This is a genomic window from Actinoplanes sp. DH11 (assembly GCF_020873875.1).
GTDB lineage: Bacteria > Actinomycetota > Actinomycetes > Mycobacteriales > Micromonosporaceae > Actinoplanes.
In genome coordinates, this window is sequence record NZ_JAHWGU010000011.1 from 1 (window position 1) to 57,671 (window position 57,671).

The 57,671-nt window shown below is 71.1% G+C and carries 39 protein-coding genes, 1 tRNA gene, 1 rRNA gene and 2 pseudogenes; 22 read left to right on the forward strand and 21 right to left on the reverse strand.

Annotated features, from left to right (window positions below):
* The first annotated feature begins 3 nt into the window (after positions 1-3).
* Positions 4-120 (forward strand): 5S ribosomal RNA (gene rrf, locus LPA41_RS17570).
* Between the two features lie 1,428 nt (positions 121-1,548).
* On the opposite strand, the gene LPA41_RS17575 is transcribed toward rrf, so the two are convergent.
* Positions 1,549-2,760 (reverse strand): phytase, encoded by a 1,212-nt coding sequence (locus tag LPA41_RS17575; protein ID WP_229071588.1) that lies wholly within the window; start codon positions 2,758-2,760, stop codon positions 1,549-1,551.
* Positions 2,761-2,880: 120 nt separating this feature from the next.
* Between LPA41_RS17575 and LPA41_RS17580 the strand changes: the two genes are divergently transcribed.
* From LPA41_RS17580 to LPA41_RS17610, 6 genes are all read left to right on the forward strand, one after another.
* Positions 2,881-2,952 (forward strand) — tRNA-Lys (locus tag LPA41_RS17580).
* Between the two features lie 88 nt (positions 2,953-3,040).
* Positions 3,041-3,355 carry a hypothetical protein gene (locus LPA41_RS17585; protein WP_229071590.1) on the forward strand — a complete coding sequence of 105 codons (315 nt, stop codon included), beginning with the start codon at positions 3,041-3,043 and terminating at the stop codon, positions 3,353-3,355.
* The gene (locus tag LPA41_RS17590; RefSeq protein ID WP_229071592.1) at positions 3,352-4,491 is read left to right on the forward strand and encodes a hypothetical protein; all 1,140 of its coding nucleotides are present in this window, start codon (positions 3,352-3,354) and stop codon (positions 4,489-4,491) included. Before LPA41_RS17585 ends, LPA41_RS17590 begins: the two co-directional genes overlap by 4 nt.
* Before the next feature lie 62 nt (positions 4,492-4,553).
* Entirely contained in the window at positions 4,554-6,896 is a 2,343-nt protein-coding gene (locus LPA41_RS17595; RefSeq protein ID WP_229071594.1) for a DEAD/DEAH box helicase, read from the forward strand.
* A 38-nt stretch (positions 6,897-6,934) separates the two neighbouring features.
* The gene (locus LPA41_RS17600) at positions 6,935-7,405 is read left to right on the forward strand and encodes a helix-turn-helix domain-containing protein (protein WP_229071596.1); all 471 of its coding nucleotides are present in this window, start codon (positions 6,935-6,937) and stop codon (positions 7,403-7,405) included.
* 254 nt (positions 7,406-7,659) lie between these two features.
* Complete coding sequence (locus LPA41_RS17610; protein ID WP_229071600.1) at positions 7,660-7,980, forward strand: PIN domain-containing protein; 321 nt, start codon at positions 7,660-7,662, stop codon at positions 7,978-7,980.
* 224 nt (positions 7,981-8,204) lie between these two features.
* Here LPA41_RS17610 and LPA41_RS17615 read toward each other — a convergent pair.
* Together LPA41_RS17615 and LPA41_RS17620 are read right to left on the reverse strand one after the other, a co-directional pair.
* Positions 8,205-8,992: pseudogene (locus LPA41_RS17615) on the reverse strand (tyrosine-type recombinase/integrase); the annotation flags it as partial.
* Positions 8,978-9,310, reverse strand: a pseudogene (locus LPA41_RS17620) (hypothetical protein); the annotation flags it as partial. The pseudogenes LPA41_RS17620 and LPA41_RS17615, both read right to left, overlap by 15 nt.
* 196 nt (positions 9,311-9,506) lie before the next feature.
* On the opposite strand from LPA41_RS17620, the gene LPA41_RS17625 reads away from it, so the two are divergent.
* On the forward strand, positions 9,507-10,274 hold the full coding sequence (locus tag LPA41_RS17625) for a GAF and ANTAR domain-containing protein (protein WP_229071604.1): 768 nt from the start codon (positions 9,507-9,509) through the stop codon (positions 10,272-10,274).
* Positions 10,275-10,304: 30 nt separating this feature from the next.
* On the opposite strand, the gene LPA41_RS17630 is transcribed toward LPA41_RS17625, so the two are convergent.
* The 4 genes from LPA41_RS17630 to LPA41_RS17645 form a co-directional block, all read right to left on the reverse strand.
* Positions 10,305-10,874, reverse strand: coding sequence for an STAS domain-containing protein (locus tag LPA41_RS17630; RefSeq protein ID WP_229071606.1), 570 nt, complete (start codon positions 10,872-10,874; stop codon positions 10,305-10,307).
* 274 nt (positions 10,875-11,148) lie between these two features.
* Entirely contained in the window at positions 11,149-11,685 is a 537-nt protein-coding gene (locus tag LPA41_RS17635) for a hypothetical protein (protein WP_229071608.1), read from the reverse strand.
* Positions 11,686-11,708: 23 nt separating this feature from the next.
* On the reverse strand, positions 11,709-13,730 hold the full coding sequence (locus tag LPA41_RS17640; RefSeq protein WP_229071609.1) for a hypothetical protein: 2,022 nt from the start codon (positions 13,728-13,730) through the stop codon (positions 11,709-11,711).
* A gap of 4 nt (positions 13,731-13,734) precedes the next feature.
* Entirely contained in the window at positions 13,735-14,775 is a 1,041-nt protein-coding gene (locus tag LPA41_RS17645; RefSeq protein ID WP_229071611.1) for a hypothetical protein, read from the reverse strand.
* A 245-nt stretch (positions 14,776-15,020) separates the two neighbouring features.
* On the opposite strand from LPA41_RS17645, the gene LPA41_RS17650 reads away from it, so the two are divergent.
* The 11 genes from LPA41_RS17650 to LPA41_RS17700 all read left to right on the forward strand — a co-directional run bounded on the left by LPA41_RS17650 (position 15,021) and on the right by LPA41_RS17700 (position 30,453).
* Positions 15,021-15,362, forward strand: coding sequence for a WXG100 family type VII secretion target (locus tag LPA41_RS17650; RefSeq protein ID WP_229071613.1), 342 nt, complete (start codon positions 15,021-15,023; stop codon positions 15,360-15,362).
* Positions 15,363-15,385: 23 nt separating this feature from the next.
* Complete coding sequence (locus LPA41_RS17655; RefSeq protein ID WP_229071615.1) at positions 15,386-15,670, forward strand: WXG100 family type VII secretion target; 285 nt, start codon at positions 15,386-15,388, stop codon at positions 15,668-15,670.
* Between the two features lie 84 nt (positions 15,671-15,754).
* Complete coding sequence (locus LPA41_RS17660; RefSeq protein WP_229071617.1) at positions 15,755-16,162, forward strand: YbaB/EbfC family nucleoid-associated protein; 408 nt, start codon at positions 15,755-15,757, stop codon at positions 16,160-16,162.
* Positions 16,155-16,520 (forward strand): hypothetical protein, encoded by a 366-nt coding sequence (locus LPA41_RS17665; protein ID WP_229071619.1) that lies wholly within the window; start codon positions 16,155-16,157, stop codon positions 16,518-16,520. The genes LPA41_RS17660 and LPA41_RS17665 overlap by 8 nt, the downstream gene beginning before the upstream one ends.
* A gap of 13 nt (positions 16,521-16,533) precedes the next feature.
* Complete coding sequence (locus LPA41_RS17670) at positions 16,534-25,806, forward strand: hypothetical protein (RefSeq protein WP_229071621.1); 9,273 nt, start codon at positions 16,534-16,536, stop codon at positions 25,804-25,806.
* Positions 25,803-26,366 (forward strand): hypothetical protein, encoded by a 564-nt coding sequence (locus LPA41_RS17675; protein ID WP_229071623.1) that lies wholly within the window; start codon positions 25,803-25,805, stop codon positions 26,364-26,366. The genes LPA41_RS17670 and LPA41_RS17675 overlap by 4 nt, the downstream gene beginning before the upstream one ends.
* Before the next feature lie 8 nt (positions 26,367-26,374).
* Entirely contained in the window at positions 26,375-26,938 is a 564-nt protein-coding gene (locus LPA41_RS17680) for a hypothetical protein (RefSeq protein WP_229071625.1), read from the forward strand.
* Between the two features lies 1 nt (position 26,939).
* Positions 26,940-27,674, forward strand: a complete 735-nt coding sequence (locus LPA41_RS17685) for a hypothetical protein (protein WP_229071627.1) — start codon at positions 26,940-26,942, stop codon at positions 27,672-27,674.
* On the forward strand, positions 27,671-28,546 hold the full coding sequence (locus tag LPA41_RS17690) for a hypothetical protein (protein WP_229071629.1): 876 nt from the start codon (positions 27,671-27,673) through the stop codon (positions 28,544-28,546). Before LPA41_RS17685 ends, LPA41_RS17690 begins: the two co-directional genes overlap by 4 nt.
* A gap of 81 nt (positions 28,547-28,627) precedes the next feature.
* Positions 28,628-29,605, forward strand: a complete 978-nt coding sequence (locus tag LPA41_RS17695; protein ID WP_229071631.1) for an SMI1/KNR4 family protein — start codon at positions 28,628-28,630, stop codon at positions 29,603-29,605.
* Positions 29,602-30,453: an SseB family protein gene (locus LPA41_RS17700; protein WP_229071633.1), complete on the forward strand. Its 852-nt coding sequence runs from the start codon at positions 29,602-29,604 to the stop codon at positions 30,451-30,453. Before LPA41_RS17695 ends, LPA41_RS17700 begins: the two co-directional genes overlap by 4 nt.
* Here LPA41_RS17700 and LPA41_RS17705 read toward each other — a convergent pair.
* Entirely contained in the window at positions 30,419-31,288 is an 870-nt protein-coding gene (locus LPA41_RS17705) for a hypothetical protein (protein ID WP_229071635.1), read from the reverse strand. The genes LPA41_RS17700 and LPA41_RS17705 overlap by 35 nt on opposite strands.
* Before the next feature lie 86 nt (positions 31,289-31,374).
* Here LPA41_RS17705 and LPA41_RS17710 point away from each other — a divergent pair, with 86 nt between their 5' ends.
* On the forward strand, positions 31,375-32,628 hold the full coding sequence (locus LPA41_RS17710; protein WP_229071908.1) for a S8 family serine peptidase: 1,254 nt from the start codon (positions 31,375-31,377) through the stop codon (positions 32,626-32,628).
* Between the two features lie 25 nt (positions 32,629-32,653).
* Here the strand turns inward: LPA41_RS17710 and eccB are convergent, their stop codons facing one another.
* Positions 32,654-34,021 carry a type VII secretion protein EccB gene (gene eccB / locus LPA41_RS17715; RefSeq protein ID WP_229071637.1) on the reverse strand — a complete coding sequence of 456 codons (1,368 nt, stop codon included), beginning with the start codon at positions 34,019-34,021 and terminating at the stop codon, positions 32,654-32,656.
* Positions 34,022-34,028: 7 nt separating this feature from the next.
* Entirely contained in the window at positions 34,029-35,438 is a 1,410-nt protein-coding gene (gene eccD / locus LPA41_RS17720; RefSeq protein ID WP_229071639.1) for a type VII secretion integral membrane protein EccD, read from the reverse strand.
* A gap of 158 nt (positions 35,439-35,596) precedes the next feature.
* Here eccD and eccCa point away from each other — a divergent pair, with 158 nt between their 5' ends.
* On the forward strand, positions 35,597-39,562 hold the full coding sequence (gene eccCa / locus LPA41_RS17725) for a type VII secretion protein EccCa (protein WP_229071641.1): 3,966 nt from the start codon (positions 35,597-35,599) through the stop codon (positions 39,560-39,562).
* 147 nt (positions 39,563-39,709) lie between these two features.
* Here eccCa and LPA41_RS17730 read toward each other — a convergent pair whose 3' ends face one another.
* From LPA41_RS17730 to LPA41_RS17780, 11 genes are all read right to left on the reverse strand, one after another.
* Positions 39,710-40,741: a hypothetical protein gene (locus LPA41_RS17730; RefSeq protein ID WP_229071643.1), complete on the reverse strand. Its 1,032-nt coding sequence runs from the start codon at positions 40,739-40,741 to the stop codon at positions 39,710-39,712.
* A complete protein-coding gene (locus LPA41_RS42725; RefSeq protein WP_229071645.1) occupies positions 40,738-41,997 on the reverse strand; it encodes a type VII secretion protein EccE in 1,260 nt (419 codons plus the stop codon). Before LPA41_RS42725 ends, LPA41_RS17730 begins: the two co-directional genes overlap by 4 nt.
* Before the next feature lie 58 nt (positions 41,998-42,055).
* A complete protein-coding gene (locus LPA41_RS17740) occupies positions 42,056-43,060 on the reverse strand; it encodes a glycoside hydrolase family 26 protein (protein WP_229071647.1) in 1,005 nt (334 codons plus the stop codon).
* Positions 43,057-44,742, reverse strand: coding sequence for a glycosyltransferase family 2 protein (locus tag LPA41_RS17745; RefSeq protein WP_229071650.1), 1,686 nt, complete (start codon positions 44,740-44,742; stop codon positions 43,057-43,059). The genes LPA41_RS17740 and LPA41_RS17745 overlap by 4 nt, the downstream gene beginning before the upstream one ends.
* The gene (locus tag LPA41_RS17750) at positions 44,739-46,307 is read right to left on the reverse strand and encodes a glycosyltransferase family 39 protein (RefSeq protein WP_229071652.1); all 1,569 of its coding nucleotides are present in this window, start codon (positions 46,305-46,307) and stop codon (positions 44,739-44,741) included. Before LPA41_RS17750 ends, LPA41_RS17745 begins: the two co-directional genes overlap by 4 nt.
* A gap of 96 nt (positions 46,308-46,403) precedes the next feature.
* Complete coding sequence (locus LPA41_RS17755) at positions 46,404-48,065, reverse strand: right-handed parallel beta-helix repeat-containing protein (protein WP_229071655.1); 1,662 nt, start codon at positions 48,063-48,065, stop codon at positions 46,404-46,406.
* 9 nt (positions 48,066-48,074) lie between these two features.
* Positions 48,075-49,643, reverse strand: coding sequence for a hypothetical protein (locus LPA41_RS17760; protein ID WP_229071657.1), 1,569 nt, complete (start codon positions 49,641-49,643; stop codon positions 48,075-48,077).
* 221 nt (positions 49,644-49,864) lie between these two features.
* The gene (locus LPA41_RS17765) at positions 49,865-52,714 is read right to left on the reverse strand and encodes a stealth conserved region 3 domain-containing protein (RefSeq protein ID WP_229071659.1); all 2,850 of its coding nucleotides are present in this window, start codon (positions 52,712-52,714) and stop codon (positions 49,865-49,867) included.
* Positions 52,711-53,727, reverse strand: a complete 1,017-nt coding sequence (locus LPA41_RS17770; RefSeq protein WP_229071661.1) for a hypothetical protein — start codon at positions 53,725-53,727, stop codon at positions 52,711-52,713. Before LPA41_RS17770 ends, LPA41_RS17765 begins: the two co-directional genes overlap by 4 nt.
* A gap of 202 nt (positions 53,728-53,929) precedes the next feature.
* Positions 53,930-55,717, reverse strand: a complete 1,788-nt coding sequence (locus LPA41_RS17775) for a stealth family protein (protein WP_229071664.1) — start codon at positions 55,715-55,717, stop codon at positions 53,930-53,932.
* Positions 55,718-55,945: 228 nt separating this feature from the next.
* Positions 55,946-56,350 (reverse strand): hypothetical protein, encoded by a 405-nt coding sequence (locus LPA41_RS17780; RefSeq protein WP_229071666.1) that lies wholly within the window; start codon positions 56,348-56,350, stop codon positions 55,946-55,948.
* 137 nt (positions 56,351-56,487) lie between these two features.
* Between LPA41_RS17780 and LPA41_RS17785 the strand changes: the two genes are divergently transcribed.
* The gene (locus LPA41_RS17785) at positions 56,488-57,105 is read left to right on the forward strand and encodes a CGNR zinc finger domain-containing protein (RefSeq protein WP_229071668.1); all 618 of its coding nucleotides are present in this window, start codon (positions 56,488-56,490) and stop codon (positions 57,103-57,105) included.
* The last annotated feature ends 566 nt before the right edge of the window (positions 57,106-57,671 follow it).

Below are 57,671 nucleotides of genomic sequence, written 5' to 3' on the forward strand. Positions count from 1 at the left end.
TGTTTCGGTGGTCATAGCGGAGGGGAAACGCCCGGTTACATTCCGAACCCGGTAGCTAAGCCCTCCAGCGCCGATGGTACTGCACTCGGGAGGGTGTGGGAGAGTAGGACGCCGCCGGACTCAACGTATGGAAAGGCCCACCCCTTCGGGGGTGGGCCTTTCTGTGTTTCCCGGCGGATTTTTATCGTTGGCGTTCACGGCGCGGGTTGGAGTTGAGGAGTGCGGCGAGGTGTTGCGCGCCCTCGGCCCTGTTGCGGTTTATGGATAGGTGGCCGCTGTTGGCCGCGGGGCGGCTCGGGGCGGTGTTGATCTGCTAGCGATGCGAAATCGCGGTTTCAGGGGCATGATCACAGCGATTTCGTAGCGCTAGCAGATCAACATCCTGTTCGCAGCATGGTGGGTAGCACCGCGGTGTCGGCGTGGGCGGGATTCTTGCTCGGCGCCGTCAGTTGCCGCGGGGCCGGAGGGCTGCGGCCAGCGATTTCGTCGATCTGCCGCGACTCAGGGACCCGCGACACCACACACCGCCCAGAGGGTGGGTGCGGTCTCTGCCGCGGCTGAAGGGAAGATCGGCGGGCCCTGGCGGAGAGGCGGGCAGGGCGTGTCGGCGTCGGCTGCGAAGGTAATCCCGGACCGAGACGGTCGCAGAACAAACTTGCCGCTGCCGCTGCCGCTGCCGCTGCCGCCCAGCCGGCCCACTCGGCCAGCGCATTCGTCCGGGTCAGTCGGCTCAGCGTGACCCAGCGCACCCGCCCGGCTCAGCCGGCCCAGCCAGCCAGCGCACTCAGCCGGGTCAGTCGGCTTAGTCGGGCCAGCCCACTCATCCAACCCATCCGGCCCAGTCCAGTAGGACCCGTTCACGCAGCCGGGCCAGCCCACTCAGCCGGGCCAGCCCACTCAGCCGGGCCAGCCCACTCAGCCGGGCCAGCCCACTCAGCCCAGTCAGCTGGGTCAGCCCACTCAGCCGGGCCAGCCCACTCAGCCCAGTCAGCTGGGTCAGCCCATTCAGCGGACCCAGCGCACTCGGCCGGCTTAGGCCTTCCCCCGGGCCGGCCCACTCAGCGACTTCAGCCGGCCCAGCGCACTCGGCCGGCTCAGGCCTTCTCCCGGGCCGGCTCGCTCGGTCGGGCCAGCCACGCGGCCGGGGCAGCCCGGCCCGGTGGGGCTGGGTTGGTGTTGGGGCGTGTCGTGGGGTGTTGGGTGGCCTTGGCTGTTGCGGTCGTCGGATACGTGGGGGCTGGTGGGTGCGTTGTGTTCGGGGGTGGTGTTGATCTGCTGGCGTAGCGAAATCGCGGTTTTGGGCCCATGATCACAGCGATTTAGTAGCGCTAGCAGATCAACCCTTGTTGGCCGGCGCTATCGCATCGGGGTGGTGGGATTTCTGCGGGACGCCGTTGGTGGCGGGCTACGGCTGTTGGAGTCCTGCTCTTGACCCCAACGTCGGGCTCTGCATTGGGGCCACGAGCCTCAGGAGTCGAAGTATGAAGCCGTACCCCGGGTGGGGCTGGGTGGCTCGGGGTACGGCTTTGTGGTGGTCTTCGACGGGGGTCAGGGGAGATTTAGGCGGCGCCAGTCTACGTATTTGAAGTTGGTGCTTGTTCGGTTGTTGTCGGGCTGGTTCTCGCCGTCGTGGAGGACCAGGAGGCCCTTCGGGTAGCCGGGCAGGGCCTCGGCCGTGGCTGCCGCGCCGTCGGAGTGCTGGACGCCGTCGATGCGGGGGGTGTCGGCGACGGTGAAGATCTTGAGGGGTCGGTTGGTGCGGCGGTCGTAGACGAAGAAGCGGCTGTCGCCCTGGCCGGAGACCACGAGGTAGCCGTCGCGGCGGCCGGTCGGGTAGATGGTGGCGCCTTCCACGTCGGCGTGGATGCGGCCGCCGAAGCCGGGGTCGTTCGCCGTGTCCAGGGTGCATTCCTCGGTGGCCGGGTCGTAGGTGGCCGGCACGCCGAACTCGGCGACCCGTTCCACGATGCGCGGCAGGCTGCTGAAGTGGCCGCCTCGCAGGTCGATGCGCCACAGGGCGACATCCTCCTGGGCGGCGTAGAGCACGCCCGCCTCGGCGTCCACGACCATGCCCTCGACCTGGGGGTCCTCGCCGGGTTCGCCGCAGGGCGTCCAGCTCGTACCGTTCGGCAGGCGGAACTGGCTGGGCAGATCCAGGGTGTCAGTGGTGCGGTAGGTGACCTTGCCGTTGCGCTCCTCGAGGCGGAACATGCCCAGGCGCGTGCTGTGCCGGCGACTCACCACGGCGTAGCGGTCGTAGAGGGCGAGCCCGTACCCCGTTGCCTGCTCCTCCGCCTCGGCCTCGTCCTTCGAGAAGAGCAACGGTACGTTCGCCGCGGTGATGTCGGTGAGACCCGACGACTCGATCCGGTAGATGCGCAGCTTGTCCAGCCCTCGGTCGGTCACCACCGCCACGTCGATGCGCTGCTTGCCCAGTTTGAAACCGGTCAGGACGTCGACGTTGTTGAACCGGCCGCCCGCCGGTGTCGCGATCGACTGCACTTCACGGCCGGCGAGGTCGTACACCCGCAGGCCGCCGTTCTTGGCCGTCCCGATCACCAGGCTGCGGCCCCGGTCCGCCCTGTTGACCCAGATCGCGGGGTCGTCCGCGTCCGCGTCACCGCCGGCCTCGTCGTCGTAGAGGGCCGGCGTCTCGACGCTGGCGCTGATCTCCTTGGGTGGGCGTTGCGCGGCCTGGGCCGGCACCCCGGAGAACGTGGTCAGTGCGACTAGAGCGGCAATGCCCGCAGTCCGATGCATGACACCAAAGCCTTCCTGATCGACCTGACCGCTGAGTGGCCGGTGCTTTAACAGCGTGCGCGCGAGACAGGGTGGGTGCATGATGTCACTGCTGATCGAGGAACGGTAGGCTATAACCGCGGGCCGCTAGCTCAATGGCAGAGCTGTGGACTTTTAATCCATAGGTTCAGGGTTCGAGTCCCTGGCGGCCCACGTTGATCTTGCATGCGAACCACAGCCGGGTGGTTCGCTGTCGTCGGCTGCGGGCGAAGCGCCGGCGGCGGTTCTCTATCCTGCGCGGGTGTCTTCGCTCAGTGATGCCGAGCTCGATGCCTTGGTCGCCGAGGCGGTCGTGGACTGCTACGACGAGCATGAGCAGCTCAGTGGCCTGTTCGCCATGATTGAGGGCGATCTGGCGGTGCCGTTCGAGACCGGGGTTCTCGGCGTGCCGGTGGTGGTCCGAAAGGTGGATCTGCGCTCGTCGGGGATCGTCGCGATCTGCCATCGTGGCCGGCTGCGGCAGGCGATCGGGATTCTGGATCTTCCGTTGCCGGATCCAGCGCCGGACGGTGCGCAGTGGATCGAGGCGTACCGGTGGTGGGCGGGCACACAGTGAGCGAGTACCAGCACTACGAGTTCGTAGCGCTTGACGAAACTTTGACGCCGAAGCAGCAGGGCGAGTTGCGGGCGGTGTCGTCGCGGGGGCGGATCACGTCGTCGAGTTTCGTCAACGACTATCAGTGGGGCGATCTCAAGGCTGATCCGGCCAAGTGGATGGAGCGGTATTTCGACGCGCATCTGTATCTGGCGAACTGGGGCACGCGGCGGATCATGCTGAGACTGCCCCGAGCGGTGCTGGACCCGGAAACGGTGGAGAGGTTCTGTGTCGGCGACTCGGCCGCATCCTGGGCGACCCGTACCCATGTGATCCTCGATCTTCGTAGTGAGGACGAGGGCGGCGACGAAGAATGGTGGGACGAGGAAGGACGGCTCGCGGCGATCGTGCCGGTCCGGGCGGAGTTGGCCGGCGGTGATCGGCGGCTGCTATATCTGGCTTGGCTGCTGTGTGTGCAGAACCGTGAGTTGAATGGTGAAGAGCCGGAGCCTTCGGTCCCGGCCGGGCTGGCGAAGCTGAGCGGGCCGTTGCGGGCCTTGGCCGACTTCCTTCGCCTGGACCCCGATCTGCTGGACGCGGCGGCAACGGCGAGCCGGCCGTTGAATGAGAAGGAGCCTTCCGCCGTCGACCTGCGCCGCTGGGTCAAATCCCTGCCGACGGCAGACAAGGACGAGGTGCTGTTGCGGGTGTTGCGTGGTGATGCCGGGTTGCTGCGGTCGGAGTTGCTGCGGCGGTTCCACGGTGTGACGGAGGAGTCGCCTGCAGGAGAGGGGCGGACCGCCGGGGACCTACTCGCCGCTGCTGAGGGACGGTGGGCTGCCCGGCAGCAGCAGGAGCGGGCGCGAGAGGCGGCTGAGCGTCAGCGTCGTGAGGAAGCGGCCGCCGCGGCTCGCGAGCAGCGCTTGGACGAGCTGGCACGGAACCCAGTCCGCGCTTGGGACCAGGTGGACGAATTGATCGCGACGAAACGTCCGAAGGACTACGACGCGGCGGTGACCCTGCTTTTGGATCTTCAAGCGCTAGCGGTACGGGAGGGTGAGATCTTCGAGTTCGCGGAGCAGATGACCCGGCTGCGGGACCGGCATGCCCGTAAGCCGAGCCTGATCGATCGTTTCGACCGGGCCCGGCTGGACTGAGTTGGCTGCCGGGGTCGCGGCGGCCGGCGTGTGAAGATTGGCCGGTGGTGTCCGTTGACGCGGTGACTGACGACGAGGGCGCTCGGCTTCGTCGTGAGCTGGAGCGGTTACGGGCGGAGAACCATCGGCTGTCGCGTCTGCTGGAACTGCGGGGCCAGGACACCGCTCCGACGCCGGAGCAGCTCGCCGCGATGGCCACGCCGGGGCCGGTCACGATGGCGTCGCCAGTGCCGGAGAAGCTGGCGTTCTACGCCAACCTCTTCCGGGGGCGGCGAGACGCTTATGCGAAGCGATGGGAGAACAGCCGGCTGGGTACGGCGGGGTGGTCTCCGGCGGTGGCGGGTGGCTGGCGCAAGGGTATGGACCGGCGCACGGCGGCCTATCTGCCGCTCACCCAGGAGGTCATGGCCCCCCATCTCGTCGGTGACGTGTTCATGGGCCTGTATCCGCTGCTCACCGACAACAGCTGCCACTTCCTGGCCGCGGACTTCGACGGCAGCACTGCGATGCTCGACGCGCTGGCCTACTGCAAAGCTGCCCGAGCCAGTGGTGTCCCGGCGGCTTTGGAGATCTCCCAGTCGGGACGCGGCGCGCACGCATGGATCTTCTTCACTGGCCCGATTCCCGCGACTACGGCCCGATCGGTCGGAACGGTCCTGCTGCATGAGGCCATGGTTCTGCGCGGCTCCATGGACCTGCGCTCGTACGATCGCCTGTTCCCGAACCAGGACGTCCTACCCGACGGAGGCCTCGGCAACCTGATCGCGGCGCCGCTGCAGGGCCGGCGCCGCAAAGACGGCCTGACGCTTTTCCTCGACCTGGCGACCCTGGAACCGTACGAGGACCAGTGGGCCTTCCTGTCGGTCCTCGACCGGCTCAGCCCGGGCGATGCGGAGAGAGTCGCCCGTCGCGCGAAACAGGCCGTCGTCGGCACCGGTGTGGCGAAGATGAGCAGGTCGGATGCCACCAAGGTCCACCCGCCGCTGCCAACGACGGTGAAGGCAGATCTCGCGGCGGGCCTGAGTATCGACATCTCGCAACTGCCGGCGGCCGCGCTGACCACGTTCAAGCACGCGGCCTCGCTGGCCAATCCGAAGTTCTACGAGTTGCAGCGGCTTCGCAAGTCGACCTGGGACACACCACGATTCCTTCGGGGCTACGACATCACGCTGGACGGCCGCTTGGTCCTTCCGCGCGGGTTGCGGCACGTAGTCGGACGAATTGTTGAGGATGCCGGATCCCGATTGGCAGTCACGGATACGCGGGATGCCGGCAGGGAGATCGAGGTCGCTTTCACCGCTGAACTGACCACCAGGCAAAGCGCCGGGGTGAGTGCGATGCTTGCCCATGACGACGGCATGCTGGTGGCCCCACCGGGCTCCGGCAAGACCGTGATGGCCTGCGCGATGATCGCCGAACGCGCCACCTCGACCCTGATTCTCGTCGATCGCAAAGCGCTGGCCGAACAGTGGCGGTCGCGCATCGAGCGGTTCCTCGGCGTACGGCCGGGGCAGATCGGCGGCGGCCGGCGCAAGCTCACTGGTGTCGTAGATGTCGCGATGTTGCCCTCGCTGGCCCGTCGTGCCGACGTCGCGGACCTCACCGCCGGGTACGGGCACGTGATCGTCGACGAATGTCACCACCTTGCCGCAGCCGCGTACGACCATGCGGTCAAGGGAATCGGCGCGCAATTCTGGCTCGGCCTCACCGCGACACCGGCCCGCCGGGACGGCCTCGGGGAACTCGTGACCTGGCAGCTCGGCCCTGTTCGGCACACCGTGACCGACGAGGACCCGGACACGCTCGCCGCCGTCTGGCAGGACGAGACCGGTCCACGCCGCCTGTTGTTCGTCCACGAGACCCAGTTCCGTGCCGATCAGGAGGACCTGTCGTCGCCGGGCGCACTGGCAGCCGTGTACCGCTCCCTGATCGGAGATGAAGCACGAAATACCCAGATTGTCGACGACGTCGCGGCCGCCCTCGCCAAGGGGCGCAACTGTCTCGTGCTGACCCGCCGGGTCGCCCATGTCGAGACTCTGGCTTCCCTCCTCGCGGATCGCGGATATCAAGCACTCCTGCTGCAAGGCGGCATGTCCGCTGCGGATCGGCGTGCGGCAGTCGACCGGCTCGCCGAGGCGAAGGCTGGCGACGGGATCCTGGTCATCGGCACCACGCCGTTCATCGGTGAAGGTTTCGACGCACCCGTCCTCGACACCCTGTTCCTGGCCGGGCCGATCTCCTTCGACGGCCTCCTGGTCCAGTGCGCCGGCCGGGTTATCCGATCGGCGCCCGGAAAGGACGTCGCCGAGGTACACGACTACCACGACCCGGCGACGCCGATCCTGGCTGTCTCGCTGCAACGCCGAATGCCCGGCTATCGCGCGCTGGGCTTCGCCAAGCCGTAGCGGCTTTCGGATTTTTCGAATAGCGGTATGCTGGCTTCATGTCGAGCACCCTGCGTGAACGGACCGTTCTGCCACCGGAAAACCCCGCCGACCTTGTGCGCTTCGCGCGCGGTATGGCCGCGGCCGAGGCCCCCGCCCGAGCGAAGCTGGTGGGCCCGGACGGTTCGCAGCTCGACATCCCCGCCGAACTCTACGAACTGCTACGTGACGTCGTCGGTGCCCTGTCGCAGGGGATGGCCATTTCGATCGCCCCGCACAACACGATGCTGACCACCCAAGAAGCCGCTGACCTGCTCAACATCTCGCGTCCCACGCTGGTCCGGCTACTCACCGACGGCGAGATCCCGCACAGTTTGCGCGGCCGGCACCGGCGGGTCCTGCTACGTGACATCCTCGACTACTCCGAACGCACCCGCACCGAACGCCGCCGCGCCCTCGACCAGATGGCCGCCGACGCCGAGGACGACGACCTTTACGAGATCACCCTCGACTCCCCGCCGTCGAGGTGACAGCCGGTCATGGTGGCGTTCCCGGCGTTCCTTGACACCTGCGTGCTCTACCCCGCCTACCTCTGCGACACGCTGCTTCGCCTCGCCGAAGCCTCCGCGTACCGGCCGCTCTGGTCAGCCGACATCTTCGCCGAACTGCGTCGCAACCTCATAGCGCGTGGGCTACCAGCAGATCGGGTCGATCGGCGGCTCGCCCAGATGAGCGGTCATTCCCCGACGCCCTGGTCACCGGCTACGAGTCACTCATTGACGGTATGACGAACCATCCGAAGGACCGGCACGTTCTGGCTGCCGCCGTACGCGCCGGTGCCGAAGTCATTGTTACCTTCAACCTCAGCGACTTCCCCGAGCCGGCCCTCAAGCCCTACGACGTCGCGGCCATCCACCCTGACGACTTTCTCCTTGACCAACTAGATCTCTATCCCGGATTGACCATGGGCGTGCTCCGTCATCAAGCCGCGTCTTATCGGCGAGCGCCGAACACCGTGCCGGAGGTCCTCGTACTTCTGCAGCGCACCGGCGTGCCCAGATTCGCGGCTGAAGTACGACGCCATCTTGGTCCCGCGGCCTGGTAGCGCAGCCGTCCGAGGCGGCTGAAGGCGGACTTGAATCAGGCTAACGGCCTGGCCGAATGCCCTTGAACTGGCCAAACGTCCCGGCAGCGGATCGCCGGTGACGATGATCGGGTGGTTCGCACGGCGCAACGTCCGGCCCACTCTTTTCCACAGGTCAGCCCCGGGTCACCGGAGCTGGCCCGTTCCGTCTCCGGGGCCGTACAGCAGCGAAGTACAGCAGCGGCTCAATGATCAAGGGATTCACTGAGCTTCTTGAGGGCCGCCCGGGTCGTCGCCGAGGACACCACCGTGTAGATCTCCATCGTGATCGAGAACTGTGCGTGCCGGAGGATCTGCATCGCCACCCTGGGGTGCACATCAAGATCGGCGAGGAGCGAGGCACAGGTACGGCGAGCGTCGCGGATCGTGATGCGCCGGACGCCGGCCAGGTCGCAGCGGCGGTCCCAGTAGCGGTTGAAGTTTCGCGGCTCGATCGGGGTGCCGAAGCGGGTCGTGAACACCAGATCGGTCGGCTGCCACGCTTCGCCGGCTTCCTCCTTGGCTGCCTTCTGGGCGGTGGCGCGCTGCTGGAGAGCGACCGTGCAGATCTCCGGAAGCGGCAAGGTGCCATCCGAGGTCGGTGTCTTCGTCTCGCGGTGCAGCAGCTCCTTGCCGACCCGCTGGATCTGCATGTCGACGGTCAGCTCGGCCGCGTCCAGGTCGATGCCGGGCCAAGTGACCCCGAGCATTTCGCCCTTGCGGAGGCCGAGCACGAGAACCAGGACGTACGCGGCGTAGTACGGGTCCTTGTCGGCGCGCGCTGATTCGAGGAACTGCCGAGCTTCGTCGCTGCTCCAGGCGCGGCGCTTCTTGGAACGGACCGACGGCAGCTTCACGTTCTTGGCGGGTTCGTCGTGCGGTGGCCCTCGGTAATGGCCTGAGACAGGAGCGTCCGAAGCACTCGCCGGATATGGGCGATCGAAGTTGCCGAAGGCATGTCGCGGCAGCACTTGCCGAGCGCGCAGCACCGTTTCGCGGACAGCGACAGGGTGCCGGCCGCGATGAGCAGGAACAGTGGGTACCCGATCGGCGCACCGGCCCGGCGCCGCCGTTTGATGGTGAGTAGGGCGGCGACGGGGACGAGTTCGGAGATGACGGCGTTGACCCAACCGAAGGCGTCCGGGGTGCCGGCCGGTGTGTGGCGCATGGTCCAGTCGTGGACGTGGGTGAACGATGCCCACCCGGCCGCCACCGCCACGGTGGTGAGGATGGCGGCCAGGATCAGGCCCTCGAAAGCAGTCGACCGGTTCCTGGGCGCAGAAGAGGAAGGTGCGCAGCGCTTCCATCGTATCTGCCGTGTTGTCGCCGTCTGGCGGTGATGAAGCATCGCGGTTCCGTCATGGCAGTGAGGACGGCACGGCCACATAGGGTTAGGTTCCGTGGGTATGCGGTCAATGGGCTGGGACGGTGTTCGCGACGCTGGCCGGGTCAAGGCTCCGGGCGGCAAACTGGGTCCGTCCGGAGCCGCCCTGTGGTAGGAGAACGAGATGGCAGCGTCGGAACGCAACGATGACGACCGAGGGGTTCAGGGGCGGCCGTCGGCCGACTACACCGGTCAGGGGCACGGCGACGGGCTGGCGCAGACGCTCAGCGACATGGCCCGGTCGCTGCAGAACGAGAACAGTCTTGAGGACACGTTGGACGGCATCGTGTGGGCCGCAGTGCACACGGTGCCTGGCGCCGAGCATGCTGGGCTGACGGTGGTGCGCGGTCGCCGTGAGGTGACAACCCGCGCCGCCAGCCACGATGTGGTGCGGCGCGTGGACCGGGCTCAGTACGAGACGGGGCAGGGGCCCTGCCTGGACGCCGTCTATGAGAAGCAAACGGTGCGGCTGAGTGACATGGCCACGGAGGACCGATGGCCAGACTTCACCCGCCAGGCGCTGGAGCGCGGTGTCCGTAGCATGCTGTCTTTTCAGCTGTACGTACGGCAGGACGATCTCGGCGCGCTGAACCTGTACTCGCCGAAGGCCGATGCGTTCGACGACGAGTCGGAGAACGTTGGCTTGTTGCTGGCCGCGCACGCCGCGATCGCCATGGCCGGCGCGCAGAAGGAACACGACCTTTCGTTGGCGATCTCGATGCGTGACGTGATCGGCCAGGCCAAGGGCATCCTGATGGAACGCTACAAGATCACCGGGGACCAGGCGTTTCAGTTGCTGGCCCGGACCAGTCAGCGCGCCAACATCAAGCTCGCTGAGGTCGCCCGCTACCTTGTCGAAACCGGTGACCTCACCAGCATCCGAAAGTCGTAGGCGGCAGACTCTGGCCTCGACTGCCGGCGATCAGGAGGATGGCTGTGCTTGGGGCATACCGAGCCGGATGCGTCTCAGGGAGTCGTCGCGGCGCATCGCTTCGGCACGTTCACGGGTCTGCCGGGCGTCCTGTCGGATCGCTGCTGACTGCACCAGCAATTCCTGCATCGGAACAGCTCTGTGCGGTTGCACGGGATCGCCTGATCGGGTGCCGCGTTGCCAGACAGTCGGTACCGCCGGCAGTGGAAGGCCGAAGATCTCCAGCAGGCCGGTGATCTCCAAGGCCTGCGCCACCAACGGTGCGGGATCAATCAGTACCAGCCGGATGCCGGCAGCGTGGGCGTCGGCGCGGCAAACCAGTAGGCAGCGGATGCCGGAGGAGTCCAGAAAGCCGATGCCGGAGGCGTCGATCTGCAAGGTCGCCGGTGCCGGTCCACGCAGTATGTCGGCGACCGTGTGGCGTAGCTGTTGCGCACCACACCGGTCGAGTTCACCGGTCACGACCAGCCGCGCCAGTTCACCGCCACGGGCGTCAACGATTCGTACCTGCAACCCGTCCCCGCCCGCAGCAGGCACGATGTCCATGGGTTCGACGTTCACAGGTGGCTCCCTGAGCCGACGCGATGGCCGAATACCCTCACTGCTGAAGGCGACCATCCGCGCGGTAATCCTACTCCCGTCCACCGTCCCGATGGCCCCGACACTGGCCACGTTGTTGCGCTGGAAGCTCCGGCCGGGCCTAGAGGGAACGCGCTGGCGCACAACTGCCGCGCCGCTTCGCGGCTTCCTCATCGTGTCTGAAGAGGCACGGCGGGCCGGGCGGGTGCCTCGGCCGTCCGTCACGGACAACCGGTTCAAGTGTGCGGGCTCGCGCTCAGTCGGCGAGGCGGCCGAGGGCTCTGGCGTGCGTTGGGCGCAGCCACGGTGAGGTCAGCACGTGGTCCTCGATGTAACGGATCGCGGGGTGGGTGAGCAGCTCGTCGCGGCGGGCGACGGAGTGCACGCCGCCGGCCAGGTCGCCGAGGTCTTCCAGGTCGGTGCGCAGGGCGGCGAAATCGGCTGTGCCGGTGTAGAAGACGGCACCGTCCCGCTCGTCGGGGTCGCCCCAGGGGCGTTCGAACCGTTCGCTGCGGCCGGCGAGCGTGTCGTTCGGGGTCACCACGTAGTCGCCGTTGAGCAGCATGGCCAGGCGGATCTGAGCGGGGTCGCGCAGGGCGGTGCCCGGCGGGGGGAGGGGGGCGGCCGTCCACGGGGGGCCGAGGCCGGTCAGGTCGTCGACGAAGGCGACACCCACGACCCGGTTCAGGTCGACGGTCCAGGTGCCGTCGTACGGCGTCGCCTCGTCCGGCGGCAACGACCACGTGCGGGAGCTGACCCGGACGTAGTAGTTCGGCGGGAACCCGAGTTTCACCGGCTCACCCTCTCACCCACAGGTCAGCGGTCACCCAGGATCCGGCGGATCTCGGGCTCGTAGACCGGCTCGTCGCGTTTGCTGGTGACCACGCCGCCACCGGGTGTGCGGACCTCGAACGCCTGCTCGTCGGTGACCAGGCCACGGGCCTCGTCGTCGCGCTCCTCGCGGCCGGTGATCCGGTCGTCGGTGGTGTGCCGGCGGTTGAGTTCCGGGGAGACGGTGCCGGGGCGTTCCGGCTGGACCGGCCCGGTGGACCGTTGCGCGGCGCGGCTGCGCAGGCCCTCGGGAACCTCTTCCAGCTTGGACACCCGGCTGCCGGTGGGTGGCGGGGCGGGCGCGTCGATGACGGGACTACCGGCGTCGGTGCGGGCACGGTCGGCGCCGATCCATTCGGCGCCGGTCGCACGCCGGCGGTCCTGGCCGGTGTCCCGGCGACCGGGGCGGGCGGGCGGCGGGCTGTCCGCGGTACGGGCGGGCCGCTGCAGCACCGGCGGCGTGGCGTCGTCGCGCCGGATGCCGTCACCGGGGGTGCCGGCGTGGTGCAGGTCCTGCCGGCTGCCGGGGCGGGCCCGGTCGCGGTCGCCGGTCGGGTTCTTCAGCACCGGCGGCGCGGTGTTCGACGGGGTGGACCCGGAGAACTCCCGGGTGCCGAGCGGGTTTCCCGGTGCCCGCCGGGTGGTGTCCGGGCCTTCGCCGGGGCGGCGCTGACCGGGGGCCGACGGGGCGTTCGGCTGCGCCCGCGCCGGGTCGGCCGGGTTGTTCGGGCCCCGCAAGGTCCGGCCGGGCGGCGGTGCCGACCCGGGCAGTTGCGGTGCGCCGCCGCCGGGCGGGACCCGGCTGAACGCGTTCTTGGTGAGCTGGCCGGGGTTCGGCGGCCGGGTGGCGGGCGGCGACGCCGCGGGCGGGTTCTTGGCGGCCGGTGGTGGCGGGGCGGGCGCGCCGCGTTGCAGGCCGTTCAGGCCGCCGCCCTGCCGGTTCAGGCCGGGCGGGGCGACGGGCAGCGGGGTGACCACCGGCGGGGTGAGCACCGGGGGCTTCGTCACGGGCGGGTTCACGGCCGGCGGAGTCACCGCCGGTGGCGTGGTGACCGGCGGGGTCACCAGCGGCGGGTTGGTCACCGGCGGGTTCACGACCGGGGGGTTGACCGTCGTGTCGGGCGGCGTCACCACGGGCGGTTTGGTGGTGTCCGTGGGGTTCGGCGGCAGATCGGTGCGCAGGTTCGGCGGCGGGTTGACGCCGGGCGGGGTGGTCACCACCGGCGGCGGCGGGGCGCCGCCGGGCGGCAGGTTGAGTGCGCCCGGGTTCGGCGGCGGCGGGCTGCCGGGGGCGTTGAGCACGGCGTTCATCGGACGGTACGGCGGGCCGACGCCGGTGCTCACCATCGAGGTGTACTCGTAGTGCTGGTTACCGACGCGGTAGGCGAGCTCCTGGGCCCGGAGTTGGAAGCGCTTCGTGACCTCGTCGACCTGCTGCTTGATCTGCCACTGCTCGGCATCCCCCCAGGTCGTGTTGCCGTACCGCTCGGTGATGTTGAACCACTCGCTGGCCTGACCGACGAAGTCGACCTTCTGCGCGCCGCGCAGGGCCTGCTGGTACTCCTCCCACAGGGCGTCCATGTCGGCGCGGGCCTCGGTGGCGATCTGCACGAGGTGGCGCAGCGCGGTGACGTTCTTCTGCGCGGCCTCCATCCAGACGTCGAGGTAGGCCAGGGCCTCGCCGGGACCCTTGCCGAAGAACGCGTCACGCGCCTTCGGCGACTGCCAGTGCTCGTCGTGCAGCAGGTTGCTCGACCGCAGCACGTACGAGCGGACGTTGGACATCAGGGTGTGTGCGTTCTGCCACTCGTCGGCCAGCGTCGAGATCCGCTCCGGGTGCATGTTGCGGATGCGGGCTTTGACCTCCTCGATCGGCATGGTGTTGCTGTCGCCGGCCTTGGAGGTGAACGGCTCGCCCGAGGACTCGTGCTGCCCGTAGTGCAGCTGACCGCTGTACGGGCTGTACCCGTAGTTCGGGTCGGCCGTGGTTCCCCAGTACTCGCCCATGGCTTCAGAGTGCGCCGTTGACAGTGGGGTCGTACTGCGCGCTCAGGGGTTTCGGGATGCCCCGCTCGCCCTCGGTCGCGCGCCCCGTGAAGGTCTGCTCGGTGACCTCGTCTTTGCCGTTGCGGGTGGTGTCGGTGCGGGTGCCGGTGTTCTGGTCGAACGTCGTCTCGCGGGAGCCGGTCGGCGTGGTCGTGCCGTCCTCGGCGGTGGTCGCGCTCTCGGTGCGCTCGCCGGCCAGCTCGCCCTCGTCGTTGTAGCGGGTCGTCGTGGTGGTCGTGGAGTTACCGCTGACCACCGTCTTGACCTGGGTGTTCGTGGCGGAGTCGTACGTCGTCGTGGTGCGGGTGCTGTTCTTCGACACCACCTCGCCCTTGGCGTTGAAGATCGTCGTGGTGACCACGGTCCCGCCGCCGGGAATGTTGATCGTGACCGTCTCGCGCTTGTCACCTGTCGTCGGCTGGGTCGCGACGGTCGTGATCGCGTACGGCGAGGAGGAGGTGGTGGTGGCCGGGCCCCAGGCGGCGTTCTCCGTCGCGGCCGGTCCGGCCTGCGCGGCGGCGGCGCGTACCGCCTCGTCGTAGGTCTGCCCGACGTGTGGGGGCAGCCCGGCGGGCCGCGGGACGCTCTTGTCGCCGAAGGCGAACAGCACGTCGTTGAGGTCGGCGGCACCGGCGGCGTCGGACGTGCCGTAGATGTCGGCGATCGTCTGCGCGGCGGAGCCGATGTTGAACAGGGCCTGACCGAGATTGTCCAGATAGGTCATCAGCTCGGCGGCGTTGCCGGCCATCTGCGAACGCAGGAACGCGGCCTCACCCAGGACCAGCCCCTCCCACGCCTGCGAGGGACCGCTCATCAGCTCGGTGAGGTGAGCCTTGCGGCCGTTGAGGTCGCGCTGCTGGTCCAGCATGTCCTTCGCGTAGTCCCGCAGGCCGGCGACGTCGACCTTCAGCGGGTTCGCGTCGATCCACGCGGCGTCGGTGTTCCGCGCCGTCTCGCCGGCGTACGGGTTCGAGTACGGAGTGGCGCCCCCGTTGTCCAAGCCCATGCTGCCCCCGTTTCGATGCTTACCCGTTCGATGGGACAGGGTAATAGGCGCTCGCCTTCTCCGCGAAGGTGAACCGAAAGAGTTCCGAGATGGATACACGTCACTGAGCCGAATCGGCCACAGCGGGTGGCCGGACGAGACAAGGGACGTTACCGTCAGCCGTCCGTGCAGTTTTCGAGTGCCGCTTCCACGAGCGAGCCGACCACGAGAGGCGGGGTGAACCCACTTTGTCCGCGACTCCGGGTATGGGCCAGGTCCATGCCACCCAGGAACAGCTGAACGCGATGGCGCAGCGGTGCGAGAACACCGGCCAGAACATCGCGACCGGCATGGCCCAGCTGGTGAGCCAGATCCAGGGCCTCAGCGGCGGCGGGATGGCCGGCGCGGCGAACAACGCGCTGCAGGACGCCTCATCCCAGCTCAACTCCGGCCTCACCAAAATCATCAACGCGCTGGACGAGCTCGCCGGCAAGATGAGCAGCGCGTCCACGCAGTACGGCGTCAACGACGAGGACGCGGCCACCGAGATCCGGGCCGCCGCGGCGTCGACCGGCGACTCCAGCGTCATCAGCGTCCTGCGCGGCTGAGCGATTCCGAGAGGCGAGACGACATGAGCATCACGTACAACTTCGGACAGATCAGCGAGGTCTCTGGCGCGATCAACTCGTTCCAGGGCCGGATGGACCAGGATCTGAACGACCTCTACACCGCTTTCACCCAGCTCTTCGCCCAGGACTGGACCGGCCAGGCCGGCACCGCCTGCGACGAGGCGCGGCAGAAGTGGAACCAGGGCGCCACCGAGATCAAGACCGCGCTGGCCGCGGTCGGCGTCAAGCTGGGCGCTTCCGGCGAGCGGATGCAGCAGGTCGACCAGCAGATCGCAGCGGGTATGTGACGGCCGCCGCCGGCCGGTGATCCACGGATCCCGGCCGGCGGCGTCGCCCGGTGACCGGGCCTGGCGGTGAGAATGGGGGAGCACGTGGCGGACGTACCGGGCCGGCCCGACTGGGGCCTGCTCCGCGGAATGGTGACGGATCTGCAGAAGGCGACACGATCGTTGCCCGAGCTGCAGCAGCGGATGCTGAGCCTCAGCGGCACCGCCTGGTCGCCGGACGGCATGATCAAAGCCGTGGTCGGGCCGCGCGGCCACCTGCTGGAGCTCGACATCGACCCCCGGGTGCTGCGCCAGCCGAACTCCAAGGCACTCTCCGCCGCCATCGTGCAGACCGTGCGCGCCGCGGTCGAGGAGGTCGGCAAGCAGAGCCAGGAGTTGCTGAGCGGAAGCCTGCCCGGCGATCTGATGTCGCTCGGCGACACCGACATGAAGACCTTCGTCGGCAGCCACGACGCCGACGTCCGGGTACGAGCCGAGGATCGCGATGAGTAGTTTCGTGCGGATCGGGACGAGCCCCGGCGAGATCATCGGTATCGCCTCCCGGATCAGTGCCCGCGGCGACGACCTCACCGCCGCGGTGACCGCGCACAACCAGGCGATCGTGGAGCACGAGAACCACCCGAAGACGTTCCCGTCCGACCAGTTCACCGACGGCTTCACCAAGGAGTACGAGAAGCCGGTGGACGCCAGCGACGGCAACACCCACCCGGCCAACGAGGCGGTCCGTCAGGGCGCTGCCTACTGTGGCCGCAAGCTGACCGAGATCGGCGAATTCGTCAACCGGGCGATGGTGAACTACGAGGTGACCGACCAGCAGAGCGGTGCCGACATCGCGCGGACGGACGTCTGAGCGCGGTACCGGGATGAGCGACGAGAACGAGGTCATGACCTCGATCCTCGACTGGTTCGGCCAGATCGAGGAGTGGGTTCCCGGTGCCCTGCAGAAGGTCACCGATCTGCTGATCGGCCCGATCCCACTGGCCTACGCCAACAACGCGTACAACCTGGCCGACGAGTGGGGCCGGCTGGCCGAGACGCTCGGCGCGGCGTACGAGGACGTCATGCAGGCCGCCAACCCGATCCTGGAGAACTGGTCGGGTGACGGTGCGGCGCAGGCGTTCGCGCGCGACTGGCTGGCGTACCTGGAAGGGTTGCGGCAGACCGCCGAGAGCGCCGCACAGATGCAGCGCGGCGCCCAGAACTTCGGGCTCGAGGTCGAGCTGATGAAGTTCATGGCGGCCCTGAACCTGATCATGCTCGCCGTCTCGATCTTCACTCTGATCGCGGCCGCCGTACCGACCGGCGGCGGATCCCTGATCGCCGCGCCCACGCTCTTCACGACGACCCGGCTGGCGCTCACCCGGGCCGCCTCGGCGACCGTCGGCAAGATCAGCTCGATCGTCCTGAGCATCGTGATGCGCAGCCTCACCCGGGTGTTCGGGCAGGTGCCCGCCGCGGTCGTCCGCAGCCTCGTGCCGGCCGTGGTGCGCGCCGCGGTGCCGCGGCTGACAACCGTCGTCGGGCAGCGGCTCGCCACCGCGATGACCACCACCGCCCTCGGCCGGGGAGCCCGCAACATCGCCGCGCGCGGCATCTCGAAGGCCGTCGCCAACCGGCTCGCCGCCCAGGCCCTGCGCGGTGTCGCCGCGCACGAGATCCGTGGTGCGCTCTCCCGGCAGACCACCCGGGAAGCACAGCGCCAGCTCGCCAAGGAGATCCGCAAACAGCTCACCCTCAAGTGGGCCGGGAAAGAACTCGGCGAGACCGGCCTGTCCAGGGTGGCGGCGGCCCAGGTCGGCGAGACGCTGCTCGGGCGGGAGTTCGCGAAGTACGTGGGCACCCGGGTCGCGTTCGGCGCCGGCTTCATGGGCGGCGGCAACATGCTCGGCCAGTTCGGGCAGATCGCCTCCGGCAACCGGACCGAGGGCGTCGACTGGGACCAGGTCAAGAGCAACGCGTTCATGGGTGGCGTCTACGGCGCCGGCATGTTCGGCGGGGTCCTCGGGCACACCGCCGGTGGTGCGCTCGCCGGCGGCGGCCTGACACTGGGCCAGGAGGCCTACGACTACGCCCGCACCGACGGCCAGAACCAGATCGACTGGGGCAAGGTGCGGCACAGCGCCGGCGAAGGCGCGCTCTCCGGCGTCTTCATGGGCACCCAGACCGTCCTGGAGACCTCGAACTTCAGCAATTCCTTCCGGCACGGTGACTTCCGCATCGGCGCCGAGGTGCACATCCTGCCCGGGGACAACGGCGCCTTCACCATCGCCTCGACCAGGTCCACCGGCCACGAAGGACTGTTGCTGACCAGCGACGGCTACGTCGCCTTCCAGGGCGCGGACGGCGTGCGGCACGTGCCCGACGAACTGGCCGGCCGGTCCGACGTGACGACCGTGATGAACCAGCACTTCAGCGGCCTCACCGTCGACCCCGCGGCGGCCCGCACGGACCCTGCCGCGGGCGGCTCCCGGGCCGGGGACGGAAACGCGGGCGGGGGGTCACGGCAGTCGTCCGGCGATCGCGACGCGGGCGGCCGGGACCCCGAGCCGGGTACGCGGCCCGAGGCGGCGCCGCACACCGAGGAACGCGTACGGGTGGCGGGGGACCAGGGTGCGCCGGTCGACCGTACGCCCGACGCGGAGACACCGGCCGCCGACCGGCCGGTGGCTGACGATGGCCGGGCGGTCGCGCAGCGTGAAGATGTTGTCGCTGAAGGCGATGGTAATCCGCCGGACGGTGGGACGCCGGAGGGCCGGTCGCCGGAGGCTGGGGCGCCGGGCCGGTCGGAGCGGTCCGAGGACGCGCCGTCGGTGGTCCGTTCGCCGGAAGGATCGGAGCGCGCCGAGACGGGTTCCGGGCCGCGTGATGAGGTGGGGACCCGGGGCGACGGCGTTCGGCAGGGTGAACGCGCCGGGACGGACTCCGTTGCGGACGGTTCCGGGCCGATGCGCGATGGCGGGCGGGACGGGTCGGCGAGGTCCGGGGACGGGCCTCCGCCCAGGTCGGAGCCCTCTGAGCCGTCGAGGGGCGTCGGGCCACACGCGACCGGGCTTCCCGAGTCCTCCGGGGCGTCGCAGGGCGGAGATTCGTCCGGGCCGGTACGTGAGGGGGATTCGTCCGGGCCGGGACGTGAGGGTGACCCGGCCGGGCCGGGACGTGACGGTGACCCGTCTGGGGCGGTGCATGAAACCGACCCGTCTGGGCCGGTGCGTGAGGCGGATCCGGGCGGGCCGGAAGCCGGCGTTGCCGGTGACGATCCCGTGATGAGCAGCACCGGTGCGGCGAACGGGCTGCCGCCGACCGAGGAGACGATCCGGCAGGGCACCGTCCGGATGGAGGACCATCCGGACTATCCGCGGGCGGTCGAGGATCTCGCCGCGATGGGCTTCTCGGTCCTTCCCTCCGATCAGGGGCATCCGCACACGGTGATCAGGCACGTCGTGGACCCGCGGACGCACGAGGTGCTCCGGGTGGAACGCGAGGTGCGGGTGGTCGAGGGCATGCGCTTCCTCGACCTCGAACACGAGATCGCTCACGCCCGCAACTCGGTGGAACGCTTCGCTCCGGGTGAGCATCCTCCCTCGGAGGCGGCGCGCGACCGGCCCGGGAACACCCCCAAGATCATCAAGCGGGGCGTGAAGCTGCTCAGTGCGGAGCAGGACCAGATCGGCGAATATCACGTACGCCTGGAGGAGTACATCCGGCTGGCCGAGCGCGGTGTCGACGTGTCCGTGCTGGAAGAGCATGCCGCGGGCGTCGAACACCACCGTGACGGATATCGATCAGTGGTGCGCGACCCCTACGACGGTGCGGCGTCACGGGCCTGGGGGGACCGGCACTACCCGGAGATCCGCGATCTTCAGGAGCGGTACGAGCAGCTGCGCACCGCCGCCCCGGAGAGCACCGTGCCGGATGCCGGGGTGGCGGGCCGTGGACCGGACGCCGGGCCGACGGATTCCGTGCCGGGGCGTTCCGGCTCGGACGCCGGGGGGCCGGGGCGGTCCGGGCCGGACGCCGGGCCGGGGCGGTCTGAATCGGACGCCGGGCCTGGGCGTTCCGGCGACGGGACGGCGCCGATGGCCAAGGCGCCCGGCGGGACTGACCCGTACCGGCTGGTTCCGGTGGACGGCCCGGTTCCGCACGACCCGGTGTCCGTGCCGCGCGAGGTCGCGGCCGTGCTGGACGCCGAGCTCAGCGGGCTGATCGAGGGCCGCGCGGACGACGCGCCCGACCAGCCGCGGAACGCCACGTGGGACCCGGAGACGCAGACCTTGCGCGTGCGGTACGGCGACGGGCTCGAAGTCGACGTCGTGGTGCAGGTCAACGAGTCGGTGCCGCCCGGCCGGTCCGTCGTGGTGCGCCCGGCGCTGGAGATGGCGGACGGCGTCTGGCGGCAGACCGAGGCGGCCGGGGTGGTGCTGTCGTCGCACGCGTCCGCCGATCCGGTGACCCGGACCGCGCACGTGACCGAGGCGCTGCGGTCGGCCTGGCGCACCGTGCACGACGAAGTCGGCCCGCAGCTCCGTGCGGCGGAGGAGACCGGGCCGACGCGGGACGCGGACTCACCCGGAGATGCTGGTCGCGGCCGTGATGCCGGTCCGAGTCGGGACGCTGATATCGGCCGTGATGCCGGCCCGAGTCGGGACGCTGATATCGGCCGTGATGCCGGCCCCGGCCGTGATGCCGGCCCTGGTTGGGACACCGGTTTGCCGGTGCGTGACGGCGGGCCGGGCGACGGGCTTTCCGGTCCGGAGGCGATGCGGGCGCTGGAGGAGCCGGTCGGCGACGTGCCGGTGCGCGACGCGGACGCGGTCGGGATGCACCGGGCCGACCCGGCGGACCCGCCCGCGCCCATGCCGATCACCCCGGACAGCGTTCGCGAGGCGCTCACCGCCCGCCGGGGGCCGGAACAGCTCGGCCGCTGGGCCGCCGAACACCTCGCCGACCGCGACTCGGCGGGGACGCCGCGGCCGAAGCGGGCCGACGAGATCACCGCTACCGTCGAGCGGCTCGCCGACGAGGCCGTCGACATGGTCACCCCGGCGCCGGAAAACGTGGGGCACACCCCGGGCGCGAGGCCGGACACCACCGGAACGACCCCGGATGCCGCCGGCGCGAGGCCGGACGCCGCCGGCACGACCCCGCGCGCTGACGGCATGCCGGGCGGGCGGATCGAGCAGGCCCCCGGCGACGGACCGGCGGCTCGACCTGACCCGATGCCGGACCGGCCCGGGGACGGCGCGGACGGCAGGCCCGGGGATGGCGCGGACGGCGGGCTCGGGGACGGTTGGCCCGGGGATGGTGGGCCGCGGCAGCCCGGCGAGCCGCGTACCTCCCTGCGGGAACTTTTTCCGCGCACCGAGGAGGAGGCCGCGGGCTGGGGTTCGCGCGTGGAGCAGGAGTTCGTGCGCGAGCTGAGCGGCCGCGACTTCGCCGGCTTGGACGTGCGCGTCGACCGGGTCACCGCGGACCCGGGCGACATCAACGCCGATCTGAGCGTCATGCGGCCGGGCACTTCCGAGCCGGTCGGCCGGATCGTGCGGCGGATCGTGATGAGCCACGACGGCGTGATCGAGGTGATGCACACCAAGCTGGTCCTGGACCGGGGGGTGCAGGGCACCGGGTTCGCGCGCGCGTTCAACGATCACATGGAGGGGTGGTACGCCGAGTCCGGCGTGTCCCACATCAGGCTGCGCGCCGCGGTGAGCGTCGGTGGTTACGCCTGGGCCCGCGACGGTTACGGATGGGACGCCCACTACGGCGACGACAATCCGCGGCAGACGTTCGGCCGGCTCAAGAGGGAGCTGGACGCTCTCGACGCCGACATCGGCGCTCTCGACGAGGCGCTGACCCGCAACGACACGGGCGCGGTCGACGCGATCCTCCGGCGGCACGGCCTCACCGACCCGGACACCGCGATCCGGGTGCTGAACGACCAGTGGGAGGCCGGGACGGCCCTGCACCAGCGGTCGGCGCGGCCGTTCGGCTCGCCGGGTTACCCGACACCTTTCGAGGTCAGCCAGGTGGGCCGGGCCGGACAGACCGGAGCGGACGGTACCTGGGTCGGCAAGCGGGCGATGATGGGCTCGGACTGGCGTGGGATCAAGACGCCGACGGCTCAGCCCGAGGCGCCGTTGCGGCCCGCGCCTGAGCCGCCGCAGGCCCGGCCGGAGACTCCGGAACCGACCCCGGCGGACCGGGAGCCCACGCCGCAGGACCGGACCGACGACGCATGGACACCGCCCGATGACACCTGGACACCGCCGGACCAGCCCGGCGGCGACCGGACACCGCCCGACGACGTGGCGGACCCGTGGGCGGCGTACCGCGATGCGCCTGATCCGCGGACCGACGCCGAGCGGCAGGCGGACCTCGATGCGATAGCCCGGGCCCTGGACCCGGCCAACCATCCGGCGCCGACCCACGGCAGTCTCATCGACCGTGCTCTCAACCCGGACCGGTACGCCGATCAGCCACCGCCCGACGACGCGATGGGCCGGGCGCTGAACCCCGGCGCGTACGCCGACCCGCCGCCTGCCCGGGATGTGATCGGCCGGGCCCTGGACCCGGACGGCTACCCCGAGCCGCCCGCCCGCAGCAACGCCGACGTCTTCTACAACGGCGGCGACGTGCCGTTCACGCCGGACGCGGTGACGCGCGCGGCCGAGATGATGGGCCTGGACCTCAGCGGGGTACGGATCCACCTGGTCACCGACCTCGTCGAGTTGCGGCTCATGGACGAGCGTGGGATCAGCGCGGTCACGCCGCCGGAGATGGGTGGTACGGCGATCCGGTTCGGGCCGGCCGCCTTCGCCGACGCCGAGATCCTGGCCGCCACGGTGGCGCACGAGCACACGCACGTCGTGCAGCTCCGCGAGGGGCGCGACATCGGTACGGACAATTTGCGGGCGCTGGAGGACGAGGCGTTCGCGAACGAGGGGCCGGCCCTGGACCGGTTCCGGCAGGCTTTCGAGGGGTGGCAGCGTGACGGAGAAGGCGCAGTTCCTGATCGAGGAGGTCGTGGACCTGCCGAGCCGGGGTGGCCTGCTGGTGACCGGCCGGGTCCTGGCGGGGCGGATCGCCCGTGGGGAGACCCTGCGGGACGCGGTGACGGCGACGTCGGCCGCAGTGCTCGGGATCGAATTCGAGACGCCTTCGAGTCGGCGCAGTGGCCGCACGACGCTGATCGTGGAACGGGTGGAACCGACGCCGGTGGCCGTCGGCCGGATCCTGGTGACCTGAACCGGCCGATCGGCGGGCGGCGGGACGGCCCGCCCTTCGACTACGAGCGGTTCTACCGGGATCCGCAGTGGACGCCGGAGGCGCTGGCGTTCGAGGTGCGCCTGGGTGCGCACTACTTCAACGACCCGGTCACCGTGGGCACCGCCCGGGAGGCGGTTGGCCGGCTGCGGGACGTGCTCACCGCGATGGCCACCGAGGGCGTGACCGATCCGGTACGCCGATCCGAGATCACCCGTGAGGTCGAGACCGCGTTCTTCCGGGGGGACGAGTACGCGTACAGCAGCGCCGGGCAGGTCGGTCACGGTGTGCCGTTGGACTCGCTGCTGCGTGACGGCAACCTGCGTGAGCTGATGACGGCGTTCTACAACGCCGCCTACTTCAACCGGGACAGCCCGCACACCCTGGCCCGGACGCTGCTGGACGTGATCGACAACGGCCGCTGGAGCGAGGCCGGCCGGGCGGGCATCGATGTCGGCGAGTTGCGCGGCATGCGCGACCAGCTCGACCACAGCCTGATCCGGGGGCTGATGGGCCGGATCGAGGACCGGTTCCCGCCGGCCGAGTCGCCGCGGTTCAACCGGCACCCGTTCGCCACCGCGAACGTGATCATGCGGTCGGATCACTGGGTCCGGGACCTCACCGAGGTGATCAACAGCCAGGCCGGGCGGCGTACCCGGGACGCGGCCGAGCAGCTCGAACTCGCCACCACCATGGCGCACTACGAACGGCTCGGTGCGCCGCTCGGCCGGTTCGAGCGGGCCTTCGTCGAGTCGGTCATGGGCGGGCGCCTGGACCCGGACGCCAAGCTTCCCTGGCGGGAGGGGTACGTCTGGCACGAGACCGGCGGCAGCCGATGGGCCCGCGCTGTGGGGCGTGACGGCTACCCGGTGCTGGACGGCGTCTCGGCCACCACCACCCGGATGCTGACCGGCGTGAAGATGCTCGGCTTCCGGGACGCCGGCGCCGAACGTTTCCTGCACGCCCTGGTCGGCTGGATGCTGCCGGCCCGCGACCACTCGCTCTTCGAGCTGCTGCGCGGTGCCAGCATCGCCGGAGTGGAACCGGTCGCTCTGCGACCGCCGTCCGGGCGGCCGACCGCGATCGACCTGTACCGCGCCATCCCCGGCATCGACCAGCACACCCTGCGCACGATCGCCCCGGACGGGCTGCTGCCGCACGAGGCGCGCTACCGGCATCACGCCCTGGACCCGGACGGGTTCACCGAGACGCAGCACAAGGTGCCGGAGATCGCCGACCGGCTCGCCCCGCAGCTGCGCACGGGCCGGGTCACCGACCCCGACCTGGCGCAGTGGCTGGAGCGCAACGGCATCGAGCCGCGGGACGAGGGGGCCGTACGCGCCCTCGGCGAGCGGCTGACCGAGCCGCACATCATGGCGCTGAGCGTGTACACCCGGCACAGCCACTACCTGATCAACAATGTGATCACGGCGCAGATGGCCACGCTGGGCGTTGCCGAGCCGGTGGTCCGCACGGTGCACGACCGCAAGATCAACGAGCTGATCGACAACTACGTCGAGAAGCTGGCCGGCGCGGAGAAGCCGCTTCCGCTCCCGCTGGCCCTGCGCCCGGTGCTGCACCAGGGCACCGGCCACCTGGACTCCACGTCCCAGCTGCGACCCGAAGCCGCCCGGCTGGTGCGGGCGGTCCAGGACGTCCGGTCGGCCGACGCGGACGTCCAGCGGCACGTGGCAGCGGGCGACCGGGCTGCGGCGATCGAGGCGAAGAACGCGTACAAGCAGGCCGTCGCGGAGCGGGAAGCGGCCCGGGCCGAGATCCGCCGGGACGCCGGACAGGTGGCACCCCGCCTTTTCGAGGAGGTCCGCTGGCACGCCGACATGGTGTACGACGCCCTGCGGCAACTGCCTGCGCTCGGCACCCCGGACCAGCCGGTGATCGCCTACCGCGGTGACTGGACCACCCGGATCTGGTCGCCGATCTACGGCAACAAGCTGTTCCCGAACGGGACGGCCCTCAGCGTGCTCAGCGTCAGCCGGCTGCCCGAGGTGGCCGTCCGGTTCATGGCGGAGAACCCGGCCGCCGGTGACAAGGTTCTCGTCGTCTACAAGCTGACCGGGGTGAACGCCCGGGACATCTCGGTGTTCTCGTCGTTCGCGGCCGACCAGGAGGCGGTGCTGCCGCCGGGGTCGCGTACCCGGCAGGTGGTCGACCCGGTGTTGGAGCGGCAGACCCGCGAGCTGCTGCCGGAACAGTGGCGCGACACCACCCGCATCATCGTGATGGAGGAGCCGGCGCCGCCGCGGCCACCCGCGGAGGCGGCCTATCCCGGGGAGTTCCGGCCGGACTTCCCCAGCGGAGCCGACTTCATCCCCGATCCGGACGGCATCTCCGAGCGGGCGATCGACGCGTACCGCCGGATCCGGATCAGTCCGCAGGACACCCCGCTGGTCGCCGAGCACGCCGGTCTGGACCCGGCGGTGGTCGAGGTGATGCGGCAGAACCTCTTCGTCCAGGAACATGAGGTGGCCCTCGGGCCGGGCCAGGTGGAACGCGGCTACTTCACGCCGATCGAGGGGATCGCCGACCTCTGGGACGGTGCGGTCGCCGACACGCTGAGCCGGGACCAGTACGACGAGTTGCGCAACCTGGTCGCTCACGAGTATGTGGAGAACCAGCTGATGGAGGCGGGGTTGCCGTACCGGTCGGCGCACCCCGACGCCTGGGATGACGGCATCAGCATGCTGCATGCGGACCATCCCGGGGCACACGACCTGGCCCCCAACCAATGGAAGCCGCACGACTTCTTCGGGCACTGGCGCAGGTGGGGTCTCGACGGATCGGGCATCCGGCTGGAACCGGACCTGTCGAACATCCATGTAGTGGTGGACACGATCTTGCAGGGACTCGGACGATGACACCCGACGAAGCCGTTCGTGCCGTGGCCGACCGGCTCCGTGCCGTCGACTGGACACACCACGGTTACCGGTCCTGGTCACAGGCGACCCTGCTGGAGGAGTACTTCCGCCGGATGGCGCTGTGGACGGCCGCGTACGGCTGTGCCACCCACACCCCGTTCTATGATCTGGCGCAGTGCATCGACCCGGCGGTCCGGGCCGACCAGGTGGTGGTGGACGAGGTGATGCAGGCGATCGAGGCCGCCGATGCGGGCTGGGACGTCGAGGACGTCACACCGTTCATCCTGCACTGGGCCGCGCTGCGGGCCACCCCCGAGGCGGACCTGCCCGAGGGCCTGGAGGACCCGTTCGAGCCGCTGCTGCTGCTCTTCGAACGCGACGGCGCGTTTCACAGCGCCAAAGGTTTCGTCAACTTCGAGAACCTCAGCGTTGTCATGCTCAAGTGGCGGGCACGTGCGAGCCGGCCGCCGCTCGCCGATCTCATCCCGGGCGCCCTGGACGAGATCGACCGCGCCGGGTCGCTCAGGCAGTTCGGATACGTGATGAGCAGGGAGAGGTAACTCCGACGATGACACCCGACGAAGCCGTCCGTGCCGTGGCCGACCGGCTCCGCGCCGTCGACTGGGAGCGCCACGGCTACCGGTCACGGTCGAGGGGGAGCCTGATGCAGGAGTACTTCCGCCGGATGGCGCTGTGGACGGCCGCGTACGGCTGTGCCACTCATACGCCGTTCTACGATCTGGCGCAGTGCATCGACCCTGCGGTCCGCGCCGACCCGGCAGTGGTGGACGAGGTGGTGCAGGCCATCAAGGCCGCCAGCACGATGAGCCGCGACGTCACGGACGTCACACCGTTCATCCTGCACTGGGCCGCGCTGCGGGCCACCCCCGAGGCGGACCTGCCCGAGGACTTGGACGACCCGTTCGAGCCGCTGCTGCTGCTCTTCGAGCGCGACGGCGGGTTTCACATCGAGAAGGGTTTCGTCGAACTCGAGTACGTCGCCGTGCCCATGTTCAAGTGGCGGGAGAAGGCCGGCAGGCCGCCGGCCGACCTCAGCCCGGCCGCGCTGGACGAGCTGGACCGGGCCTGGTCGCTCAAGCAGTTCGGGCACGTGATGACGAAGGAGGACTGACGTGGCCGAGACCCGGGAGTCGCTCGGCGAACCGGCCTGGCGCCTCTTCACCGGACTGCACCGGCTGTTGCTGCGCCTCGCGGGCCGGGTTCCCGACGACTGGCTGAACCACGTGCGGACCCGGATCGCGACCGGTGAGCTGGCCGAGGTTCCGGACACGATCTCGGGCACGACGGCCGAGCTCCGGGTGCCGCTGACCGCCGGCGAGGTGGCGTTGCTGCGGGAGCTCGTACTGCTGCTGCACGGGGACCGGGAACCGATGCGGATCGAGCAGGTGGTCGTCGCGGAGCGGACCCCGGCGAGCGCGCACCGGTTCTTCCCGGTGCCCGCCGAGGTGCTCGCCACCGACGCGGCGCGGATCCCGGCGCACCTCGACCTCAGCGGCACCGACGACCTGTGGCAGCTGCCGCCCCACCTGGCGCACCTGGACGATCTGGCGATGCGGCTGACCGATCTGACGGACACCGCTCCGGTGGTCGCGCTCGGGCAGCGCGACGACGTGCTGTCGATCGCGCGGGCCTGGCGCTTCCCGCTGGACGGCCCGCCCGTCGACGGGGTGCGGGTGCTGCTGGTCGAGGTGGCGTCCGGAGCGCCGGCCTGGGATGTCGCCCGGACCGCGGAACGGGACATGGACGAGGCGGGGGCGCAGGTGGAGGCGTACTGGGCCGGGGACGAGCTGCCGCCGTACCACCGCCGGGCGCTCGCCGGCGCGGCCGTGCTGTGGAAGCGGTCGTGACCGTGGACGACGTGACGTACTACGCGCGGATGCGCGCCGGTGAACGCGCGACCCGGCCCTCATGGGTGCTGCGCCGGGTCGCCTCGGCGGACCGGAGCGTGGACGAGCTGCTGGGCCGGGACGGCGAGTGGCATCCGACGGACATGCTGGCCCGGGCCGAGCGCGGCGAGCTGCCCGGCACCCTGCGGCAGACCAGCCGGCACATGCCGGAGGCGCACGCCGACAGCGCCCGCGTCCGGTACGGCGTGGCCCGCCGGGCGATCGCCAAGCAGCGCTCCGGCGAGTTCCTGCTGCGGCTCGCCGTGCCCGGCACCGGGACCGGGTTCGGACCGCTGGACGCGGAGGCGCAGGCCGAGGTGGTGGCGTTCCTGACCGGCGCCCCGCTGGTGAGCACCGGACCGGCGGGGACCTTCCGCACGGACGGCATGTGGGTGTGGCCGGAGTCGATCGCCGGCGAGGTGCTCGCGTCCGGGGCGCACCCGGAGGACGAGCTGTACCACCACATCCTCGAGCGGCGGTTCTGCTACCCCGAGACGGTGGAACCCGCGGTGCTGGACCGGGCCCGGCAGTTGCTGGAAAGCGCCGCGGCCGGCGACGGCACGCGGCGGGTCCAGGAGACGAACGTGCCGGGCCGGCCGGCACCGCCCACCATGGAGGAACGGCAGCAGGCTCTGGGCGCCTGGCACGGCGAATGGCAGCGCCGCCACGCCGGCAGCACGCCGTTCCGGCCGGAACTCCACGCCGCCGACCCGGACTACAACCTGCACCACGTGGACCTCGAGGCCTCCTCCGAAGCGGATCACGAGTTCCTGGTGCGGGCCCGGGAGATCATGGGTCTCGACCCGGAGACCGGTGCGGCGATCGACTTCTGACGGCCGGGTCCCGGACGTCCGGTCATCGCGGCCGCACTCCGATGACTACCCTGAGCCGGACGAGACGGGGGTGGGAGCCGGATGGCGTCGGAGAATCGGATAGCGGGCGCGCGCTACGCGTTCCGGGTCGCGCACCCGGCAGCGCCCATGCTGCGCGTGCGGTACCGGCACGGGGTGCCGGTCGACCCGTGGGGTTTCCCGGACTGGACGCCGTACGCCCGCACGCTCGTCGACCTGCCGCCGGTCGTCCCCGACCTGACGCTCGACGAGGCCCGGGTGGTGGACGTGCGCGCCGCCGGCACGGTCGCGCGCGCCACCGGCGACCCGATCTGGTCCGGCACCGTCGGCACCCCGCCCGGCTGGACGTGGGCGCACCTCGCCCGGAGCCGGCGGCTCGCCCTCGTCCCGGCCGAGCTGCACGCCGCCTTCCGGCATCTCGGCGGGGTAAGCACCGGCGCCACCCGGCCGGCCGGGCGTGGGCTCACCGCCCGCGGCGGCTCCGCACCGCGGATCCTGGTCTCCGAGCATCTGTCCGGCGCCGCGGTGGACAAGGCCGAGGAGACTTTGGGGGTACGCCTTCCCGGCGCGTACCGCGACTTCCTCGCCCGCACCAACGGTGGCGCCCCAGCTTTGCCGGTCGTTCTTCCCGGCCACGGATTCGTGCTGGACCAGCCGCTGTTCGGCTTCCGCGACGACCGGGCGCAGGACCTCGGCTACGTCAACACCTGGTTCCGTGACCGGCTGACCGAGGACTGGCTGGCGATCGGTCACCTGCAGGGCGGCCTGCTCGTGCTCCGGGTCCGCGGGGCGGGAGCCGGTGCGGTCGGTCACCTCGACGACGACGATCCGCGCGACCGGGACGGGTTCACCGCGGCCGAGGTGTGCGACAGGCTGGTGCACCGGCTGGCGGACGACTTCGCCGGATTTTGGACGGCGCTGCGACCCGTACCCGCCGATCTGGAGCAGTTGGCGGCACATGCCGCCGCCGGCGCCCGGGTGCCGGACCCCGACGGAGCCGGCGCGCTCCTGCCGTCCTCGCACCGGCGGGTGGCGCGGTGAACGGGTGGGAGCCGGTCAACGAGATCGAACGGGCCATGCTGCTGGCCGTGGGCGAGGGCGACCGGCAGGCCTACTTCCAGCTCCTGGCGCTGGCCGACCTGTTCCTGCCGCAGGTCGCCGGCGACGACTCGCGGGACCAGCGGTTCCTCACCGTGCACGCGTTCGACGAAGTGTTCCTGCCGGTCTTCACCTCGGTGCAGGCGCTGGCCGGGCAGTTGCGCGGCGCCATCAACGGGTACACCGTCACCACCTATGCGGAGCTGCGCCGCAAGTGGCCGGACCCGGAGTGGCGGCTGGCGATCAACCCGGGCACGCCGATCGACGCGTACCTGTCGGTGGAGAGCGTCGAGGAAGCGGCGATCGGTGACGTCACCGTGCCGACCCTGGCCGAGCTGGCCGAGGCGGCCGAGGCGGACGTGGGCGCCGAACTGGAGATGCAGGCCCTGCGCGCGGAGGGCGACTACCCGGACGACCCGGCCGCCGCGCTGGCGGCTGCCGCCCGGGCCGGTGACGTCTACGGCTACCTGGAGTTGCTGCTCGACTCCGTGGTGCTGATCCCGACGGCCCGGCAGGTCGACGCCGAGCAGATCCTGGAACCCGGCTTCCCGTGGCAACCCGGGCCGGACCGCATGATCGAGGTGTTCACCAGCCCGGCGGCGCTGGCCCGCCGGCATCCCGAACCGGTGCCGTCGGTCGAGGTGGCGCTGCCGTTCGCGCTCGCGGTGTGGCCGCCGGAGCACGGCCTGGCCGTCGACCCGGGCGGCGACGGGGGCATCACCGTCCCCGCCGACCAGGTCGTGCTGTTGCTCAGTTTCAGCCCGCCCGGCGCATCAGGGAGCTCCGGGTGACCTCGTCCGGGCCCGGGGCGGTGACCGTCACCGGTGTGCCGAACTGGTCGAGGGTGAAGGACATGGCGGCGAAGTACTCGCCCTGCGGGTGGAACGCCGCCTCACCGGGGTTCGCCGGGTCGGCCTCGTAGATCAGGCTCAGCGACAGGTCGAGCCGCCGGATCAGCCCGTCGTCCCCGATCCAGACGTTGAACAGCGGGTAGAAGTTCACCTTGTTGAAGAGTCCGCCCAGAGCGGCCGGCAACGGCGGGGGACAGTTCGGCGAGACGTTCGCGGTGCACCGGATCATGTATTCGTGCGGGGCCCCCGGCACGTCGGGCAGCTCGTCCGTGTAACCCTTGGCGGCCACGTCGACCTCGGTCCTGGTCAGGAACTCCTTCCAGAAGCCGAAGTCGGTCAGGTCCAGGTTGGGGTCCGCCGGCACGGCACCCCAGTCGGCCGGGGTCGTCGAGCGGAACCAGGAACGCCCGTCCTCCGCCGTCAGGCTCGGCGAGGTGTACCAGGTGTCCGCGCCGACCCGGATGCCGCGGGCCTCGACGGGTTCCTTGCCGCCGGCCACGATGGCGGAGTAGGTGGCGTCCCACTGCTCGGTCTCGCCGAACGTCACCATGCTGGTGCCCGACCAGGCGCCGGAGGGCCCGGCCACCTGGGGCTTGAGTTCGGCGGTGAAGGCCACCCGCGCGCTGCCCGACGCCTTCAGGCGATCACTGATCCCCACCAGGCGAGCGTGCAGGTCCTCCTTGGACGATCCGCCGGTGAACCTCTCGACACCGACGACGACAGCGGCCCCGAGCAGCACCACGACGATGCTGAAGATGATCCGTCGGCGTGACAAGGACGACTCCCCGGTAGTGATCGACAGCGATGGGACAGGGTACCGCGCGGCCGGAACAGCACCTTTATCATCATCCGGTGTCTGCGATGAGTCGCCGCCTGCCGGCCGTCCTGGCCGGTGTCGTGCTCGGCGCGCTGGCGATCGTCCCGGCTGTGCCGTTCCCGGCCTCCGCGGCCCCGGCCGTGCCGGTGCTGGCCCGTGACGACAACTGCGCCGAGCCGGCCGACGTGCCGGCGGAGGCGCCGTGGCCGCGGACGATGCTGGCGCTCGACGCGGTCTGGCCGTTCAGCCGGGGCGGCGGCGTCACCGTCGCGGTTCTCTCCACCGGGGTGGACGCACGCCATCCACAACTGCGTGGCCGGGTCCTGCCCGGCTTCGACGCGGTCACCGGCCGGGGCACCGCCGACAGCGACTGCACCGGCACGGGCACCCAGATCGCCGGTGTCGTCGTGGCCGAGCCGACGGCCGGCAACGGTGTCGTCGGCGTCGCGCCCTACGCGCGCGTCCAGCCGGTCCGGGTCATGCCGGACAACCCGTTCGGCAACACTCCCGCTGCCGTGGCGCCGCTGGTCCGCGGCATCTCCTGGGCGGTCGCCAACCGGGCCGACGTGATCGTCGTCGCCACACCGGTCTACCGGGAGGACGAGGCGTTGCGCAGGGCAGTGGCGGACGCGGTGACCCGGGGCGTGCTGGTCGTCGCGGCGACCGGGGACACCGAGCTGATGGGCACTGCCCGCGTCTCCTATCCGGCCGGGTACCCGGGCGTGCTGGGCGTCGGCGCGATCGGGCAGAACGGCGAAATGTGGGCCAGGTCGCCGGCCGGTGACTTCGTCGACGTGGTGGCGCCCGGCATCGCGGTGCCGACCGTGCAGCGCAGCCGCGGCCTCACCGTCGTCGACGGCACGGCGGTGGCCGCCGGTTACGCCGCCGGGGCCGCCGCGGTGACCCGCGGCAAGCGGGGCGACCTGCTTCTGACCGAGCTCCAGCAGCTCCTCGTCGCCACGGCCGGCCCGGCACCGCTCACCGCCGCGTACGGGGCCGGCGTCGTCAACCCGTACGGCGCACTCACCGAGCAGGTCGTGCCGCCGAGCGCGCGCCCGCTGCCGCAGGTCCAGGCGGCGCCGGTGCCGGACACCGCGGCCGAGCGGCGCCGCCAGGAGCTGGCCCTGGCCGGCGCGGGACTGGTGGCGCTCGTCGTGGTGGCGGTGGTGATCGCCACGGCGGCACTGCGGCGGCGGGTCTGGCGGCCGGGTCTGGCGGCGCCGCTGCCGGTGATCGAGGAACCGATCGAGCCGGGACCGCCGGTGATGCTCCTGGACGACCTGTCGGGCAAGAAGTAGTTGTTCGCCCTGCGGGCAGGAGTGGTTATTCGCCCGCGCGGGCCGGTGCGAGGGCGTTCGACGGTTCCAGGGTCACGCCGGCCGGGATCCGGTTGACCAGGGCGGTCGGCACCGTGACCGCCGCGGCCGGGGAGTAGCCGAGCATGGCGAGCACGTCCGGGCTGGGCACCGCGTACCGGATGCCGAGGTCGGTGACCAGGGTGTAACCGCCGGAACCCGGCACCCGGACCAGCTGGTAGGTGCCGGCCGGCACGAGCACCGCGTCGGCCATCGCCCGGCCGGTCGGTGCTGCCGACGACGTCGGGACGGAGGCGGTGAGTTCGGCCGCGGAGCCGCCGATCGACAGTGCCGGGGGAGCGCCGGCGTCCCGGGTGATCGCGCAGACGGTCCGGTCCGGCTCCACATCGGCCAGTGGTGGCGGGGTGGCCGGGGGCTGGGTGGCCGGGTCGAGGCCGTCGAGGCGGGTGCTGGTGGGCAGCTGCCCGACCTCGTTCACGGTGATCGGTGCGGGGGTGCCCGGGAACCGGGCCTCGAGCACGGCCCGCTGCAACGGGGTGATCGGTGCCAGGCCGTCGTCGAACACCAGGTAGTTCTGCTCGCCGCTGCCGGTCGTCGCGACAAGCACCTCGCCGTTCTTCCGGCCGGGGACCCGGCCGGAGGCGGCGCCGCGGTTCGCGACGCCGAGGGCCGCGATGTCGACGCCGGAGGGGATCGCGTCGAGCCAGGCGGTGCCGACCGGGGTGGCGGCGACCGCCCCGAACAGCGCCGGGATGGTGGTCCGGGAGTCCTGGAACTGGTATTTGCGGCCTTGCCAGATCAGGTAGCGCATGCCCTTGGCGGCGTCCTGGACGACCAGGCCCCGGTCGGCGAGGCCGGCACCGGCCGGGCCGGCCGAGCCCGCGAGCAGCACCGACGAGGGGCGCGAGCCGATCACCGCGCACATCGTCCACGGCAGACCGGACTGCCGGCCCGCCTCGGGCAGCGATTCGGGCGCCCCGGCGATGCCGATCATGGTGCCGCGCGGCACCTCGGCCAGCGACTTCGCCGCGATCCGCTGCACGACCGGGTTGGGTCGCCCGGCGGCGAGCTTGGCGGAGGCCAGGTTGAGCGCCGGGTTGAGCCGGCCGCTCAGGTAGACGAAGACGGCGCCGGACTCGCGTTCCACGACCACCGAGCCGTCGCTCTTCCAGGTCTTCGTACCGACCTTGGTGAGGATGCCGACCACGCCGCAGACGGCGCCGATCAGGATCGCCACCATCAGGCCGCCGAACAGCGCGCCGATGCCCCGGCGCAGTGGCGACTGCGCCGGGTCGGTCTCCCGCATCACCAGGGCCGACACGACCCGCTGATTCATGAACTGGTACGAGTGGAGCTGGTCACGACGAGAGGTCATGGCCGGGTCACCCGCCGATCGAGGCGAACAGCCCGCGGATGGTGCCGAAGATGCCGATCACGGCACAGGCCAGCGGGATCAACGCCATGATCGCCAGGACGTCGAACCAGTCGGCGGCCCGGCCCAGGTAGGGCGACGGCGCCTTGCGGCTGAACACCAGGGCCGCGGTGAGCGCGACGACGGCGGTCGCGACGGCGCCGGCGAGCAGGTAGAGACCCGCGGCCGTGCCGTCCGCGTGGTACGCCGAGCCGATGGCCAGCGTCGCCGTCGAGGTGAGGCCGGCGACCAGCAGCGGCACCCGCTGCCGTGGCACCGGCAGGAGCCGGGCGCGCAGCAGCATCGCGGCGACCGCGGCCACGATCAGCAGGACACCCGAGATGTCCGGCCGTTCCAAGGTCAGATAGCCGACGGCGATGACGCCGCAGACCGCCGTGGACAGCAGCAGCCCGGTCAGCACCTCACCGGCACGGACCACGGCGGCGAACACGTCGGAGCGGCGCGGCATCGGCTTGTCCTGGAGGATCTCCTCGGCCCGGTTGGGCAGCTCGGGGAAGGGCACCCGGCCGGCCCAGGACGCGATCACGGGATAGCCGGGCAGCAGCCCGATCACCGTGGTCAGTGCCACCGCGGCGGCACCCGGGCCGGTGATGCCGGAGATCACCAGCAGGGCGGCGAGCAGCCCGGTGAGCGCGGCGGCGATGCCGGCCACGAAGAGGCGGGTCAGGCCGGCCACGCCGGTGTGCCCGACGACGCTGAGGACCAGCAGGGCGGCGGAGCCGAGCAGCAGACCCGGCGCACCGAGCCCGAGCACGCCGGCGTCGTCCGGGGTGAGCAGCCAGGCGCCGCCGGCGAACGCGTACGGCAGGGCGCCGGCCGCGATGACACCGCCGGCACCGGCGTCGCCGAACGCCCGGGAGAGCAGGATGCCGCCGATGGTCAGGACGAGGGCGAGGCAGAGGGCGACGATGCCGGCCAGCTGCCACCCGGGACCGGTGATGGCGAGACCGGCGAGGCCGGCGGCCGACGCGACAGCGGTGATGGCGAGGCCGCAGCGGCGGGTCTCGGCGGGGCCCCAGGACCGCCCGTCCCGGCGGGACCCGCTGGCGATCACTTCGACGACGTCGTCGTACGCCAGCTCGGGCCAGTCCTCCTGGGCCGGCTTGAGATGCAGCAGCTCGCCGTCGCGGACGCCCTGCGCGGACAGGTTGCGCTGCGGTTCCAGAGCCGTTCCGGTGGCGCGGCGCAGCACCCAGCCACCGTTGCGCTCGCTCGTCTCGCCCAGCGCGCCCTCGGCGTGCCGCACCAGGTGCGGCAGCAGTTCCGCGACGAGCATGTTGTCCGGCAGCGCGATGTCCATCCGGCGCTCGGGCGCGGCAATGGTCACCCGCGCCAGACTGGGGCTGCCCGGTGAGCTCATCAGGTCACCTCCGCACCGACGTCGATATTCGCGCCACAACCTAGCAGGCTCGGTTCGCCTTCGCGTGACCTGGGATTCGCTCATGTGAGCGGGGCTCATGCCGGCCGCTGCTGATCGCTAGGATGGTCGCCGATCCGTCGCCGAGGGGGAGTGCCAGCGTGACAGTCACCATCGTCAAGCGTCCCCCGCGACGGGGGGCGCCGCCGATGCCGTCCGGCGAGGTGCTGCTGGACCCGCCCCCCGAGGTGCCCCCGGCGGGTGGCAAGGGCTGGACCCGGATGCTGATGGTCCTGCCGATGGCGGCGGGTGCGGGCGCGATGGGCCTGATGATGGGCGTCCAGCGTGGCGGCGTGATCACCTATGTGGCCGGCGCGATGTACGGCGTCTCCATCCTGGGCATGATCGGCATGATGTTCGCCAACACCACCGGCCCCGGCAAGCGCGAGATGATCGAGGCCCGGCGGCAGTACCTGCGGCACCTGTCGCAGCTGCGTGCCCAGGTGCGCAACGCCATCCGCCAGCAGCGTGAGGCGATGTACTACCGCAACCCCGACCCCGACACACTGTGGACGCTTGTGGACGGCGGCCGGCTGTGGGAGCGCAGGCCGGGCGACGCGGACTTCACCGTGATCCGGGTCGGCGTGGGCGCGCAGGAGGTGGCGACCCGGCTGGTGCCGCCGCAGACCCGGCCGGTGGACGAGCTGGAACCGATGTGCGCGATGGCGCTGCGCAAGTTCGTCAGCACCTACTCGGTGGTGCCGGACCTGCCGGTCGCGGTGGCCCTGCGCGACTTCTCCCGGATCTACCTGCGCGGCGCCGACGACGCCGTGCTCGACCTGACGCGGGCGCTGACGGCCCAGCTCGTCGCGTTCCACGCCCCCGACGACCTGCGTGTCGGCGTCTGCACCCCGGACCATCAGCGGTCCCGGTGGGAGTGGGCGAAGTGGCTGCCGCACGCGCAGCACCCGGGCAAGGCCGACGCGGTGGGTTCGGTGCGCCTGGTCGCGCCGAGCGTGCCGGCGCTGGAGGCGATGCTCGACGACGTGCTGGTGAACCGGCCGCGCTTCGACCCGGCCGGCCCGCCCTTCAACGGACCGCACGTGGTGGTGATCATCGACGGCGGCTCCACGGCCGGGTCGGACCACCTGATGACCGAGGGCGGCGTCGCCGGGGTCACCATTCTCGACCTGTCCGTGCCGCCGCCCCGGCTGCTCGACGACAGCTCGGTGATCCTGGAGATCGACGCCGAGGGCACGGTCACCGGGACCACGATGGACGGCAGCACCACCGTCGGCCGCGCCGACGCGCTCGACGCCCGGCAGGCCGAGGTGCTGGCCCGGGAGTTGGCCCCGCTGCGGCTGTCCGCGGCGTCGCACCGGGACGAGGCCGCGATCACCCAGGACATGGGCCTGGCCGAGCTGCTGGAGCAGGACGACCCGTACGCGATCGATCTGCAGCAGCTGTGGGCGAGCCGCCCCAACCGGGACCGGCTGCGGGTCCCGATCGGGGTGGGGCTCGACGGCCGGCCGATCGAGCTGGACCTGAAAGAGTCGGCGCAGGACGGGATGGGACCGCACGGCCTGCTGGTCGGCGCGACCGGCTCCGGCAAGTCCGAGCTGCTGCGCACGCTGGTGCTGGCCCTGGCCATCACGCACGACCCGGAGATCCTCAACTTCGTGCTCGTCGACTTCAAGGGCGGCGCCACGTTCGCCTCCCTCGACCGGTTGCCGCACACCAGCGCGATGATCACGAACCTGGAGGACGAGCTGTCGCTCGTCGACCGGATGCTCGGGGCGATTCAGGGTGAGCTGAACCGGCGGCAGGAGTTGCTGCGCAAGGCCGGGAACTACGCGTCGCAGCGCGACTACGAGCGGGCCCGGTCGGCCGGGGTGCCGCTGGCGCCGCTGCCGAGTCTGCTGTTCATCGTCGACGAGTTCTCCGAGCTGCTCAGCGCCCGGCCCGACTTCATCGACATGTTCGTCCAGATCGGACGCGTGGGACGCTCGCTCGGCATCCACCTGCTGCTGGCCTCGCAGAAACTGGACGAGGGCCGGCTGCGCGGGCTGGAGTCGCACCTGTCGTACCGGATCGGCCTGCGCACGTTCTCGTCGATGGAGAGCCGGGCGGTGCTGGGTGCTCCGGACGCGTACGAGCTGCCCCGCTCGCCCGGCCACGGCTACCTGCGCACCGGCACCGAAGGGCTGATCCGGCTGAAGGCCGCGTACGTCTCCGGTGCCGTCCAGCAGCAGAACGCGATCGCCGCGTCAGGCGTCAAACTGGGTGACCCGATCCGCGAGTTCTCCACGTTCTACGCGGTTCCGCTGCGCGACGAGCAGCCCGACGACGGCGCGGTGCCGGAGCAGACCGACGACGCCGACGAGCGGGTTGTCGGCGACACGCTGCTGGAGGTGCTGGTCCGGCAGATGGAGGGCCAGGGCACACCGGCGTACGAGGTGTGGCTGCCGCCGCTGGACACCGCACCCACCCTGGGCCAGATGCTGCCGCCGCTGGTCAACGACCCGGTCCGTGGCCTGGCGGCCGACGCTGCCGAGCGGTTCGGCACGCTGCACGCCCTGGTGGGCGTGATCGACAAGCCGTTCGAGCAGCGCCGCGACCCGATGTGGCTGGACCTGTCCGGCGCGGCCGGCAACATGGTGGTGGTCGGTGCCGCACAGTCCGGCAAGTCCAACCTGCTGCGTTCGCTGATCGTCAGCCTGGCGTTGACGCACACCCCGCACGAGGTGCAGTTCTACGGGCTCGACTTCGGTGGCGGCCCGTTGAGCGCCCTGACGGATCTGCCGCACGTCGGCGGGATCGCCACCCGGCGTGACGTGGACCGGGTTCGGCGGACCGTCGCCGAGGTGCACGGGCTGATGCGTGCCCGGGAGGAGCTGTTCGCCCGGGAGAACGTGGAGGGTGCGGCGGCGTACCGGCGGGCCAAGGCGCAGGGCCGGTTCGCCGAGGACCCGTTCGGTGACCTGTTCCTGGTGGTCGACGGCTGGGCCACGCTGCGCGCCGAGTTCGAGGACCTGGAGCCGGTGCTCAACGAGCTGGCCAACCGGGGTCTCGGCTTCGGTATCCACGTGATCGCGGCGGCCAACCGGTGGATGGACATCCGCCCGCAGACCCGCGACGTCTTCGGCACCCGTGTCGAGCTGCGCCTGGGTGAACCGAGCGACTCCATGATCAACCGCCGGGAGGCGGTGAACGTGCCGGAGCAGGCGCCGGGCCGGGGCCTCACCCCGGACGGCTACCACTTCCTCGCCACCCTCCCCCGGGTCGACCGGGAGCAGCGGGTGGAGGACCTGTCCGAGGCGGTCGGCGCCTACGTCAAGTCGGCCACCGAGCACTGGACGGGCCCGCCGGCCCCGCCGGTCCGCCTGCTGCCGTCCGAGTTGCCGTTCACGGCGCTGCCGGCGTCGCACGGCGCCCTGGTGCCGATCGGCATCGCCGAGAGCGATCTGCAGCCGGTCTGGCTGGACTTCGACGCCGAGCCGCACGCGCTGCTCTTCGGTGACGTGGAGAGCGGCAAGAGCTCGTTCCTGCGCGGCCTGGCGAAGTCGATCGCGGCGGGTAACGACCCGTCGCAGGCCCGGCTGCTCCTGGTCGACCTGCGACGCAGCCTGCTGGGCTGTGTCGACCCGGGCCACACCATCGGGTACGGCAGCTCCCACCAGGCGACCGCCGACCTGATCAACCAGGCCGTGGTGGTGCTCAAGGAGCGGCTGCCCGGCCCGGACGTGACCCCGGAGATGCTGCGCGAACGCAGCTGGTGGAAGGGCCCGCAGCTGTACGTGCTGGTCGACGACTACGACCTGGTCGCCGGCGCGTCGGTCAACCCGCTGCTGCCGCTGCTGGAGTTCCTGCCGCAGGCCCGCGACATCGGCCTGCACCTGATCATCACCCGGCGCATCGGTGGCGCCGCCCGGGCGATGTTCGACCCGCTGATCGGCCGGATCCGGGAACTGGCCTCGCCCGGCATCATGATGTCCGGGCCCCGCGAGGAGGGCCCCCTGTTCGGCACGATCAAGCCGCAGATCCTGCCGCCCGGCCGGGCCTGGCTGATCACCCGCAAGCACGGCAGCCGCCTGGTGCAGCTGCCGTGGACCCCGCCGGCCAGCTGACCCGCGGGCCTGCTCCCCCGGGTCGGCTGCGGTGGGTTCGCGCGGCGTAGTTGATCTGCTAGCGATGCGAAATCGCGGTTTCAACCCCATGATCACAGCGATTTCGTAGCGCTAGCAGATCAACATCTCGGCAGGGGCGGCGCCGCGTCAGCGCCGGGGTGTGCCGATCTCTCGGCGCTCGATGTCGGTCTGCGCGAGGTAGACGTAACGGTCCGTGCCGCCGTCGATCAGAGCGATCATGTCGTCCGCCATGAACTGCACGAACTGGCTGCTGTGCGGGCGCAGCCGCAGCGCGGTCGAGGCCAGGGCCGCCTCGTCCCCGCCGAGCCGCTGCAACAGGGTGAGGTGGGCGTCCTGCAGGGCCGCCAGTCCGGGCCGGTCGAGCTGGCGCAACAGGGTGAGCTGGGAGCGCCACGGGCCGAGCGGCGCCGTCTGGGCCGGGACGGTCATGCCCAGGTCGTACACGGTCAGGGCCGGGATCTGCGCGGTGCCCTGCGTCACCGGAACCTGGTCGCCGGTCAGCACCCGCAGCCGGTTGTGCTGCCCGGTGGCCCGCTCGCCGAAGCCGGTCCACGCCTGCGGCTCGGTGGTCACCACTGTCACCCGGGCGCCGAGGGCGAAGGCGCGGAAGACGATCAGGTGCGCCGCCCACACCCCGCCCACCACGGCGACCCGGACCGGTTCCGGGCTGAACAGACGCAGGGGTACGGCGGTGTGCTGCCGGTCGCGGCCGATGATCAGGCCGGCCCCGGACGACGTGGTCACGTGGACCTTCCGCAGGGTCGCCCGGGAGATGGTGTGCCGGCCCACGTGCAGCCGGGGCATCTTCCCCGACGGCCGCAGGCGTACGTCCGCCTCGGCCCAGGTGCCGCTCGTGGGAGGCGGTCCGTCGTTCTCCGGCCGTTCCGCGGCGGGGGCCGCCGTGGCCGCGGCGGCACCGGGGTTCGCCAGGGGCGCGCTTGTCACGGCGGGCGCCGCGAGCCGGCGGGCGGCCGGGTCGGCCGCCGTGGTGCCCTGGACACCGGGTGCGGGCGTGGGCACGGCCGGTTCGACGACCACCTCGGGCGGCGCCGGCGCGACGGGTGCCGGCGGCGGCGCGAACGCCGTGGGCGGCGGGGGAAGAGCCTGGTCCTGTTGCGGGCGTGGCCGCCAGGCCCCGTCCCGGTCCGGATACGTCATCCCGCACCACCCCCCGTCGGTGCCGTGGCGTAGGCGGCCGGCCCCTGCTCGCCGTCGAGCGGGCGCACCTCGCCGCCGAATCGTGCGACGCCCTCGACGAGGAAGTTCTCGAGGGCGGTGAAGTCGTCCTCCGGCCGGGCGGCCAGCCGGATCAGGCAGCGGACCGTGACGTCGTCACCGCCGTCCGGGTCGATGACCACCGAGACGTTGCTCTGCGCGGCCGGCACCGCCGAGACCCAGGTGAGCAGCTCGCCGATCGCGGTCGCCGACGGCGGCCAGCTCTTCAGCCAGAACGTGCGGTGCGCGAGGTGCGCCGAGTGCCACCGGGTCCACTCCTCACGGACCTGGGTGGACCCGGTGATCGAGCCGGCCTCCACGTCGCAGGAGCGGGCCAGCGCGGCGACCAGGTCGTCGGCATCGAGCACCCGGCACCCGATGCCCAGCCGGCGCAGACTGGTGGCCACCTTGCGGCCCAGACTGGCGACCAGGGCGGCGGCGGCCGCCGGGTCGGCGTTGTGGTCCAGCAGCGCCTCGGCCAGGCTGCGCGCGTCGACGCGTACGCACACCGACGACTCGCGGTGGGCGGGCACCGGATCGTCGCTGAGCCCCTGCGCGAGGTGCCGGTACGACCCGCCGGCCGGCGACGCCGGATGCACGTCCGGCCCCGGCGCCGGCACGGTGTGGGTGGCCAGTTGCAGCACCACCCCCGGCTGGTCGGTGGCGGCCAGCACGCCGACCAGCGCGTCCAGCGGGACCGGGCCGGCCTCCTGGTGCACCGGGGCGGTCGGGGTGAGCGCGACAACCGTGAACCAGCCGGCCTCGTCGCGCGCCACACCGACGCGGGCGCCGTCGGGGGCGGACTCGTTGCGGACCGCGAGGCCGGGGGCGATCGCGTGCAGCAGGCGGATCGGGCCGGCGCCGGTGGGTGCCGTGCCACGCCGGCGGTGCTGCCAGGCGATCAGCCGGTCCTCCAGCCACCACCGGCCGTGCCGGCGGGCGAAGACCACTCCCAGCACCGCGGCCGCGGCGGCACCGCCGGCCAGCCCCGGCGTCAGGCCCTGCGAGGCGGCCGCCGCGGCGCCCAGGAGCGCCACCTCGGCGACGACGATCTGGCCGATGCCGAACGGGCCGAGATGACCGCTGCGGCGCACCGCCCGCACCTGGGCCGCATCGTCGGCGGCCGGTTCGGTGAAGCTTGTCGCCGGTGCCGGCGCGGAAGGGTCTGTCCGCACCGGATAGCCGTTGCCTTCGATCACCGGACTCCTCCCCACCGGGCCGTCGTGCGGTTCCCCGTGGGCACGGCGGCGAGAACGATCACTTTACGGTGAACTCGTACGCGTCGCGGTCCGGGTGGGTCCGCCAGGTCTTCAATGCCTTCTCGTCGTAGTCCAGCACCCAGTCACCGGAGCCGCGCGCGTTGAAGTAGACGAATCCGATGATCTTCTTGCTCCGGGCGACCTCGGCGAGAAGCTGGTCGACCACCGCCGGGCGCATCGAGCCCGGTTCGGAGCCGGTCTCCACGATGAGCACCGGTAGATCGGCGAACTTCGCGATCTCCTTGAGGGTCGGCCCGAACAACTGGTCGAACTGCCGCACGCCCTTGCGCGTGAAGTACCCGTCCACGCCCACCCAGTCCACGTACTTCTCGCCCGGCCAGAACGGCTTGAGCGCGACACCGGGCAGGTAGTTCGTCACGTTCGGCGTCCACGTCCAGATCACGTTCGTCGCACCGGCCTCGGTGAACAGGTCGTGGATGTGCCGCCACGCGGCGACGAAGTCCTTGGCCGAGCTCTTCTGGGTGCCCCACGGGTACCAGTGGCCGTTCATCTCGTGCGCGACGGTCAAGGCGATCGGGACGTTGACCCGGCGCACGTCCCGGGCGAACGCGCTCACGTAGTCGTCGAACCGGCCCTCGGCGATGTCCGCCAGGTCCTGTTTGAACGGTTCCCAGCGCAGGATCGGCAGGGCGCCGGACCGGTAGATGTCACGGATCTCCGAGGCCGCGAAGTCGTCGTCGAAGCTCTCGTAGATCGTCACCATGTTGGGTTTCTGCCCGACCCGCGCGGCGAACGCGTCGACCCGGCTCATGTCCTGCGGTGCGCCGTCGATGGCCACCCCCAGGTAGTTCTTCGCCGGCCGGAGCAGGTGCGTGACGTCGTAGGCGGTCGCCGCCGAGGCGGTCGGTGCGGCGCTCGGTGGCAGCGCCGACGCCACCGGGACCGGTGCGGCGGCCTCCGAGAAATCCGGCCCGAACGCGGCATAGCCGAAGACGCCCGCCACGAAGACGGACATCGCCAGGAGCAGGTGCGGGGTTCTCATGCCGTGCGTCCTCCGGGAACGTCGCGGACGGGATCGACCAGCAGGGCCTGCAGAACGGTGGCGAGGTACACCGTCCCGGCGAGGAAGGCCGGGGCGAAGGTGGCCAGGTCGACGGTGCTCATCCGGGCGGCCGCGAGGAGCGTCCAGGCCAGCGCGGTGCCCAGGCTCCACAGCGCGATGCCGGTCCGCAACCGGCGGGTGCGCGACTTCTTGCCGGTGGCGCCGGTCGGCTGCCAGCCCATCGGCTGACCGCGCAGCAGGTCCCAGATCGCGAACGCGTGCGCCCAGCCGTAGACCAGCTTCACCGTCCACGTCTCGAACCGGAACCGGGCGCGGTGCCACAGCGGGAAGACCACGAAGTTGTAGAGCACGCTGGGCACGATCAGCAGGTAGTGCTCGAGCCGGACGAACTGCGGGAAGAACAGCAGCATGACGATCGGCACCAGCGGGCTGACGAAGGTGAACAGCGCGGTGTGCGCGTAATAGCAGAACCCGGAGACGTACGACAGTCGCTGCCGCCAGCCCATCCGGAGGTTCCAGAACTTCGTCGAGCCGAGCAGGCTCATCGACCCGGCACACCAGCGGTACTGCTGGGTGTAGAACGAGTTGAGGTCGGCCGGGCACAACCCGACGGCCAACGGGACCGGGATGTACCGCAGCCCCCAGCCCTTGCGGCGCATGTCGAAGCCGGTGTGCACGTCCTCCGAGTGCTCGATGAGAGTGGACCCGCCGATCGCGTCCAGCGCCGCGCGACGGTAGATCGCGCAGCTGCCGACGCAGATGGCGGCCTCGTGCCGCTGCCGGGAGACCTGCACCGAGCGGTAGAAGAGCTCCTGCACGGCCGCCGCGCCGCGTTCCAGCCAGCCCTGGTTACGGGTCACCCGGAAGTACTGCGGGGACTGCAGGATGCCGACGTCGGGGTACGCGTCGAAGTACGGCACCATCTGGTCGAGCATGTCGGTGCGCGGGGTGAAGTCGGCGTCCAGCACCAGAACCAGGTCGCCCAGGGTGCGGTGGTAGGCGTACCGCATGTTGCCGGCCTTCTTGAACCAGCCGCGGTTGGGCCGTCGCTGGTAGACGAAGCCGAACTCGAGCGCCAGCTGCTGCCGTTCGGTCGACGCGGAGTCGTCCAGCACGTAGACGCAGACCCGGCCGCGGTAGTGGTCGGCCATCATGTCCACGTGCCGCCAGGTGTTCTCCAGCACCTCCAGCGCCTCCCCGCAGACCGGCAGGAAGACGTCGACCGACGGGTACTGCGCGGGTTTCCAGCGCTGCACCAGCTCCCGGTGCCGGGACATGTCGAAGCCGGGCGTGAAGGCGTTCACCGCCAGGGAGATCAGGTAGTACGCCACGGTGAACGCGAAGGCCGGGACGAACAGGTACAGCCACGGCGACATCCGCAGGAACAGCACCTGGCTCACCATGAGCGAGGTGAAGCTGATCAGCGAGGCGCCGGTCAGCACCCAGAGCCGGCGCTTGGCGTAGAGCCCGGTCTCGTCGTCACTGGGCGGGGGCATCAGCGGTGCCGACGCCCGCCCGCGCGGCGCCACCCCGACCGCCTTGCGCCAGACCTGCCGGGGCCGGGCGATCAGGTCGGCGAGGGTGCGCGGCTTGTCTCCCGTCATCAGCGGGAGCACGACCGTCTCGTCCGGAGCCGGCGGTCTCTGCTGTGTCGTGGTCATGATTTCCCGGTCGACTTGCGGACGTACAGAGCCACGGTGAAGCCCCGCAACGGCCAGATCTCCGACTCCACGAACTCCTGCCGCAGCAGCGCGTCCTTGGCGTCACCGATGTTCTGCAGCGCGTCGGTATAGGTGCCCTTGCGCACCACCCAGACCCGCGGCGGTTTGCCGAAGCACTTCGGGATCTCGGCGTCCGGGCATTCCTGGGCGCCGATGCTGCCGAGGGTGCGAGGTGCCCGGACCATCAGCGGGTCGGCCGGGCGCCGGTCCTCCGGCAGGTAGCGCATCACCGCGTCGCGGCCGGTCAGCTGGTCGTTGCCGGCGTACGGCCCAAACAGCAGGGCATCGCCGGCGGCCTGGTTCGCGGCGAGCACCTCGGCGACGTCCCGGCTGGCGTAGTCGTGGCCGTACACCGTCCGGATCGAGGTCTGCGCGGGCACGGCGAGGGCGCCGATGCCGAGCACGGCGACCAGGCCGCGCAGCAGGGTGAGCCGCCGGACCGCCAGCGCGGCCAGCAGCGCCCAGGCGGGCAGCACGAACAGCAGGAAGCGCGGCACCCAGAGCGGGGTGATCAGCAGCGAGGCGGCGGCCAGGGCGGCGGCCGGCACCAGCGCCCACAGGGTCAGCACCTGTGCCGACGTGCGCAACGACAAGGCGGTAAGGGCCAGCGCCATCACCGCGCCCGCGATGATCGTCGCCCCGAACAGGAGCTCGGGGGTCACGGCGAACCGCTGCCAGGTGAGCGGCGGGATCCAGGACAGTTGCCCGCTCTGCCGGGAACCCAGGTAGAGGATCGGCACGGCCGGGGCGACGCCCACCAGCACGGCGGCGAACCAGCCGAGGACGGCACGGGCGGAGCGGCGCACCCGCACGATCAACAGCAGGTGGGCCAGCAGCACCAGCAGGCCCGCCACATGGGAGAGACCGAGCAGCAGGACGGCGGCGGCGTAACCCGCGTACGTCCGGAACCGGGGCTGCTCCGCCAGATTGATCACCAGGTAGGTCGCCCAGGCGGCGGCGAGCATCCCCAAGGTGTACGGCTGGGCCTCCTGCGCGTACCGGGAGAAGCCCGGAAGCAGGGCGAGGAGCAGTCCCGCGGCCAGCCCGACCCGGACTCCGGCGAGCCGGGTGCCGACCAGCGCGACGACCGCGGCGGCCAGCGCGGCGAAGACCACCGAGGGGAGCCGGAACAGCAGGTCGGTGTCACCGACCAGGGTGGTCCACGCCCGCATCATCACGTAGTACGGCCCGACGGTGGCGTCCGTGTTGACCAGGACGCTGCGGAAGTCGCTCGAACTCGCGGTGACCATGCCCCAGGTGGTCAGTTCCTCCTCGCTGAGCCCCGGGGTGGCGAGGTTCCAGGCACCCATGCCCGCGGCGACGAGAAGGGGCGCGATCCACGCGACGGCGCGCAGCCGGGCATTGCTGAGCGGTTCGGCGGCCGCGGGCACGTCCTCCGGCAGCGGCGCCCAGTCGGTCGGCCCGTTGCCGATCCCTGCGGAGCGCTCGTGGTCGGCCGGGACGCGAACGATGATCGCCGTCTGATCGTTGCTTGTCGCGCGCATGTCGGTCGACGTCCTGACGTCTCGGTCCTCGAGGTTTTCCGGGCGAAGGCATCGACGCCCCGCACACCTGTTCCGGATCGGCCACTGTACCGGCAGTTACCGGATCGCGGTAAGCAGGTCGTCCAGCACCAGCGTGGTGAGGTCCTCGCGGCTGGGCATCCGGCCCAGCGCCCGCAGCCGGCCCGACTGTGCCTTACGCATGCCTTCCAGCAGCTTGCGCGCCTCCCGGGCGTTACCGAAGTTACGGTCCCGCTCCAGCTGGGAGAAGTACTCGTGGAGTGCGTCACCGAGTCCCGGTGCGAAGACGTAGTCGTCGTTGCGGGCGATCCGATCCGCGATCATGACGAGTTCGTCGGGTCCGTAGTTCTCGAACTCCAGGGTCTTGGCGAACCGGGAGGCGAGGCCGGAGTTCGCGTCCAGGAAGTCCAGCATCTCCTGGGTGTAGCCGGCGACGATGACCGCGACCTGATCGCGGTGGTCCTCCATGAGCTTGACCAGGGTGTCGATCGCCTCCTGGCCGAAGTCGGCGGCGGCCCCGCCGGCCCGTGCCAGGGTGTACGCCTCGTCGATGAAGAGCACGCCACCCATTGCCGCCTCGAAGACCGACGTGGTCTTCTCGGCGGTGTGACCGATGTACTGGCCGACCAGGTCACGGCGGGACACCTCGCGGAACTCGCCGTTGGGCAGCACCCCGAGGGCCTTGAGCAACTGGCCGTAGATGCGGGCGACGGTGGTCTTACCGGTACCGGGGGCGCCGGTGAAGATCAGGTGGTGGCTCGCCGCGCCGACGGACAGGCCGGCGTTGCGCCGCCACTCGTTCACCTGGATCTCATCGATCAGGGCGCGGACCTCGCTCTTCACACCGGCCAGGCCGACCATCTTGTCCAGGTCGGTGAGCAGGCGTTCCACGTCCGCCGCGTTCTGGTTGTTACCGGTCTCGGCCGCGCCGACACCGGCCTTCGGTGCGGTGCCCTCGTCGAGCGAGACGACCGGGTTCGCCGCCGGGTCGACGTCGACGCCCGGAGCGGCCGTCTTCTCCACCCGGCAGTGTTCGACCGAGCCGCCGCAGCCGGCACCGAAGACGATGCCGGATCCGGTGGTGTCGTGCACCCAGCTCTCCACGATCCGGGGTGAACTGCGGTGCGCGACGAGGATGCCGGCGGCGCCGGTGCCGGAGATGTCACAGCGCTCGATCACCGGCCGGCCGGACTGGTAGACGTAGATGCCGCGGTACCCGCACCCGGTCACGGTGGTGTTCCGGACGACCGGGTCGGCGCCCAGCCGCACGATGATGCCGTCGTCGGTGACGTCACGGACCTCGCAGGAGTCCACCGTCCCGCCGGCGTCGGAGAAGACGAAACCGTGCTGGCCGCGGGTCACGCGTACGTTCTCGGCCTCGACCACGGCGCCGTCGCTCGCCTGCAAGCCGGCGCCGTAGCCCGCGGACAGCTCGCATTGGCGCAGCGTGAGACGCCCGCCCACGGCACTGACCGCCGGATAGTCCCCGCTGGTCAGCGTGAGCCCCTGCACGGTGATCTCGCCGGAGGTCACGGAGACCGCCGGGCTGTCCAGGCCGGTCGCGTCGATGATCGCCGACCCGGCGTCACCGGCGGCGCGCACGGTCAGCCGGCGCCCGGCGAGGGCCAGGCGCTCGGTGTACGTCCCGGGCGCGAGGGAGATGACCGCGCCGTCGGGCGCCACCTCGAGAGCGTCGGCGATCGTCGGGTAGGCCCCGGGAACGGCCAGGGTCTGTGACACGAGCTCTCCTTAAAGGGTGAAGGTCCGGTCGCGGATCGAGTTGACGACCCGTTTCAGGTCGTCGGCGCCGGCCAGCGGCGCGGTCATCCGGAGCACGAGCTCACGGTCGATCGGGCCCTGCGGGTCGGACCGCCAGAACGCCAGATAGACCAGGCCGTACTGGCGGGCACCGGTGATCTTGTCGGTCTCCGCCCAGGTCACGAACGGGCCGCTGCGGGTCCACTGCAGACCCCAGGCCTCCTCCCGCTGCCGCAGGGCGGTCCGGTGCTCCTCGGAGCACGTGACGGCGCAGGACCGTACGATCAGGTCGCCGCCGCTCTCCGACGTGGCGTCGGCGCCGCCGCCGCACTGGTAGCGGACCGCAGCCTCGGCCTTCTCCACCTGCTCACAGCTCCAGGTGAACGGCACGCGGAAGTCGAAACCGAGGCCCTCCAGCCCGGACATGGCCTTCGTCGGCGTGGTCGCGGTGAAGGTCGGCGACCCGGCCGGCCAGCCGCCACCGACCGGGGGCTCGACACCCGGCGCGGCGGGCGGGTCGGGGGTGAGCAGGAGCTGCGCGTCGCTCGGCGGCTGAGCCACGGGCTGCACGACCGGCTTCTCGTCGCCGTCGCCACCGAGCGACATCAGCGCCGCGGTGGCACCGGAACCAATGAGCAGGCCGGCGACCGCGGCCGCGGCGACCAGCCGGCGGGTCCGGCCGAAGCGGGGCGCCGCCCGGCTCGTGAACCTGGGGGTGGTGACCGGGTGGGCGACCAGTTCGGCGGGCCTGCGCTGCTCGTCACCGGGCGGGTGCTCCGTGGTGGTCACGATCGGGCCCGGGTCGGTCACGGTCGGGCCGGGGTCGGTCGCGGTCGGGCCGGGGTCGGTCACGGTCGGGCCCGCGTCGTGGCGCTCCGGCTGCGGGGCTGGCACAGGAGTCGGCTGCGGAGCCGGAACGGGAGCCGGTGACGGCTCCGGCACGGGCGTGGGCTCAGGGGCAGGAGCGGGCGCCGGGCCGGGGACGGGCGTGGGCTCCGGACGGGGACTGAGCTCCGGGACAGGGGTGGGATCCAGGACCGGCGTGGGCGGCGCCACCGGCGTGTGTGGCGGGACCGGGGTGGGCTCCGGGATCGGCGCGGGCTGCGGGTCGGGAGTGGGGACCGGAGCCGGCATGGGCTGCGGGACCGGCGTGGGGACCGGGACGGGCGCGGGCTGCGGGGCCGGCGCGGGGTCCGGGACCGGCTCGGGAACAGGCACCGGCTCGGGAACGGGCACCGGCTCCGGTACCGGCTGCAACCGCTGCCCGAGGGCCTCGAAGATCTGCGCCGCGGCCGCGCCGCCTCCGCGCTCCGGTGCGCACGCCACCCAGGGGCGCGCGGCGCCATGGTCCGAGGCGACGATCGGCAGGCGGTCGGTGGCGTGGGCGAGCGCGTCCGCCGCGGCCGCGAACGCCCCGCGCCAGCGTTCGTCGTCGGCGGCGCGCTCGTTGAGCACGGCCACGGTGACGGTGTCGCCCCGGGCGTCGACCCCGGACCAGACCTCTCCTACCTCGCAGGTGCTCAGCGCCTGCTGCAAACGGTACTGACCGGCGGTCTGCATGTGGCCTCTCCGTCTTCGGGTTCCACCGGTCGCCGGCCGCCGGGGTCGTACTCCCGGGGGCACCGGCACGCCGGCAACGACCGATCGGAATGACCCGGGAGACGACACCATGGCGGTGGCGTCGGCGTGATCAAGCAGTGTAGTAGGGCCCACGCCGCGAGCCACCCGGCCGGTACGTGCGAAGAGGAGGCCCGCAGGCCTCCTCTGTCACGTCGTGCTGGTCAGGAGCGCAGCTTGTTGCGGGGGCTGCCCTGCTCGAACTCGCTGGGGACCGGGAAGTAGTTCTCCAGGAAGACCCGGGCCACCTGGGCGCGCTCGGCGGCGGAGACCAGGCCGTGGTGGCTGTCGTTGAGGCAGAAGACGTCGAAGCCGCGGCTGGTCAGGATCTGGGTGAGGCGGGGGTGCTGGGCGACATCGCCGAGGTCCACATAGGCCACCCGGAGCGAACCGCGGGCGGAGCGGCCGGTGAAGTAGCCGTAGTAGTGGTGCAGTGCGGACGGGATGGCGATGTCCGTCGCGGACCGCAGCTGGCTCCGCGCGGTGTTCGCGTACTCCTCCGGGAACTGTTCCTCGATGTCGCGCAGCGTGCTCACCCGCAGCGGGTGCGGGGTGTGCAGGAACGCGTGGGTGATCGTCCGCCCGAAAGCCCGCTTGATCAGCTCCCGGTTGTTCTTGCCGGCCGCGAAGTTGAAGTCGTCCTCGGCGGTGATCGGGGTGAGCGGCACCGCGGTCGGCGACTGGAAGTAGAGCGCCGTGCCGTTCGCTGAGAAGAACGACTGCGGCTGGAGCGGGCGGCCCAGGAACACGTCGTCGTTGAAGTAGAGGAAGTGCTCGGAGAGGCCTTCGATGCGGTGCAGCTGCGACTCGATGGCGTGCGAGTTGAAGGTCGGCAGCTGACCGCGGTCGCCGAAGACCTCCTTGTGGCTGACCACCTTGATCCGCGGGTGGTTCACGTCGAGCCAGGCCGGGGTCTGGTCGTCGGTCACCAGGTAGATGTTGCGCACCCACGGGGCGAACAGTGCCAGCGAACGCATCGAGAAGCGGAGCTCGTCGCGGCTGCGGAACCGGGCGTCGCTGGCGGCGGCCTCCACGGGCGGGTAACCGAGCCGCTCCAGCACCGCCGACTTGCGCGCCATCCAGGCCGGGTCGTCGCCGTCCACCCAGGTGTAGACGACGTCGATCGGGAAGTCCACGTCGCTGGCGAAGGTCTCGGTGAAGGCGCCCACCGTGGGGTACGACCGGTCCCGTACCTCGATGGTGGACGGCACCGTCATGACACCGCTGGGGATGACGTCACCGATCAGGGTGCGGCGCAGCGGCTTGACCGTCTCGCCGTCCTCCGAAGTGGTCCAGAACTCGAGGTCGGCGCCGTAGGCGGGCCCGTACCGCAGGGTCCGGGACGACGCCACCACCGGCTGGAAGACGCGCAGGCCGCCGGCGCTCTCGCCGATGTCCGACGTGCCGGCGAGCGCCGCGAACGTGATGCCGGAGACCACGCCGGCCCGGCTGATCAGCTCGGCGTAGATCGCCTTGTCCGGCCAGTCCTGTGCCATCGCGGCGAGCACGGCCGGGCGGTCCGACTCGGCCAGGGCCAGCCGGTGCCGTACGCCGTGGTCACGGATCAGGGAGTACCCGATGTTGTGCCGTTCCAGCAGGTCCGCGACGAGGCGCAGGTTCTGGTCGGCAGCGTCGTACGGCGTCATCGCGTCCGACTCGACGCAGAGCTGACCGGCCGAACGCACCAGGGTCTCGTCGCGCTCCGCCAGCCGCTGCTCGAGGTCCCGGGCGGTGAGCTGGAACAGCGGTCGCTGCGGGGTGGGCGCGGCCGGCGCCAGCCCGGAACCGCCGGTGGTGGCGACCCAGGCGGCCATCCGGTCGGCCTTGCGGTTGAGCCGGGTCCGGTCGTCGCGGTCGCGCAGCAGCTGCTCGTAGAGGGCGAGCCACTGGCCCATGATGACGTCGAGCCCGTACGCCTCGGAGGCGCGCAGCGCGGCCTCGCCGAACGAGTGCCGCAGCTCCTCGTCCTCGATGAGGCGGCGCATCGCGCCGGTGAGCCCGTCGGTGTCACCGGAACCGACGATGAAGCCGTCGACGCCGTGCGTGATGATCTCGGCCGGTCCGGTCTGGATGTCGTAGCTGATCGCGGGGACACCGGCGGTGAACGCCTCGATCAGGACGAGCGGCAGGGCCTCGCCGTCCTTGGAGGTGAGCAGCGCGATGCTGCTCTTCGACCACTCCTCGGCCATGTTCTGGATCGAGCCGAGGAACTGGACGTTCTCGTGCAGGCCGAGACTTTCGGCGAGGCGGCGCAGCGCGGGCAGCTGCTGGCCGTCGCCGAGGACGCGCAGAACCCAGTCCGGGTGCTCCTCGGCGATCTCGGCGAACGCGCGGATGGCGTGGTCGACCTGCTTCTCGGCGACGACCCGGCCGGCGATGGTGACGACCCGGGTGGTCCGGCTGGAACGGGGGCGGAAACCCGGCGGCAGCGCGTTGCCGATGATCCGCAGCTCCGGGGAGGCCCAGCGCAGCGTGTCGGCGAACCACTGCCGGGTGCGCTCGGTGAGCACCACCAAGGCGTCGAGCTGGGGAATGAACTGGAAGAGCGGGTCACCGGTGGCGCCGCGCAGCTGGGAGGGGCGGTGCTCCTGGTGCACGGTGACGACGTGCGGCTTGCTCAGCGAGGTGGTCGCGGCCATCAGCGCCGGCGACGAGGAGACCAGGATGTCGGTGTCCAGCTCGCGCAGCGCGTGCTCGAGCTCCATGTCGGCCAGCCGGTGGAAGCTTTTCTCCCAGCGCTTCTGCACCAGGCGGCTCTCCGCCGCGGCCAGGGCGGCGCACTGCGCCTCGTCGAGGGAGCTCTCCCGCACCGGGCGCGGCACGGCGGCGGTGGCGTCGACCAGGTAGCGGATCCGGATCCGCGGGTCCACCTCGAAGAAGCGTTCCTGACTGGTACGGAAGACGCTGATCACCTCGACCTGGTGCTCCCGGACCAGGTACTCGGCCTGCGTGAAGATGGCGCGTTCGGTGCCGCCCATCGCGTCAGCGGTGTTGAGGAGGAACGTGATCTTCATGCGGTGTCTCCAGGGTTGGCACCGGTGCAGGTGAGCGCGATGCTGCCGGCCGGTGTGTAATACGGGCGCAGGTGGAAAACCACGCCGCCGGGCATCAACATCCGGCGTTCGTAGGATCGCAGGACGGCCCTGACGTTCTTCAGGTCGTGCAGGTAGCGGCCGACACGCAGGCGCCGCCCGCCGGTACGGATCCGGACGTCCCAGATCTCCTTCTCGCCCGCGGCCGGGGCCATCTCGGTCAGCGGCACCTGGATCCGGAAGATGTCGCCGTCCACCTGGACCGGACCCTCGAGAACCCGGTCGGACTCGCGGCGGGAGAACTCGGCGACCGCGTCACCGGCCTCGCCGACGCCCACGAACCGCCCGATGATCTCGGCGCGCCCGAGGTCGAGGGTCAGGCGGACCACCTCGGCACGGGTCTGCCGGCCGCGGACGGTGATCTGGCACAGCCCGAACGAGGTGGTGGTGGGCCGGAACCGCATGCCGGTGTCCGGGCACGGCGGGGTGACGACCGTGGGGCCGACGCCCCGGGCTTTCGCCGCGGTCATCCGGCGCACCGTGAAGTCGTGCGTCTCGCCGGAGTCCGTCACGACCCGCAGGCCGACCGTCCAGATGCCGGGGTCGAGCGGGAGCCGTCCCCGCAGCGGACCGAAGACGGTGGTGGTGTCGGCGTACCAGTCGCCGTCGTACATCTTCCGCAGCGTCGCCGGCACGCGGTGCTCGACCCGGTCCTTGCTGAGGACGACCTCGGCGGTGGCCGGTTCGGCGTTCTCCACGGCGGGCAGGCGCACCTGGAGGTTCAGTGTGTGCCCGTCGAGCACGGCGAAGTACTCACAGGTGGCGATGTGGTGCGTCGGCCCGAGCCGGACCATGCCGAGGGCGATCCGGGTCCAGGTGCGGCGTGCCCGCGACTTGATCACCGTGTCGACCTTGCGGCGTGCGACCGACAGGGTTTCCGCCGGTCCACGGCGCAGGGTCCGCTCCACCCGAACCGCCAACGGGTCCACGCTCATCTGGTGTCTGTCCCTTTTCCCTGTTGTCCCGGCGCCGACGATCCCGGGTTGTCTCTTCTCGCCCACGCGCCACCGGCCGGCCACCCGCGGCGAAGTGGCGGGAAGGCTAACAATAGATGGGGCCTTGGGTAAATGATGCCCGACGGGATCGAGCTGGATCTCTCAGCCGGGCGGCGACCAGGTCAGCCGCCGCCCGGCCGGATCAGTGGATCTCCGACGCCCGGCGCTCGCGGGCGATCTGCCGGGGCAGCGCCGGCGCACCCTCGCGGGAGGCCCGGAAGAGCTGGGTGGCGCTGAACTGGGCGCGCTCGGCGGCCACCTCGTCCGGCAGCTCGAACGGCGACCGGAACGGGAAGTACTGCGGGAGGAAGTCGGCCATCATCGCCGCCTGCTCGCTGAGCGCCACCGCGGCCGAATCGGTGTCGTTCAGGCAGAAGACGTCGCAGTGCCGGCGGGCCAGCAGGAACGCCAGCTGGACCGGGGTGGACGGGTGCGCCAGGTCGGCGTACGTGTACTTGATCGAACCCGGCACCGCACGCTTGGTCAGGTACGACCAGTAGTGCTGCAGCGACGACGGGATCGACAGGTCACCCGGGTGCCGGAACGGGTGCTCGGCGGTCTGCCGCACCTCGTCCGGCAGCCACTTCTCGATCTCCTCGAGCACACTCTTCTGCAGGGTGTACGGCACGTGCTGCATCTTCTGCGTGATGCCGCGATCGAACCGTTCGGCGATGTGCCGCCGGTTGTTCTTGCCGGCCGCGGTTACCGGTGCGTCGAAGATGGTGGCCGGCCCCGCGTCGAGCTGCGCCTTGGACTGGAAGAACTTGGCGATGCCGTTGGCGTGGAAGAACGCGTCCGGCGACACCAGGCGGCCCAGGAACATGTCGTCGTTGAAGTAGATGAAGTGCTCCGACAGCCCCGGGATGCGGTGCAGGCGGGACTCGATGGCGTGCGAGTTGAAGGTCGGCAGCACGCCGGTGTCGCCGAACAGCTCCTTGTGGCTGACCACGGTGAGGCGCGGGTCCGAGGTGTCCAGCCAGGCCGGGATCTGATCGTCGGTGACGAGGAAGATCCGGCGGACCCAGGGGGCGTACGCCACGATCGACCGCAACGAGTACTTCAGCTCGTCCCGGCTGATGAAGCGGGAGGCGTTCGTCGCGATCGTGTTGATCTGCTCGTGCCCGAACGCCGCGAGCGACGTGTTCTTGCGGGCCACCCAGTCGGGGTCGTTGCCGTCCACCCAGGTGTAGACCACGTCGATCGGGAACCGGACGTCCTCCGCCGGCACCATGGCGAACTCGGAGCGGGTGCGGTACCGCGGCCGGTCGTCGGCGAGCGGCATCATCGGGTTCAGCGCGATCGGCGGGACCTGCACGTACTCCGCCTCGGCGGGCAGTGCGTACGCCACCGAGTTGCGCCGCGGGCCGACGATCATGTCGGGTGCGCCGCCCTCGCCCTTCTGCGTCTTCCAGAACTCGATCTCGCAGGCCGAGCCGCTGCCGAGGACCGTCGACCCGTACTGGCTGGTGATCGGGAAGTGGACCTGCACACCGTTCTTGCCGCGACCGGCCGAGAAACCCGTCTCGGTGATCTCGCCCGTGCGGATCTCCGCCTCGGCCAGCTCGGCGGCGCCCTGCAGGGCGGCGAGCGTCCGGTCGCGGTCGCGCCGGTGGACGGAGACAGCACTGTGCAGATTGTTGACCGGGCGCAGGCAGAAGTACTCGATGCCGGCCCGGTCCAGGACGGCGACCACCGCATCGAGGTTCTGCTGCCAGGCGGCGGCCGGAGTCATGTCGGGCACGACGCGGGCGCGCACGGCCTTGCCGGCGTCGCGGACCGTGACCAGCGAACCGGGTTGAGCGGGCTTGGGCAGCGGCCGCTGCCGGGTGAGTCGGCGGACCAGCCAGAGCTGCCGGTTAGGTGGAAGGAGTTCGACCAATTTGAGCCGGTAGTCCTTGGGCAACAACCGGTAGAAACGTAGCGCGATCATGCGGCACCCAGCATTGTCGCCGTGGCGAGCGGCGTGATTCGCCGGCCCGCAAGCCCGTCAGAATTCTTAGAAGACACCTCAGCCTTCCCCCCGTGCACCGCTTAGGACGGCCGGGTGTCGACTAGGGCGTCGATGGTCTTGGCCGTGGCGAGTTGCCAGGGTAGTTGGCTGAGCTTCGTGAAACAAATCCATGTATGGTAGGTGGCCGCTCGGTTACGCAGAGCTGGGCTAATAAACCCAGATCCGAGTTTTGATCGGGATTTGGTCATTCGACCACAGCCAGTTCATGGCCGCGATGGACACCCTCCGGCTCTTGTCCTCGGCCTTGTCATCCGGTGCGGGCGTCGCCGGCGCGCCCGGCGGGGGACTCGCCCCCGGTGCGCCGGACGGGGGCACGCTGGGTGCTGACGCCCCCGGTGAGAGATCGATCACCCCGGTCGGGGACTGCGACGGTACGCCCGGAGCCGTCCCAGCCGTTTGTTGCTCGGCCGTTTGCTGCTCGGCGGCTTGTTGCTCGGCCGTTTGTTGCTCGGCGGCTTGTTGCCGGTCCGCTTGTTGCCCGGCCGAGTCGCAGCCGGCCGCGAGGATCGACGCGGTGGCCAGAGCGGCCGTGATCGCCAGGAGTCTGCGCACCGGTCCTCCCCTCGCGCCGCCGGTGGCCGTCATTGTAGAGACGTATGTCCACCGATCGACCGATGACCACCTATTGATCACCCGGCCGGGTGGACCTTACGAGAAAAGCTCACAAAAGAGCCTAGTAGTCTTTGGCTATGTCATGGAAGGCGAGCGGGCGGCACGGCGTACGCGAGGCGCCGGGCGGGTTCGCGCTCGTCCAGGAACTACTCAACACGCGCGCCACGATGGCGTACGGTGCCGACCTCCTAGCCGCCACCGACGACGCCCAGTGGTGGTTGACCGACGCGCTCGGCACCTGGTCCCGGGTCTCCGGCCTGCCCGCGCCGACCCTGCTGCTCTCCACCGGCGACCTGCGCTCGCTGCGCCGGCTGCGCGCCGCCCTCGAACAGGTGGTGCTCGCCGGCGCCAACCCGGAACGCGACGGCGCCCTGCCCCCCGCCGACGTGCAGGTCAGCCTGGTGCCGGACGCGGACGGCTGGGTCCGGGTGGTGCCGACCGGCCGGGGCACCCGCTGGTTCGCCTCGGCACTCTGGGCGGAAGCGTTACAGGCACAGCAGGCCGGCCTCTGGCCACGGCTCAAGCTCTGCCACAACACCGCCTGCCGGGCCGCCTTCTTCGACACCTCCCGCAACAACAGCGGCGTCTGGCACGACGTGAGCACCTGCGGCAACACAGCCAACCTGCGCGCGTTCCGCGAACGCCGCCGCCTGCTCGGCCACACCACCGGCGGCCAGCCGGGGCCGTCTCTCTGAGCGCCCACCCCTCTGGCGCCGATCTCTTCCCGAGCGCAGGTCTTCCCGAGCGCGGCTGTTCTTGAGCGTGGGTCTTCCCGAGCGCGGCTGTTCTTGAGCGTGGGTCTCTCCGAGCGCGGCTGTTCTTGAGCGTGGGTCTTCCCGAGCGCGGCTGTTCTTGAGCGTGGGTCTTCCCGAGCGCGGCTGTTCTTGAGCGTGGGTCTCTCCGAGCGCGGCTGTTCTTGAGCGTGGGTCTCTCTCCGGGCGCGGGTCGCTTTCCGAGCGCGGGTCTCTCTCCGAGCGTGGTGTTCCTCTCCACTCGATGCCCGTTGGACAAGACCGTTCGCCGGCCTGGCTGGGCCCGGCCCGGTCACCGGAGTCTTGGCTCAAGCCCAACCGCTCAGCTTCGCCGAGTGTCAACCGTCAAGCGGCTGGCCCGTGGTTGGTGTCGGCTTGTACCGATGGTCCTCCGGGAGCGACTCCAGCAACCTCAAGCGGCAACGGACCCGCCCGGCTGTCACTCACGGTCGCCGGGGAGCGGTCCCGGCAGCCGTCAGTGACAGCCGGGCTCGTCTGGCTGTCGTTCA

Coding starts and splice junctions, on each gene's coding strand:
- eccB (WP_229071637.1), bottom strand. CDS start 34,021: ATGACCTCTCGTCGTGACCAGCTCCACTCGTACCAGTTCATGAATCAG.
- LPA41_RS17675 (WP_229071623.1), top strand. CDS start 25,803: ATGACACCCGACGAAGCCGTTCGTGCCGTGGCCGACCGGCTCCGTGCC.
- LPA41_RS17625 (WP_229071604.1), top strand. CDS start 9,507: ATGGCAGCGTCGGAACGCAACGATGACGACCGAGGGGTTCAGGGGCGG.
- LPA41_RS17710 (WP_229071908.1), top strand. CDS start 31,375: ATGAGTCGCCGCCTGCCGGCCGTCCTGGCCGGTGTCGTGCTCGGCGCG.
- LPA41_RS17665 (WP_229071619.1), top strand. CDS start 16,155: ATGAGTAGTTTCGTGCGGATCGGGACGAGCCCCGGCGAGATCATCGGT.
- LPA41_RS17670 (WP_229071621.1), top strand. CDS start 16,534: ATGAGCGACGAGAACGAGGTCATGACCTCGATCCTCGACTGGTTCGGC.
- LPA41_RS17740 (WP_229071647.1), bottom strand. CDS start 43,060: ATGAGAACCCCGCACCTGCTCCTGGCGATGTCCGTCTTCGTGGCGGGC.
- LPA41_RS17745 (WP_229071650.1), bottom strand. CDS start 44,742: ATGACCACGACACAGCAGAGACCGCCGGCTCCGGACGAGACGGTCGTG.
- LPA41_RS17760 (WP_229071657.1), bottom strand. CDS start 49,643: ATGCAGACCGCCGGTCAGTACCGTTTGCAGCAGGCGCTGAGCACCTGC.
- LPA41_RS17770 (WP_229071661.1), bottom strand. CDS start 53,727: ATGAGCGTGGACCCGTTGGCGGTTCGGGTGGAGCGGACCCTGCGCCGT.
- LPA41_RS17650 (WP_229071613.1), top strand. CDS start 15,021: ATGGGCCAGGTCCATGCCACCCAGGAACAGCTGAACGCGATGGCGCAG.
- LPA41_RS17750 (WP_229071652.1), bottom strand. CDS start 46,307: ATGCGCGCGACAAGCAACGATCAGACGGCGATCATCGTTCGCGTCCCG.
- LPA41_RS17655 (WP_229071615.1), top strand. CDS start 15,386: ATGAGCATCACGTACAACTTCGGACAGATCAGCGAGGTCTCTGGCGCG.
- LPA41_RS17600 (WP_229071596.1), top strand. CDS start 6,935: ATGTCGAGCACCCTGCGTGAACGGACCGTTCTGCCACCGGAAAACCCC.
- LPA41_RS17730 (WP_229071643.1), bottom strand. CDS start 40,741: ATGACGTATCCGGACCGGGACGGGGCCTGGCGGCCACGCCCGCAACAG.
- LPA41_RS17775 (WP_229071664.1), bottom strand. CDS start 55,717: ATGATCGCGCTACGTTTCTACCGGTTGTTGCCCAAGGACTACCGGCTC.
- LPA41_RS17785 (WP_229071668.1), top strand. CDS start 56,488: ATGTCATGGAAGGCGAGCGGGCGGCACGGCGTACGCGAGGCGCCGGGC.
- LPA41_RS17680 (WP_229071625.1), top strand. CDS start 26,375: ATGACACCCGACGAAGCCGTCCGTGCCGTGGCCGACCGGCTCCGCGCC.
- LPA41_RS17575 (WP_229071588.1), bottom strand. CDS start 2,760: ATGCATCGGACTGCGGGCATTGCCGCTCTAGTCGCACTGACCACGTTC.
- eccD (WP_229071639.1), bottom strand. CDS start 35,438: ATGAGCTCACCGGGCAGCCCCAGTCTGGCGCGGGTGACCATTGCCGCG.
- LPA41_RS17645 (WP_229071611.1), bottom strand. CDS start 14,775: ATGGGCTTGGACAACGGGGGCGCCACTCCGTACTCGAACCCGTACGCC.
- LPA41_RS17610 (WP_229071600.1), top strand. CDS start 7,660: ATGACGAACCATCCGAAGGACCGGCACGTTCTGGCTGCCGCCGTACGC.
- LPA41_RS17765 (WP_229071659.1), bottom strand. CDS start 52,714: ATGAAGATCACGTTCCTCCTCAACACCGCTGACGCGATGGGCGGCACC.
- LPA41_RS17695 (WP_229071631.1), top strand. CDS start 28,628: ATGGCGTCGGAGAATCGGATAGCGGGCGCGCGCTACGCGTTCCGGGTC.
- LPA41_RS17640 (WP_229071609.1), bottom strand. CDS start 13,730: ATGGGCGAGTACTGGGGAACCACGGCCGACCCGAACTACGGGTACAGC.